General features: G+C 47.3%; 42 protein-coding genes (1 of these 42 running past the window's edge). 26 read left to right on the top strand and 16 right to left on the bottom strand.

All coding sequences use genetic code 11. The features are described from left to right. From eboC to NGM62_RS03850, 6 genes are all read left to right on the top strand, one after another. A protein-coding gene (gene eboC, locus NGM62_RS03875; protein ID WP_262245916.1) for a UbiA-like protein EboC crosses the window boundary here: on the top strand, positions 1 to 490 show its 3' portion. It extends 398 nt beyond the left edge of the window; only the last 490 of its 888 coding nucleotides appear in the window; its start codon lies beyond the left edge, outside the window; it ends in the stop codon at positions 488 to 490. A 7-nt stretch (positions 491 to 497) separates the two neighbouring features. Beyond that, the gene (locus tag NGM62_RS03870) at positions 498 to 1,658 is read left to right on the top strand and encodes a 3-dehydroquinate synthase (protein WP_262245914.1); all 1,161 of its coding nucleotides are present in this window, start codon (positions 498 to 500) and stop codon (positions 1,656 to 1,658) included. A gap of 1 nt (position 1,659) precedes the next feature. After that, the gene (gene eboE, locus NGM62_RS03865) at positions 1,660 to 2,874 is read left to right on the top strand and encodes a metabolite traffic protein EboE (protein WP_262245912.1); all 1,215 of its coding nucleotides are present in this window, start codon (positions 1,660 to 1,662) and stop codon (positions 2,872 to 2,874) included. 7 nt (positions 2,875 to 2,881) lie between these two features. Further along, positions 2,882 to 4,234 carry an alkaline phosphatase family protein gene (locus NGM62_RS03860; RefSeq protein ID WP_262245910.1) on the top strand — a complete coding sequence of 451 codons (1,353 nt, stop codon included), beginning with the start codon at positions 2,882 to 2,884 and terminating at the stop codon, positions 4,232 to 4,234. 85 nt (positions 4,235 to 4,319) lie between these two features. After that, positions 4,320 to 5,789 carry a BNR repeat-containing protein gene (locus NGM62_RS03855; protein WP_262245908.1) on the top strand — a complete coding sequence of 490 codons (1,470 nt, stop codon included), beginning with the start codon at positions 4,320 to 4,322 and terminating at the stop codon, positions 5,787 to 5,789. A 70-nt stretch (positions 5,790 to 5,859) separates the two neighbouring features. Further along, entirely contained in the window at positions 5,860 to 7,269 is a 1,410-nt protein-coding gene (locus NGM62_RS03850) for a sugar MFS transporter (RefSeq protein WP_262245906.1), read from the top strand. On the opposite strand, the gene NGM62_RS03845 is transcribed toward NGM62_RS03850, so the two are convergent. Then, a complete protein-coding gene (locus NGM62_RS03845) occupies positions 7,266 to 7,982 on the bottom strand; it encodes a GntR family transcriptional regulator (protein WP_262245904.1) in 717 nt (238 codons plus the stop codon). The two genes, NGM62_RS03850 and NGM62_RS03845, sit on opposite strands and share 4 nt — an antisense overlap. Positions 7,983 to 8,299: 317 nt before the next feature. Here NGM62_RS03845 and NGM62_RS03840 point away from each other — a divergent pair, with 317 nt between their 5' ends. The 14 genes from NGM62_RS03840 (at position 8,300) to NGM62_RS03775 (ending at position 33,351) form a co-directional block, all read left to right on the top strand. Further along, positions 8,300 to 10,459 (top strand): GH92 family glycosyl hydrolase, encoded by a 2,160-nt coding sequence (locus tag NGM62_RS03840; protein WP_262245902.1) that lies wholly within the window; start codon positions 8,300 to 8,302, stop codon positions 10,457 to 10,459. A 32-nt stretch (positions 10,460 to 10,491) separates the two neighbouring features. Further along, the gene (locus tag NGM62_RS03835) at positions 10,492 to 12,831 is read left to right on the top strand and encodes a GH92 family glycosyl hydrolase (RefSeq protein WP_315975848.1); all 2,340 of its coding nucleotides are present in this window, start codon (positions 10,492 to 10,494) and stop codon (positions 12,829 to 12,831) included. A 52-nt stretch (positions 12,832 to 12,883) separates the two neighbouring features. Next, entirely contained in the window at positions 12,884 to 16,060 is a 3,177-nt protein-coding gene (locus tag NGM62_RS03830) for a SusC/RagA family TonB-linked outer membrane protein (protein WP_262245900.1), read from the top strand. 11 nt (positions 16,061 to 16,071) lie between these two features. Next, positions 16,072 to 17,988 (top strand): RagB/SusD family nutrient uptake outer membrane protein, encoded by a 1,917-nt coding sequence (locus tag NGM62_RS03825; RefSeq protein ID WP_262245899.1) that lies wholly within the window; start codon positions 16,072 to 16,074, stop codon positions 17,986 to 17,988. Between the two features lie 21 nt (positions 17,989 to 18,009). Beyond that, positions 18,010 to 19,227, top strand: coding sequence for a DUF3823 domain-containing protein (locus tag NGM62_RS03820; protein WP_262245898.1), 1,218 nt, complete (start codon positions 18,010 to 18,012; stop codon positions 19,225 to 19,227). Between the two features lie 51 nt (positions 19,228 to 19,278). Continuing rightward, positions 19,279 to 20,481 (top strand): hypothetical protein, encoded by a 1,203-nt coding sequence (locus tag NGM62_RS03815; protein WP_262245897.1) that lies wholly within the window; start codon positions 19,279 to 19,281, stop codon positions 20,479 to 20,481. Positions 20,482 to 20,559: 78 nt separating this feature from the next. Beyond that, positions 20,560 to 21,750: a hypothetical protein gene (locus NGM62_RS03810; RefSeq protein WP_262245895.1), complete on the top strand. Its 1,191-nt coding sequence runs from the start codon at positions 20,560 to 20,562 to the stop codon at positions 21,748 to 21,750. Between the two features lie 44 nt (positions 21,751 to 21,794). Next, on the top strand, positions 21,795 to 23,789 hold the full coding sequence (locus NGM62_RS03805) for a GxGYxYP domain-containing protein (protein ID WP_262245894.1): 1,995 nt from the start codon (positions 21,795 to 21,797) through the stop codon (positions 23,787 to 23,789). Next, positions 23,764 to 26,160: a glycoside hydrolase family 2 protein gene (locus tag NGM62_RS03800; RefSeq protein ID WP_262245893.1), complete on the top strand. Its 2,397-nt coding sequence runs from the start codon at positions 23,764 to 23,766 to the stop codon at positions 26,158 to 26,160. Before NGM62_RS03805 ends, NGM62_RS03800 begins: the two co-directional genes overlap by 26 nt. Before the next feature lie 255 nt (positions 26,161 to 26,415). Further along, a complete protein-coding gene (locus tag NGM62_RS03795; RefSeq protein WP_262245892.1) occupies positions 26,416 to 27,252 on the top strand; it encodes a class I fructose-bisphosphate aldolase in 837 nt (278 codons plus the stop codon). After that, positions 27,253 to 28,398, top strand: a complete 1,146-nt coding sequence (locus NGM62_RS03790) for a Gfo/Idh/MocA family protein (protein ID WP_262245891.1) — start codon at positions 27,253 to 27,255, stop codon at positions 28,396 to 28,398. After that, positions 28,395 to 28,961 carry a D-lyxose/D-mannose family sugar isomerase gene (locus NGM62_RS03785; RefSeq protein ID WP_262245889.1) on the top strand — a complete coding sequence of 189 codons (567 nt, stop codon included), beginning with the start codon at positions 28,395 to 28,397 and terminating at the stop codon, positions 28,959 to 28,961. Before NGM62_RS03790 ends, NGM62_RS03785 begins: the two co-directional genes overlap by 4 nt. Before the next feature lie 4 nt (positions 28,962 to 28,965). After that, complete coding sequence (locus NGM62_RS03780) at positions 28,966 to 30,003, top strand: carbohydrate kinase family protein (RefSeq protein WP_262245888.1); 1,038 nt, start codon at positions 28,966 to 28,968, stop codon at positions 30,001 to 30,003. A 408-nt stretch (positions 30,004 to 30,411) separates the two neighbouring features. Further along, entirely contained in the window at positions 30,412 to 33,351 is a 2,940-nt protein-coding gene (locus NGM62_RS03775) for an FAD-binding and (Fe-S)-binding domain-containing protein (RefSeq protein WP_262245886.1), read from the top strand. 20 nt (positions 33,352 to 33,371) lie between these two features. On the opposite strand, the gene NGM62_RS03770 is transcribed toward NGM62_RS03775, so the two are convergent. The 7 genes from NGM62_RS03770 to NGM62_RS03740 form a co-directional block, all read right to left on the bottom strand. Further along, positions 33,372 to 33,773 (bottom strand): response regulator, encoded by a 402-nt coding sequence (locus tag NGM62_RS03770; RefSeq protein ID WP_262245885.1) that lies wholly within the window; start codon positions 33,771 to 33,773, stop codon positions 33,372 to 33,374. Positions 33,774 to 33,783: 10 nt separating this feature from the next. Further along, positions 33,784 to 35,916, bottom strand: coding sequence for a PAS domain S-box protein (locus NGM62_RS03765; protein WP_262245884.1), 2,133 nt, complete (start codon positions 35,914 to 35,916; stop codon positions 33,784 to 33,786). Between the two features lie 336 nt (positions 35,917 to 36,252). Further along, on the bottom strand, positions 36,253 to 37,689 hold the full coding sequence (locus NGM62_RS03760) for a Glu/Leu/Phe/Val family dehydrogenase (RefSeq protein ID WP_262245883.1): 1,437 nt from the start codon (positions 37,687 to 37,689) through the stop codon (positions 36,253 to 36,255). Between the two features lie 150 nt (positions 37,690 to 37,839). Further along, complete coding sequence (locus NGM62_RS03755; protein WP_262245882.1) at positions 37,840 to 38,058, bottom strand: CcmD family protein; 219 nt, start codon at positions 38,056 to 38,058, stop codon at positions 37,840 to 37,842. Between the two features lie 68 nt (positions 38,059 to 38,126). Further along, positions 38,127 to 38,795 (bottom strand): cytochrome c biogenesis protein, encoded by a 669-nt coding sequence (gene ccsA / locus NGM62_RS03750; RefSeq protein ID WP_262245880.1) that lies wholly within the window; start codon positions 38,793 to 38,795, stop codon positions 38,127 to 38,129. Between the two features lie 69 nt (positions 38,796 to 38,864). After that, complete coding sequence (locus NGM62_RS03745; protein WP_262245879.1) at positions 38,865 to 39,524, bottom strand: heme exporter protein CcmB; 660 nt, start codon at positions 39,522 to 39,524, stop codon at positions 38,865 to 38,867. 50 nt (positions 39,525 to 39,574) lie between these two features. Then, positions 39,575 to 39,961 (bottom strand): hypothetical protein, encoded by a 387-nt coding sequence (locus NGM62_RS03740; RefSeq protein WP_262245878.1) that lies wholly within the window; start codon positions 39,959 to 39,961, stop codon positions 39,575 to 39,577. An 81-nt stretch (positions 39,962 to 40,042) separates the two neighbouring features. Between NGM62_RS03740 and gnd the strand changes: the two genes are divergently transcribed. Beyond that, on the top strand, positions 40,043 to 41,497 hold the full coding sequence (gnd, locus tag NGM62_RS03735) for a decarboxylating NADP(+)-dependent phosphogluconate dehydrogenase (protein WP_262245877.1): 1,455 nt from the start codon (positions 40,043 to 40,045) through the stop codon (positions 41,495 to 41,497). Positions 41,498 to 41,560: 63 nt separating this feature from the next. Here the strand turns inward: gnd and NGM62_RS03730 are convergent, their stop codons facing one another. From NGM62_RS03730 to NGM62_RS03715, 4 genes are all read right to left on the bottom strand, one after another. After that, complete coding sequence (locus tag NGM62_RS03730; protein ID WP_262245876.1) at positions 41,561 to 42,211, bottom strand: lipoprotein signal peptidase; 651 nt, start codon at positions 42,209 to 42,211, stop codon at positions 41,561 to 41,563. Between the two features lie 27 nt (positions 42,212 to 42,238). After that, complete coding sequence (locus NGM62_RS03725) at positions 42,239 to 42,625, bottom strand: TraR/DksA family transcriptional regulator (protein WP_262245875.1); 387 nt, start codon at positions 42,623 to 42,625, stop codon at positions 42,239 to 42,241. A gap of 4 nt (positions 42,626 to 42,629) precedes the next feature. Continuing rightward, on the bottom strand, positions 42,630 to 46,043 hold the full coding sequence (gene ileS / locus NGM62_RS03720) for an isoleucine--tRNA ligase (protein WP_262246000.1): 3,414 nt from the start codon (positions 46,041 to 46,043) through the stop codon (positions 42,630 to 42,632). Positions 46,044 to 46,194: 151 nt separating this feature from the next. Then, a complete protein-coding gene (locus tag NGM62_RS03715; protein ID WP_262245874.1) occupies positions 46,195 to 46,548 on the bottom strand; it encodes a HesB/IscA family protein in 354 nt (117 codons plus the stop codon). A 105-nt stretch (positions 46,549 to 46,653) separates the two neighbouring features. Here NGM62_RS03715 and NGM62_RS03710 point away from each other — a divergent pair, with 105 nt between their 5' ends. The 3 genes from NGM62_RS03710 (at position 46,654) to NGM62_RS03700 (ending at position 49,346) form a co-directional block, all read left to right on the top strand. Then, positions 46,654 to 47,181 (top strand): DUF7935 family protein, encoded by a 528-nt coding sequence (locus tag NGM62_RS03710; RefSeq protein WP_262245873.1) that lies wholly within the window; start codon positions 46,654 to 46,656, stop codon positions 47,179 to 47,181. A gap of 60 nt (positions 47,182 to 47,241) precedes the next feature. Then, on the top strand, positions 47,242 to 48,513 hold the full coding sequence (gene glyA, locus NGM62_RS03705; protein WP_262245871.1) for a serine hydroxymethyltransferase: 1,272 nt from the start codon (positions 47,242 to 47,244) through the stop codon (positions 48,511 to 48,513). 245 nt (positions 48,514 to 48,758) lie between these two features. Then, positions 48,759 to 49,346 (top strand): RNA polymerase sigma factor, encoded by a 588-nt coding sequence (locus NGM62_RS03700; protein ID WP_262245870.1) that lies wholly within the window; start codon positions 48,759 to 48,761, stop codon positions 49,344 to 49,346. Positions 49,347 to 49,359: 13 nt separating this feature from the next. Here the strand turns inward: NGM62_RS03700 and NGM62_RS03695 are convergent, their stop codons facing one another. Continuing rightward, positions 49,360 to 49,971 (bottom strand): 2'-5' RNA ligase family protein, encoded by a 612-nt coding sequence (locus NGM62_RS03695; protein WP_262245868.1) that lies wholly within the window; start codon positions 49,969 to 49,971, stop codon positions 49,360 to 49,362. A gap of 173 nt (positions 49,972 to 50,144) precedes the next feature. On the opposite strand from NGM62_RS03695, the gene NGM62_RS03690 reads away from it, so the two are divergent. Beyond that, the gene (locus tag NGM62_RS03690) at positions 50,145 to 52,139 is read left to right on the top strand and encodes a tetratricopeptide repeat-containing sensor histidine kinase (protein ID WP_262245866.1); all 1,995 of its coding nucleotides are present in this window, start codon (positions 50,145 to 50,147) and stop codon (positions 52,137 to 52,139) included. 1 nt (position 52,140) lies between these two features. Next, positions 52,141 to 52,767 carry a response regulator transcription factor gene (locus tag NGM62_RS03685; protein WP_262245865.1) on the top strand — a complete coding sequence of 209 codons (627 nt, stop codon included), beginning with the start codon at positions 52,141 to 52,143 and terminating at the stop codon, positions 52,765 to 52,767. Between the two features lie 250 nt (positions 52,768 to 53,017). On the opposite strand, the gene NGM62_RS03680 is transcribed toward NGM62_RS03685, so the two are convergent. The 3 genes from NGM62_RS03680 to NGM62_RS03670 form a co-directional block, all read right to left on the bottom strand. After that, complete coding sequence (locus NGM62_RS03680; protein ID WP_262245864.1) at positions 53,018 to 53,929, bottom strand: hypothetical protein; 912 nt, start codon at positions 53,927 to 53,929, stop codon at positions 53,018 to 53,020. A gap of 3 nt (positions 53,930 to 53,932) precedes the next feature. After that, the gene (locus tag NGM62_RS03675; protein WP_262245863.1) at positions 53,933 to 56,095 is read right to left on the bottom strand and encodes an NACHT domain-containing protein; all 2,163 of its coding nucleotides are present in this window, start codon (positions 56,093 to 56,095) and stop codon (positions 53,933 to 53,935) included. 754 nt (positions 56,096 to 56,849) lie between these two features. After that, positions 56,850 to 57,572, bottom strand: a complete 723-nt coding sequence (locus NGM62_RS03670; RefSeq protein WP_262245862.1) for a hypothetical protein — start codon at positions 57,570 to 57,572, stop codon at positions 56,850 to 56,852. Positions 57,573 to 57,671 lie beyond the last annotated feature (99 nt).

The raw sequence follows: 57,671 nt of genomic DNA, 5'->3' as shown, positions 1-57,671 counted from the left end.
TCCGGTTACGGGCCCGCTAGCCATGGGGTTGTGCCGCGGCCTCAACTTGACGTTGGGTATGAGCTACTCGCTACTGGCATTGGGCCAGCTTTGGTTCCTGGCATTCGTGCCGGTTATTTACATCGCAGCGGTTACCACCATCAGCCGGGGAGAGGTACATGGGGGGCAGCGGGTACCTATGTACCTTTCGGCTATATTATATAGCGTTGTTGTTGCGTGTATCGTGGCTTTCGGTTTACATTACCAAAGCAGCTTCTTGGCCATTGGGATGGTGCTACCATTTATCGCATTTGTGTTTCCGCCGCTGGTCAAGGCTATCCGGACAATGGAAGCCGGCGATGTCCGCCGATCTGTGAAGCACGGCGTTATTGGACTGATTTTTATGAATGCCGCTTGGACGGCGGCCGCGGGCATGTGGGCGTTCACGTTCTTCACATTGTCGTTATTCCCCCTATCCATTTGGTTGGGCAAACGCTTTGCTGTTACTTAATTTTTTTATGAAGTCTATTATTAAGCAGAAATTCTCGGTTTCTTACCAATATGATATCCATTTTACCTCGGGCTTGTTTACGCTCGAAAACCGCTTGCTGAGCCGTTTTTTTGCGGAGCGCCTGGACGGGCCGGTGCCGAAGCTTCTGGTGGCGGTGGATGAAGGCGTAGCCAGGTGCCATCCGACACTGGTTGACCAAATCCGGGATTACCTTAATCCGGAGCCTGCGGTACAGCTGGTAAGTGATATCCTGGTGGTACCCGGAGGCGAGGCTATCAAAAACCATCGGGAGCATGTAGACCGTATCATCGAGGCCGTGGATCGCTACGGTATTGACCGCCACTCGTATATCATGGCCATTGGTGGCGGCGCGGTACTCGATGCCATAGGCTATGCCACAGCGGTTGCACACCGCGGAATCCGCCATTTGCGTGTGCCCACCACGGTACTTTCCCAAAACGACTCGGGCATGGGCGTGAAAAATGGCATCAACTACCGCGGCAAGAAAAATTTTGTGGGTACATTCAGCCCACCCGTTGCCGTATTTAATGATAACCGGTTCCTGCTAACGCTTGATGACCGTGCGTGGGCGTCAGGTATCTCCGAGGCCGTTAAGGTAGCGTTAATCAAGGATGCTGCTTTCTTTGACTGGATAGAAGCACATGCCGGAAGCCTGCGCCGCCGTGATGGGGAGGTCATGGATGAACTCATTTTCCGTTGTGCCGAGCTGCATCTCCAGCACATCGCGGGTGCGGATCCGTTTGAATTCGGGTCTTCCAGGCCGTTGGATTTTGGCCACTGGAGTGCACACAAGTTGGAGCAGCTGTCTGGTTTCGAGGTACTGCACGGCGAGGCTGTGGCTATTGGCATTGCGTTGGACACCGTTTATTCGGCCATTGTTGGCCTGCTCCCGCCCCAAGATGCGCAGCGCGTGTTGTCTGTGCTGCAGGCGTTGGAATTGCCTATTTTCCACCCGCTTTTGGGTGGTGCAGCCGCAGACCACCCATTACTGGCTGGTTTAGAAGAGTTTCGCGAGCATTTGGGAGGCAGGCTCACCATTATGCTGCTCAGCGCCATCGGGCGTGGGGTGGAAGTGCACGAACTGGAAGCGGAAAACGTTTTGCGGGCAGCTGCAGCATTGCAAGAGGGCGTTCATTTAGTAAATTGATATGATTACACGCTACGGGCACCTTACTTATTGTACGAATATACACGGTGGAGAGCAGTGGGAGGACCATTTCCAACTGCTTAAAATGCATTTCCCAAAAGTGAAGCAGGCAGTTTCGCCACATGACGCAATGGGATTGGGGTTGCGCCTTTCCAATCTGGCAAGTAGGGCGTTGCTGGATAGTGGCAAGCTTGATGAGTTTAAGGCTTGGCTGGATCACGAAAATGCCTACGTGTTTACGATGAATGGGTTTCCTTTTGGTGACTTCCATGAAGATGTTGTCAAAGCGCACGTGCATGCACCCGATTGGACCACCGATGAGCGGCTGCAATATACCAAGCGCCTATTTGATATCCTGTTGCAGTTGCTGCCGGAAAACATAGATGGCGGGATATCCACTTCGCCACTGGCATACCGGCATTGGTATAATGAGAGTGAAAACAAGTGGCAGACGATGCGTGCGCGTGCGACGGCGCAGGTGGCGGACGTAGCGTTGTACCTTGTACAAGTGTACCGCAAATATGGCAAGGTGTTGCACCTCGATATTGAGCCCGAGCCCGATGGCGTATTGGAAACGGGCGATGAGTTTATCAGTTGGTATGAAGACGAGTTGGTTCCCACAGCTGTTAAAATATTTGCCGCTACACTTGGGATGACGGCTACGGAAGCCGAGGAAGCCCTCAAAAGGCATATCCAGTTATGTTATGACGTCTGCCATTTTGCATTAGGTTACGAAGATCACCATGCGGTGGTTGAAGCCTTGGCGCAACGAGGTATCCAGATAGGCAAGTTCCAGATTAGTGCAGCCCTAAAGGCAGCTATGCCATCAGACACCGCCGCCCGGCAGGCGGTAGGCGATGCGTTCATGGCATTTGATGAGCCTACTTACCTACACCAAGTCATAGCCCAGCAAAGGGATGGGCAGCTTCGGCGCTTCAACGATCTGCCCGATGCCCAAAGTGCCCTTTTCGATGAGCAGACCATCGCGTGGCGCTCGCATTTCCACATCCCGATATTCCTGGAAGACCTGGGAACACTGCAATCCACGCAATCGGATATTCTCGATGTACTTGCTCTGCACAAAAGCAAGTTGCTTACGGGGCACCTGGAAGCCGAAACGTATACCTGGGGTGTTTTGCCCGAACGGCTCCAATTACCGATAGCTGAATCCATCTCGCGTGAGCTGAATTGGGTGATAGATCAATTACAAGAATGAGGTTGTTATGCGAAAAACTGTTGTCATTGATGTCGTAGGACTATCGTCCGCTGTAATAGGCGAACATACGCCTTTCTTGGCTAGCTATGTAAAGAATGCCTATGTAAGCCGGATAAAACCGCACTTGCCGGCGGTCACAACGTCTATGCAAACCACTTACCTTACAGGGTTGTGGCCATCGCAACACGGAATTGTGGCCAACGGTTGGTATGACCGCGTTGATAGTGAAGTGAAATTCTGGAAGCAATCCAATAAGCTGGTACAAGGCGAAAGCGTGTGGGATACCGCAAAGCGTATCGACCCAGGGTTCACCTGTGCCCAACTATTCTGGTGGTATAATATGTATGGTAGTGCGGACTATTCGGTAACCCCCCGACCCAATTACTTAGCCGATGGCCGTAAGATTCCCGATTGCTATTCCCACCCAGCGACTTTGCGCGATGAGTTGCAGCAACGGTTCGGACAGTTCCCACTGTTCAGCTTCTGGGGGCCGGGGGCCAATATTGCGTCGTCTGAGTGGATTGCAAATTCGGCCATGTATGTCGAGGAGAAACACAGCCCTACGCTGAGCCTGGTCTATTTGCCACATCTGGACTACTGTCAGCAGAAGTTTGGCCCGGATACCTCGAAAATCGGGAAGGAGCTGCGTGAAATCGATACCCTGTTAGAGAAGATGGTAGGCTTCTACGAAGCGCGGGGAGCAAATGTACTGCTGTTATCCGAGTATGGAATTGCGCCCGTTTGTCGCCCAGTGCATATCAATCGGCTGCTTCGCAAAGCCGGATTGTTAGCCGTCCGTATAGAAAGGGGACTGGAGCTGCTCGATGCGGGTGCTTCATCAGCATTTGCGGTGGCCGACCACCAGATTGCCCACATCTACACCGCAACCGATACGGTGAAGCAACAAGTAGTAGAGCTGCTCACCGAAGTGCCGGGTATTGCATTGCTGCTTGATGACGAGGGGAAGAAGCAATACCACCTCGACCATGAGCGGGCCGGCGATATAGTGGCAGTTGCAGAAGCCGACAGCTGGTTCACCTACTATTTCTGGCTGGACGACCGTGTGGCTCCCGATTATGCCCGGGTGGTGGATATCCATAAGAAGCCCGGCTACGATCCTGTCGAGATGTTTATGTCGTCCAAGCTGCGCGGGGGGTATAAACTACTTCGCAAAAAGCTGGGTTTCCGGTATGTAATGGATGTCATTCCGCTGGATGCCACGTTGGTAAAAGGTTCGCATGGTGCGGTGGATATTCCGGTCGACTATTATCCGTTGTTAATCAGTAAAGACAAAAAGCACGAAGCGGAGTTAGAGCCGATTGCAATACGGGATATTATATTGGGCAGCCTCAACGCTTAGTTTGAGGCTGCTTATGATTACTCCTTGCCGGTGCCAGGAGTAGCATCCCGCCAAGGACCGCCGATATAAATCCAATGTTAATGTTATGATCCGAACACAAAAGAAACCCAATTCCTTTCGATTTGCGTGTCTCCTTGCCGTATCTGCCTTTTATCTATCGGCCACAGCACAACCCTACCCCTCATTAAATAATGCCAAAATCGATGGGTATCGGGGCATCTGGTTTACACTAGGCCAATTTTCTGAATACGGGGATAAATATTCCGGAGGGTTGGGAACCTATACTGCCAAGCATATTCCACTGGCCATCTATTCGCCCGAAGCAAATAAAACGTTCTTTGTTTACGGTGGTATCGTGAAAGGCCGTATGAGCGATGCCGACCCCGGCGACCCCAAAGCAAAGGCGAGAGGGGATTACCTGGTCTGCATGGCTGGGAGCTACGACCATAAAACGGGTACTGTTGAGAAACCCACGGTAGTATACGATAAAGACGGTGTTTTCGACCCGCACGACAACCCTTCGATCGCCATGGATTCTGACGGTTATATCTGGGTGTTTGTGAGCGGAAGGGGGCGCGGCCGACCAGGATTTATCTATAAAAGCAGTTTGCCCAATTCCATCGATCGGTTCGAGATGATTTCGGAACAGGAGATAACCTACCCACAGCCGAAGTATGTTGAGGGCGAGGGCTTTTTGCACCTATTCACCAAGTATCTCGGCGTTCGGCTGCTGTACTTCAGCACAAGTAAGGATGGTGTGGAATGGACCGGAGACCGGCAACTTGTTGCTATAAAGCGGGCGGAAGATAAAAATGCGGGCCACTATCAAATCAGTGGCCAGCTGGGGGAGAAAATCGTGTTTTTTTACAATTGGCATCCCAACGGTAACGTAGACCTCAGAACAAATATCTATTACCTGCAAACCACCGATTTCGGTCGTACGTGGACCACGGTAGATGGCACTCCGATTTCGATTCCCGTCACTGAAGTGGATAACCCCACATTGGCCCGTGAGTTTTTCTCGAAGGGAGAGAATGTATACATCAAAGATGTTGCTTTCGACAAGCACGGCAATCCTGCGGCACTTTACCTCTCGGGGGTAGGGCACCAGCCCGGTCCGCAAAATGCCATGCGGGAATGGCAGGTAATCCATTGGACAGGAGAAAAGTGGGAAAATCATACCATAGCGACATCAGACCATAATTATGATACCGGTAGCCTATGGATTGACGGCGACAAGTGGATGGTGGTAGCGCCTACCGATAATACGCCGCAGCAGTGGGGTGGGGGCGGAGAGCTGGTGCTTTGGGAAAGCAAAGATAACGGCAAGACCTGGAAGTCTAGAAAGCAAATCACCAAGAACAGTGACGTAAACCATAACTATGTGAGAAAGGTAGTGAATGGAAGAGATCCGTTTAAGTACTTCTGGGGCGATGGTGATCCCCATGTACATAGTGAGTCCCACCTGTATTTCGGTGATTCCAAAGGAAGGGTTTGGCGGTTGCCCTACACGATGGATGCGGATGAAGTGAAGCCGAAAAAGGGAATTCGGTGAGTATTTTCTATGTCTTGTATATACAAGTTTGTTTATTTATGTTTGTGCTGTTACAATCAATACCAGTATTATGACTCAAATACAAGATAAGCCAAACTACCGAGTAGCCCTTTCTACCTTAACGACGCTATTTTTTATGTGGGGGTTCATCACCTGCATGAACGATATCCTGATCCCCCATTTGAAGGAGCTTTTCCAGCTGAGCTATTTCCAGGCTATGTTGGTGCAGTTTGCTTTTTTTGGTGCGTACTTCGTTGGCTCGGTGGCCTATTTTCTCATTTCCTATCTCTATGGCGATCCTATCAACAAGATTGGTTACAAGGGTGGAATTATCATTGGTTTGGTGATTTCAGCATTGGGATGTGTGCTTTTTTATCCTGCGGAGACGATGGCTATATACTCCATGTTCCTGTTGGCCTTGTTTACGTTGGGATTGGGGTTTACCTTGTTGCAGATATCTGCTAACCCGTACGTTGCCATACTCGGCGGTCCTGAGGGTGCGTCGAGCAGGTTGAACATGGCTCAGGCGTTCAATTCATTGGGCACCACCATTGCGCCGGTATTGGGCGGTTATTTCGTTTTTGAGTTTTTCGCCGACGGCGGTGAAATTACGGCCGAGGCTACGAAAATTCCGTACCTGATTTTCGGATTGTTGTTCGTCCTGGTGGCTGTACTTGTCTGGTTTGTGCGTTTACCTAAATTCGAGGCCGAAGAAATAGCCGGCGGAAAGCTCGGTGCATTGGCATTCCCCCAGCTACGGGGTGGTGTAATGGGCATTTTCTTTTACGTGGGGGCTGAAGTCGCCATCGGAAGCCTGATCATCAGCTTCATTGGTCAGCCGGAGATTATGGGTGTGGGAGAGCATGTGGGTAAGAATTACCTGGCACTATATTGGGGCGGCGCGATGATCGGCCGTTTCCTTGGGGCAATCTCGTTGAATGATAAATTAAAGGGAGCACGTAAAACCGTGTATATGGTGGTGGCAGCGATGCTGGTGTTCCTTTTGATATATAGCATCGTCGATTTGACATTTGCACAGGTTGCAACCTTCCTATTGTTTATTTTGCTCAACTTCGGTGCTTTCGCGATCGGCCGGTCTAAGGCAGCCCGTACGTTGTTGGTGTTTGCATTGGTGAACATTGTTCTATTACTGGCCACCGTATGGGGTACGGCCAGCTGGGCCATGTGGACGCTCTTAGCCGTTGGTCTGTTCAATTCCATCATGTGGTCAAACATCTTCACGCTGGCCATTACAGGCTTGGGCCCACATACGAGCCAAGGGGCTTCTTTATTAGTGATGGGTATTCTGGGCGGTGCATTGATTCCACTTTTGCAGGGATGGATGGCCGATACCATCGGGCTTAAACCCTCGTTTATCATCCCAGCTATTTGCTACGCGTATATTGCAGCGTACGGGTTGTACTGTAGTCGCAAGCTGGGTGTGGCTAAGAAATCAGAACCTGTTGGCGGGGGGCATTAAAAATAATCTTGAATGAAATAATCCGCTGTATTGCAATAGAGGAAGGAGTAGATCACCAAATTGCGCTTATTGGTTTGCATGCTGCGTTTCATATGGATGATGGGGTTCTCTGCATTGGTCGAAAGTAGATCAGCAATGTGGTTACCCGCCATGACAGCCCATATTTTTTGTTCGCCTTCCTTGATTTCCACATGATGGTATTTTTTCAACGTCTCGAATAATGAATTCTTGGCAACGTTATGCATCGTAAAACGGGGCAAGTCGATATCGGTAATATAGGTTTCTTCGTACAGGGTGGGCAGGCCATTTACATAACGGAGCCGTGCGAGGTATATGCAACCCGCTTCTTGCTGTTCTTCCGTTAGATCGTACGGGAAATCGACAGGCCATGTCATCCGTTTTGACTTGACCAGCATTTCGGTACGCAAACTTTTCTTGCCTACTCCTGCGGTTGAACCTTTTAATGATAAAATTCCCAGTCCGCTTTTTGGCTCACTTACGATACTGCCTTTACCGTGTTGGCGGATGATATATCCCATCCGTGTCAATTCACCTAACGCCTGCCGTACAGTGGGGCGCGTGGTACCATAGCTTTTGCAAAGGTCATTTTCCGAAGGGAGTAAATCTCCTTTTTTATAACGCCCGTCGTCGATTTGCCGTTTAAGGTCGTCGATGAGTACCTTATAGAGTGGTGTATTTGGTTCTTTTGCCATGACTGTCTTATCAATCGAGACAAAACTAGCAAATTTTTATTGTTGTGTATACAAGTTTGCGTCTGGTCGAAGGTTTTGTTTGATGAATCCGATTTGAATATGTGTCTTTAACAACACTTGTATATACAAATATTATTTTATTTTCATTTATCTAAATAAACATAGTACGCTCGTTATGAGCAATATGTATGTTATTTTAGAGTGATTTGTTTAACGATAGTATAATATTTTTTATTTTTTCTTGTATATACAAGCTTAATTTGTACTTTTGTTTTAGGGTAAAGGGAAACCAATTTTATCACCTGTAAAATGCAGATATGCGAAAATATATAATCGTTGGCTTGCTTACCGGATGGCTTTGTGCCGGTTGCCATCATCCCGATGTGGTCGAAGGGGATGTTTTGATGTATGTTGATCCTACAATAGGCGGTGTGGGCTTGATCTTGGAGCCCACCCGACCACTTGTGCACCTTCCTAATAGCATGCTGAGGGTGCATCCGTTGAAAAAAGATGAGTTAGATGATCAGATATCGGGTTTTCCCCTTACGGTTGTGTCTCATCGGATCGGTTCGTCGTTTTCTTTTTTGCCGGTATTCACGGAAAGCAACCCCTGGCGGTCGAATATTATCATACACCGTCAGGATGCGCATCCCTATGCTTATGAGGTAGTGGATGCGATCTCTTATAATAGCGTGGCGGTTACGCCGAATGAAAGAAGCGGCATCTTCCGGATGACAAACGCTGACCAGTCAACGACGCATCGATTGCGGTTTTCAATTATCAATGCGAGCGGGTTTGTGGAGTCGCCCAATGACCATGCTTTTTCGGGCGAAGAAGACTATAACGGGATGAAAGTGTATTTCTACGGCACGGTAGACGGTACGGTAAAAAGCGTTGAAACCGGGGGCGACGATAGCCGGAAAAACCTATTGGCTACCGTTGAGTCAGCAAATGGCGTACTGGAAATGCGATATGGTATCTCCTTCATCAGTGTGGATCAGGCAAAGGCCAATCTGGAGCAGGAGATAGGAAACCATGATTTTGAGACCACGAAATCGGCGGCCATGGACGCTTGGCGGGCAGCTTTGTCTAAGATCAAGGTGAAAGGCAATGACGAGCAGAAGCGGGTGTTTTATACCGCCTTGTACCGCACCTACGAGCGGATGGTCGACATTAATGAACACGGCCGATACTATAGTGCATATGACCACCAAGTGCATGAGTCGGACGGACCGTTCTATGTTGATAATTGGGTTTGGGATTCTTACATAGCCCACCACCCACTGAATATGATTTTGGACCCCGACAAGGATCAGGCGATGATCCGTTCGTACGTGGAAATGTACCGCCAAACCGGCTGGATGCCGTCATTTGCCGTAGCTTTCGGCGACTGGCCAGCGATGGTTGGCAACCACGCGTCGGCGTGGATGGCCGATGCGTGGGCGAAAGGTTTGCGTGATTTCGACGTGGAGACCGCGTATGAAGGTCTCCGTAAAAATTCGTTGGAGGCTACATTGATTCCTTGGCGAAACGGCCCTCCCAGCGAGCTGGATGATTTTTTCAACGAGCATGGCTATATGCCCGGGTTGGCACCAGGTGAGCCAGAGACCGTTGAGCGTGTAGATCCCAACTGGGAAAGGCGACAGGCGGTTTCGGTTACGCTCGAGAATGCGTTTAGCGACTGGTGTATCGCCCAGCTGGCGGACCCCGCAGGCCGTAGTGAGGAGAAAGACGTGTTCTCAAAACGATCGCAATACTATCGCAATGTCTTCCGGGAAGATAAGGGGATGGTATGGCCGAAAAATGCAGCTGGGGAATGGATTGAACCTTACGATCCGAGCCTTGCTGGCCGCGAATATTTCACCGAGAATAATGCTTATACCTACAATTGGCATGTGAAGCATGATTTGAACGGTCTGTTTGATTTAATGGGGGGTAAAGCCGCTGCCGAGGAGAAGCTTGACCGGTTATTTCGGGAAGATCTGGGACTGTCGAAATGGAAATTCTGGGCTATCCAACCGGATGCATCGGGGTTGGTTGGTCAGTTCGTCATGGGGAACGAACCCGGCTTGCATATCCCGTACTTGTATAACTACCTCGGTTCACCGTGGAAAACCCAAAAGCGTGTCCGTAGCCTAGTGGATACGTGGTTTACCGACAATGTATTCGGTATACCCGGTGATGAGGATGGTGGTGCGATGTCTGCATGGGTCGTATTTTCGATGATGGGATTTTTCCAGGTGACACCCGGCGTACCTACTTACACGATAGGTAGCCCCTCTTTCGAGGAAGTTGCGATTCAGTTGCCCAATGGGAAGAAGTTTGAGCTGATGGCTAAGGGAAACTCCGACGAAAACGTGTACATCCAAGAGGCGAAGCTCGACGGCGAGCCGCTGGCCGAGCTCTTTTTCACACATGGGCAACTCATGGAGGGCGGGGTGCTGGAGTTGCAGATGGGGGATAGGCCGGTCAGGTAAAATGTGTTTTGAAATGACTAATTTATAGTTTTATGCAATTATACAAATCTTACGGGTTGAGGTGGTTTACTTTTCTTTTTGTAATTTTTTGGTTATCGCCTCAGTTTACGCTTGCCGTGCATGATCGAAACCCGGTTGACCTTGTAAACCCTTTGATGGGGACGGACTCAAAATTTGAATTGTCAAATGGTAATCAATATCCCGTCACGGCACTGCCTTGGGGCATGAATTTCTGGTCGCCCCAAACCGGCAAAATGGGTAATGGCTGGCTGTACCAATATTCAGCTGATAAAATCCGAGGCATAAAGCAAACTCACCAAGCCAGCGTTTGGATAGGTGATTACGGCCAGTTTTCGCTCATGCCGGTTACCGGAACACTCAAAATCGACGAGGATGAGCGGGCGAGCTGGTTCTCCCACAAGGCGGAAATTGCGAAACCCCATTATTATAGTGTTTATTTGGCCGATCACGATGTGACGGCAGAAGTGACCCCGACTGAGCGGGCAGCTAAATTCCGTTTCACCTTTCCAAAGACAGACAGTGCCTATCTCGTCATTGACGCGTTTGACGATGGGTCGTTTATAAAAATCGTCCCGGAAGAACGTAAGGTGATTGGGTACACAACGAAAAACAGCGGTGGCGTACCGACTAATTTTAAGAATTATTTTGTCATCACATTTGATAAGCCGTTTACATATGCAGCTACCTATGACCATAAACAGAAACAACCGAGTCTGGAATATACCGGCAACCACGCCATCGGTGTGATTGCGTTTCAAACCGAACGCGGTGAAAAGGTGAACGCGAGTGTCGCGTCGTCGTTCATCTGCCACGAGCAGGCGGAGCGAAACCTCCTTGAACTCGGAAATGATGGATTCGACGCCATCAGAGCGAAAGGCGAGGCGATATGGAACGCTGAACTGGGCCGTATACAGGTTAGCGGTGGGACGGATGATCAATTAGCGACGTTTTATTCATGCTTATACCGCGTGTTACTATACCCACGCAAATTTTATGAGTTTGATGAGGAAGGAAATATGGTGCATTACAGCCCGTACAACGGTCAAGTATTGCCTGGCTATATGTTTACCGACAATGGTTTCTGGGATACATTCCGAGCTGTATTTCCCTTCTTCAACCTGATGTATCCAACGCTGACGGGGCAGATCATGGAAGGTCTCGTAAATACTTACAAGGAAAGCGGCTGGCTTCCCGAATGGGCGAGCCCTGGGCATCGGGAGAGTATGATTGGCTCGAATTCAGCATCCATCGTGGCCGAAGCTTACCTGAAAGGAGCGAGGGGTTATGATGTCAACACGTTGTATGAAGCCTTGCTCAAGAACAGTGAGAACGAAGGGCCGCTTAGCTCAGTTGGACGGCGCGGCGTGGCGTTTTACAACAGGTTGGGCTATGTGCCATACGATGTGGGTATTAATGAAAATGCTGCGCGCACGTTGGAGTATGCTTACAACGACTTTGCCATCTACCGCTTGGCCCAGGAGCTGGGCCGCCCAGCCGAGGAAGTCAAGCGTTTTGCCAAACGAGCGGACAACTACAAACACCTGTTTGATCCCACATCTGGCTTGATGCGGGGCAAAAATGCGGATGGAACATTCCAATCGCCTTTTAATCCATTCAAATGGGGCGATGCTTTTACTGAGGGCAATAGTTGGCACTATAGCTGGTCGGTTTTCCATGATATCCAAGGACTGATCGACCTCATGGGCGGAAAGGAGAAATTCCTGGCTAAGCTGGATTCGGTGTTCATCCTCCCCCCTGTGTATGATGAGAGCTACTACGGAATCGTTATTCATGAAATTCGCGAGATGCAAATCATGAATATGGGGCAATATGCCCATGGCAACCAGCCGATACAGCACATGACGTACCTGTACAACTTCGCAGGCCAACCCTGGAAGACCCAATACTGGGTCAGGGAGGTTATGGATAAGCTCTACCACTCAGGCCCGGATGGTTATTGTGGTGATGAAGATAACGGGCAGACTTCGGCTTGGTATGTGTTTTCGGCCCTAGGGTTTTATCCGGTGTGCCCAGCAGTGGACCAGTACGTGATTGGGTCGCCGCTTTTCGAAAATGCCACATTAATGCTCGAGAATGGTAATCAGGTGGTCGTGTCGGCACCCGGGAACCAGGCAGCGAGCCGGTACATTGGTGAAGCTACCCTTAACGGCAAGCGATACACGAAAAACTGGATTGGTCACGAAGAATTAACGGAGGGGGCAGCGATTGTATTCGAAATGTCCAAAATGCCAAATCACACCCGTAGTGTGAACGAAAAGGATGCTCCTTTCTCTTTTTCAGTACGTAACAACCAAGGAAGTGTACCGAGACATGATGGAAATGCCAAATGAACACCAACCGTAAAATTTTAATCAAGCTATCAATTAGAATAATGAAAAGGTTATGAAAGTCAATCTATTAAGAATGCGTGAAATTAAAACTCCCATCAGTCGTTACTTGCTTCTGGTGTGGTTGATTGGCATCAGCTATTCAAGTTTGAACGCGGCAAGCACGTATAGTGCTCGTATTGCTGTGCAAGCCAGCCAACAGAATGTCATTACCGGCCGGGTCACCACTACGCAGGAGACGCCGCTTGAAGGGGTCACCATCCGCGCCAAAAGGAGTGGCGTGGTGTCGACGACGGATGTGGATGGTCGATATGCTATTAATGTGCTGGGCGGCAACGACACGCTCATTTATAAAATGGTAGGGTATAAGCCGACGGAGGTAATTATCACCGGCCAATCGGTTGCTGATGTTTCGATGGAGGCAAGCGTTAATGATTTGGAAGAAGTCGTCGTCGTTGGTTACGGTACCCAAAAGCGAGGGAATCTGACCGCTGCGGTAAGCATCATTAAGTCTGAAGAAATACTAACGACAACACATACTTCCATGGCGGGACGGCTACAAGGGAAAGTTTCTGGTTTACAAATCCGCCAAAATAGTGGGCAGCCCGGCAGTTTTGATGCATCAATCAATATTCGCGGCTTTGGTAGGCCGCTGTATGTCATTGATGGTATCCAAAGTAATGAGGGGGAGTTCCAGCGCCTTACGCCCGATGATATCGAAAATATCTCTGTATTAAAAGACGGCGCTGCCGCCATATATGGCTTGAATGCGGGTAACGGTGTTATTCTCGTCACGACAAAGCGCGGCAGTTCCGGAAAGAATAAGTTTCATTATACCGGAAGGACTAGTTTTAGTACCCCGACTGATATACCGGAGTTGACCAATGCGTACCAATGGCTGACATTGCGGAACGAGGCTGCTGTGAATGTCGGATCGGATCCCATATATACCGAAGAAGAACTGGAAAAATGGAGGATCGGATCGCCTGGTTATAGAAGTACAGACTGGTATGGAGAAACCATGAGAAATTACGCCTTATCGCATCAACATACGCTTTCTGCTGAGGGGGGTAACGATAAAATAACTTATTACACCAGTTTTGGGCATATGGCGGACGGCGGATTGCTAAAATCAAACGATATAAACTATAGACAATATTCCGGACGTGCGAATTTAACAGCCCACTTAACGAAACATCTGAAAGTGAATATGGAGTTGTCAGGTAGGTACTACGAAACAGAATCTCCGGCTTGGGATTTTTTCAGTATTATGAGAGGTACTGTATCGCTGCAACCTATACATGCTCCGTACGCGAATAACAACAGAGACTACCCGGCATACGTTTTTGACGGCCAAGCTTGGAATTCGGTAGTAACTTCGGATGCAGATGCGGTGGGTTATTCCAGACATCGGGATAAGTCGTTTCGATCCGTCGCGAGTCTGATTTACGAAATTCCGTTTGTGGAGGGGCTGCAAATCAAAGGACTTGCTTCTTATGAAAGCGGTAATGCGATGGGCAAAGCTTTGCAAAAGAGTTTTGATATGTATACTTATGACGGAACAAACGACTTGTATCTCCCGTTTACATACGGCTTCCCAACACAATTGCACAACAATTGGGCTGACGGAAACGAACTCCAATTTCAAGCCCATTTAAATTATAAAAAGACGTTTGCGGAGAGCCACAACCTCAGCGCTACAGCCGTGTATGAAGAACGTAAGTCGTGGTCCCGGAGCGCTGGTCTTATGAGGGAATTTCAATTTTATACGATAGATCAGATTGATTTTGGTGACACAGATAACCAACGGAATAGCGGCTATGATAGTCAAGCAGGGTACCGTTCACTGGTTGGCCGCGTCACCTATGATTACCTGGCGAAGTACATGTTTGAATTTGCGTCAAGATATGACGGTTCGTATAGGTACCACCCCGATCGTCGGTGGGGCTTTTTCCCTGTTATCTCAGGGGGATGGCGCGTCTCTGAAGAAGGGTTCTTCAAAAGGAATGTTCCGTTTGTATCTGACCTGAAATTCCGCGCCTCGTATGGCGTAGTCGGTGAAAATGCTGGTAACGCATTTCAATATGTCGGAGGCTTTGCATTGAACCAAGGTGGCTATGAGTTTATGGAGGGGGTGCGCACCACTGGTGTCGCTGCGCCAGGGGTAATAAATGAAAATTTGACTTGGTATACGTCAAAAATCAAGGATGTTGGCTTTGATTTGGGTCTTTTGAATGGCTCCATGAACATCACCTTTGATCTTTACCAACGGGATCGAAGCGGCCTATTAGCCACGAGATATGGGACGCTCACTAATACCTTCGGGGCAAGTATGCCTCAAGAAAATCTCAATAAGGACCGCGTCCGAGGTATCGAGGCTTTAGTAAGCTATACCAAACGTCTCCGAAGCGACCTGCGCGTTAATGTGAGCACTAACTTCAATTTCGCTCGTAGAATGGTAGTGTATGCGGAACGTGGTCCGTTTGTCAATAGTATGGATCGATGGCGGAATGGTCAAAATGGTCGCTGGAGCGATGTGGTGTGGATGTACGATTATGTAGGACAATTCAAAACAAAGGAAGATATCGTAAATGCGCCCATTCAGAATGGCTCCCTTGGGAATAGCCGTGAATTGCCTGGAGATTTCCAATACCGTGATGTAAACAATGACGGAGTCATTGATGGAAATGATGTCATTCCCTTAGAATGGGGCGGGGATCCTAAAATGCATTATGGACTGACAATGGGGGTTAAATGGCGGAATATTGACTTTAATATGCTCTGGCAAGGGTCTGCAAAGTATTCGCTTCGTTTTACCCACGTTTATGGCACGTATCTTTGGAATGATGCGAATATGCCCGCCTATTTTATGGACCGATGGCATTTGTCCAATCCGAACGACCCTAACGGTGAGTGGGTCGCCGGGGAATGGCCAGCGGTCAGACGACAGCCGGATATGGGCGCGATGTACAATGAAAGTTCGGTCTGGCGTCGGGAAGCATCCTATTTACGATTAAAAAGTGTAGAGATAGGCTATTCAGTCAACTCTCAAGTGCTTCAGCGGATTGGTTTACAAGGTCTTCGTGTGTATGTGAATGGCTACAACCTCTGGACGATTACCGACCCGTTTGTGAGAGCGTTCGACCCAGAAAGGAGCGAAGGGGGAAATAATGCGGGCTGGGTTTATCCGTTGACCAAGAGTGTTAACATAGGACTTAACATTTCATTATAAAGATCATAACAATGAAAAGGAAAAGCATTTTATTTACCGTCGTAATTTTTCTAGGCACTTCAATGAGTTGCCGGGATATCATGGACTTGGAACCGCTTGATAGAGTAAGTAGCGATGTAATATTATCCAGTGAAGACGGTATCCGGGCATTTTTAGCAAACTTATATTACAGGTTGCCCACAGAGGAATTCAATTATACGTGGGGTGGTCCACACTCCGGGTATGGTCTGTGGCATGGACTCCTGTCTGATGTAATGGCAGATAACGCCGCTCATTCGGAGTTTAATGAATCACCGGAATTTCGGAGAAGTTTATACTCATATTGGAGTGACGGGTATAAGGTCAATAGAGATATTAATTTACTATTACGGGCCGTTCAATCATCTACTTTTCTTGAAGAAGAGACGAAAAATGAGTTGATAAGTGAAGCACATTTCTTGCGGGCGTTTAACTATTTTACGCTTGCAAAATGGTATGGCGGTATTCCGGTAATTTCCAGCTATCAAGACTATGATCCGGACATCGAATCGTTGAAGGTTCCTCGGAGTACCGAAAAGGACACGTATGACTTTATATTAAGTGATTGTGATGAAGCAGTGAAGTACCTGCCTCCGTCACGAAGTGGCAACGATGAGCGGCGGGTTACCAAATGGGTTGCTTATGCATTGAAATCACGCGTTGCACTTCATGCTGCTTCTATAGCAAAATATGGGAGCAAGGCACCGCTATCTGGGGAGGCGGTATCAAAAGGTCTTGTTGGGATAGATGCATCGGCCGCCAATGATTATTACGAACAATGTATTCTCGCGTCCAAAGAAATTATGGAAGGAGGGGTGCATCGGTTGTATAAGCCGAACCCGGCTTCTGCCGAAGAGGCAGCCAATAATTATATGGCATTGTTTCAAAATCCTAGCCTTGCTCCAGAGGAAGCAATCTTTACTTTCGGTTATACCAGGCCGTTCACAGACGGTCATACCATGGATCTCTGGTGTAATCCAAATCAAACTGCCGACGGGTCATCTTTTCCGGGTAGGGTGAACCCCTCGTTGGAACTCGTGGATTTATACGAGAGTTACACTACGCCTGGGCAAAGCGCACCCATTGTTACAACTGCAGATGGCGATGTCTCAGATTACAACGGATACAATGCCGCACGTACATACTTGAAATTTGATACTCCATATGATATCTTTAAGGATAAAGATGCTCGATTGTGGGCAACCGTTATTCTGCCCGGCACGGAATGGAAGGGCGTAACGATCAATATTCAGGCAGGCTTTATAAAGCCTGACGCAACGCCTGTGATAGAGGCTGAAAAGGCGACTGTTGAGGTCAATGGTGTTACGTACCATACGTTCGGTGCAGATTCATGGAAAGATTATTCCGGGTTCGATCCGCAGCACATTGCCGAGATGACTCGGACCGGATTCAGTTTTAAAAAGTTTCTTTCTCCAACGACGGTTAGTGGAAACGCCAATACGGGTGCATCCACAAACGACTGGATAGAAATGCGGTATGCGGAGGTGTTGTTAAACTACGCCGAGGCCGTGATTGAAAGTGGCTATACAGGCGGAAATGCCCAGGAAATTGCCAAAAATGAATTAAATGCCATACGACGACGTGCTGGGCATACGGTCGACATTCCGCTTAGTTTAGAAAATGTGCTGCGCGAGCGGCGAGTTGAACTAGCGTTCGAGAATAAGCGGTGGTGGGATTTGATTCGACGTAGAGACTTACATGAAGTATTCAACAATTATATTCATACAGCGCTGTGTCCAGTATTGGATTTGACCGGTGGCCAACCAAAGTATATATTCGTAAGGAAATATATCGCGAGAGGAGTTGCATTAACCGTTCCATCAAGGTATTATTATACGGCAATACCCGGTATTGGATCTAACGACTTGATCCAGAACCCCCAGTATTGATTAACCACTTATCGACTTATCATGCATAAAATTACTTTTTTCGAAACGCTGCAAGTTCTAATGTGTGGCTTGTTATTGTTCAGTTCATGCGAACTAGATAATTATGGAGGACCTGACGCACAACTATCCGGTCGTATAATCGATTCCGAGACTGGTGAACCGATACAATCCGATATTGTTGAAGGTACTACTATTAAAATCATTGAACATGGGTACGACCCCGTGACACCTCAATATTTGAGGGTTAAAACGGATGGTACGTATGCCAACACCATGTTGTTTGCTAATACTTATACAATACAACCCGATCAACGGAATTTTTCTCAAATAGACGTACAGGAAATTGAAATAGGTAAAGACACCCAGCTTGATTTTATGGTGACGCCATATATCCGAGTGAAAGATGTTTCAATAAAACAGGAGGGGAATAACATTATAGCTGAATTCAAATTGCAACAGTTGACCACCGATGCTGTAAAAAAAATCGGCCTCTACGCTTCCGGGGAATCGATAGTCGGTGAGCGGGTTCGATCGGTTGCTGTCGAAAGGGAATTGAATCAACAGGTAGACGAGAATGAGACATTTCGAATCGGTCTTAATCTGGTTCGAAATTCAGCGTTTTTTGAATCGGGGAGGAAATATTTCTTTAGAATAGGAGCGGTTAGCAGTTTTCCGGGAGCGCTATCTAATTATGCGCCAGCCAGTGAGATTGAAATCGGTAAAATTGATCCGAATGCGGAACCTTCTGGAAAGGTGTTAGACGCCGCTGAAACAACAGATGGTTGGGGAAGCGCTGGCCCCCTAAGTTTGGCCTCGGACAGCAGAGAGGGAACGTACTCATTAAAGACATCTCTCAACGCAAATGCGGTGCCGGTTTTTGAAAAGCAGTTTTCCTCTCCGTTCAATACAGAGGTAAGCATGGAGCACGGTGTCTTTTCTTTTTGGTTATACGTGTCTGATGTTCAAATGTTAAACACGAATATTCCAGATTGGGGGTCAGCTATCGAGATTACGAGTTCAGGCGGTCCAGATAATCAGGAATTAAGTTGGAACTTTTCCATGTTGACGTTGCATAATGGATGGAATAAGATCGATCTTAAGCTTTCGGACGCTATAATTGACAATAGAGGCGGAGATATAAACCTAAGCGCCGTAAACTATTTCCGAATGTATCACTTGTTTTGTGGCGGTGCAGTAGACGTCATGATTGACGAAATTAAGTTTTACGAAGACTATTAGAATCGGTTCCTAAAGACGGAGTTGAGTCAAATAATGATCTTAGGTTGAAAGATGATACGAAGAAGATATATATATTATAAGAGCTGGGTTTTGATATTGATTGGTGGTCTTTGCACATCCTGCGAAAAAACGCAAATTGATAATAAGGCCGCGTTCAAAACCGAATCAAATGAGGCAGCGTTATCCGGATTCAACGAGTTGTTTGCCCTGTCCCATTTAAGTTTTGTCGTGCCTCAATATTATCCCCAGCACGCTTGGGTCATGCAGGGTGTTCCTCAAAATATGCCGGCAATGCCGGCTTCCAAAGCCGCAGATTTGTTGTATAACTTTGAAATAAATGGGAGACATGCTGACGTTTTTCGAGACATTCTGCCGCTGAAAACGATTGAGCCAACAGAAGGGGTTTTCCCATTTGATTCGGAATTGTTTTCGGTACTGCAAAAGTACCAGCAAAGGAATGTAGAATTGATTTTAGCATTTTCGAAGCCTTATCCATCGTGGATTGCCTCCAAAGTACAGGCGCTAGGCGGAGGTATGGCCGTAGAAATGGATGTTGTGGCAAATGTTATTTCTTACTTTCTGGCGCGTCAGCGGATATGGTATGGTCTCGATTCCACTTGGATGGCAGAAAAGCTGAAGATCGAACCTTTTAATGAATTTAATGCTGAGGTGAGTGGTGATGAATCGTACGCTGCCATTTTAGATAATGCAGTCAATTCCAAGCTGGATTACTTTGGTGTGCCCCGCAAAGAAGTACTTGCCAGTTCCATTATTTCGAGTGATGAGTGGCTTTATCTAGACTGGTGGACAAACTACTATCTAGCCGGTGGTCCGGGAACTCCCAACATTCATCTCTATCCAATGGAAAGCGAGGGCACAGACATTTCAACGATTGTAAGCCGTTGGGAAACCGTGGTGGCACGATTGCAAAATCCTACGAGCTTACCAAATCACAATCGGATAGTAATTGGCGAAATTGGTTTTCCACGTGCCGGACTGGGAGATGGTGGTGCTTCTGTGGTCCACGCAGCTTTTTTGGACACAATTTTCAATAGTATCCGTATTCAAAGTGTTGATAGGGTTGTGTATTGGCGTATTTTTAGTGATTGGCTGACTATCGATTGCACCGATGCAACCTGTGATCCAGTGACAGCTAGAGAAACAACCTTTGGATATTTGAATTTTAGGACAGATACCCCTGAATCTCAAATGATGACACGCTTTTTCCCTGTCGGGTTCTGGTGGACACATTAATAAATTCCTAAAGTTATACTGTGGGGTGTAAGGTTTGGAAAATTCTGTTTATAGTATTAAAGGCTTAACTAGTATACCATGATGAGACATACATTACTATTTATCCTGCTCGCGACGATGGTAAGCTGTGCCAAAGATGTTGGCAATGATGATACCGGTGGAGGCGAGCCAGAACCCAATACTCCAGATGTAGCATTGGTCGGTTTTAACGCATTGTTTTTACTCTCCCATTTACACCATATTGTTCCAGCCGATTATCCTTCTTATGCTTGGGTTATGGAGGGAGTGCCACAGAATATGCCATTAATGCCTGCTTCGAAAGCTGGCGATCTTCTAGCTCATTTCGAAAGAAATGATTGGCGGGCGAGTGTATTCCGTGAGATTGTCACGCTAAAAACCGTTGAACCAGTCGAGGGAGACTATCCGTTCGATCTAGCGCTTTTAGCTGTTTTACGTCAGTACGAACAACGGGACGTGGAGCTGATTTTGGCATTTTCGAAACCTTATCCTTCTTGGATTGATGCCAAGGTTCAGTCCTCGAGTGGTGGTATGTATGAAGAGCTCGGCGTAGTCGCGGATGTAATTGCGGAGTTTTTGGTTCGTCAGCATACTAAACATGGTCTGGACGAAGGTTGGATGGTTGAAAAGCTGAAAATTGAGCCATTTAATGAGTTTAATGCGGAAATAAGTGGTGAACAAAGGTATGCTGCTTTTTTTGATAACGCGGTAGCGGCAAAGCTGGACGAATATGGTGTTCCATATAAAGAGGTACTGGCGAGTTCAATAATCTCAGGTGATCAATGGCTTTATTTGGACTGGTGGACAAATTATTATGAGGCGGGTGGAAAGGGAATCCCCAATATACACCTTTACCCCATGGATACAGAGGGTGTCGATATGCATCGGATTTTGAGCCGTTGGGAAAGTGTGGTGACACGGCTACAAGATCCGGCGAGCCTGCCGAATCAAAACAGAATTGTAATCGGCGAAATCGGCTTTCCGCGCGCCGGACTTGGAGATGGAAGAGCGGCTAGTGTGCATGCGGCCTTTTTCGAGACGGTTTTTAACAGTAAAATAATTCAAAGCGTTGACCGAATTTTGTTTTGGCAGCTTTTCAGCGATTGGTTATCTATTGATTGTACAGACGCTACTTGTGATCCATTAACTGCTCGGGAAACCACATTTGGCTATCTTAATTTTAGAACGAACACTCCGGAAAGTCAAATGGCTACGCGTTTCTTTCCTTTTGGTTTTCAATGGAGTCACTAGCCCAAAGGAACGTTGTATAATTTACAAATATTTCACTCAAATATATGAAACAATCATCATGTCTCGCCTTTCTTGCTTTGTGCGCCGGATTTATTTCACAATTGACCGCCTGTCAGTTCAACGGCAATAAGGAAAGAAATAATGACAGCGAACCCCAAAATGCCGAGTTGGTAAAAGACACAGTGGTCACCTTTGATATGCAATATTTGAATAATCTTAACGTGAATAACGAAGAGGATATTCATACAATATGGGAGCACGTTCACACCGCAGCAACACTTCAGGGAATCGTAAATCGGAGCAGCCCACGCTTATACCTTTTTTATGTTGAAGTACCTGATAAGGGTATAAATGTTGACCGCTATTGGTGGGATAAATACCGGCAGCCTAGCAAATGGTTGGGTAACGCAAACGTAGACAGCGCTCTGAACATAATAGATTTGGTCACGAAGTTCAATGAGGATATTAACGGTGCGGTGGTGTATGATCCAAATGTTCCCGCAACTAGTAATCTCGCTTCATCAATCGCTGGTGCGGAAGACCTCGTTGCAGTGTGTTACAATTCCAGTCCCAATTCGTTGTACAGTAAACTAATTCTAGAAGGGCCCAAAATTCCTGTCAAAGTGAGGTTGGTCAATGAAGACGGATCTTCCATTTTCGACGGTTCTGGTCGGGGTGGAACTCCTAAAACGGACGCGTACCGCTGGTTTATTGATAATTATATGGAGACGGGGAAATGCAACCCTGAATATGGTGCTTATTACATCGACCAATATTGGAGGCGGACACCCGATGTCGCGCCCGTTAACCACCATACATTGTCCAACCATGACTTTTTTGTGAGCAAAAAAGGTTATTTCTTTGATTTGAGTCCTTGGGCTGATGAACCCGCAACCGATGATCGCGGTCAATCGCCAGGGGCTGATTTAGCACTTTTAAAAGAGATGTTAATGTTAGCCTATGAGCAGAATGGTAATGGAAGTACTTTTTCCTATATCGGTGGTTTTCCCGCGTGGCGATTTAAATATACCGTTCTTGACGGGGGACGCCACGGAGCTGTCGAAAGCGAGTGGGAGTTCATGCGCGTGATTAGTGCATATAATGCTTTTGTGGACGCTGATGCTACAGGAGGAGATAGTTTTGGGGCGCTTGCCAATGGTTCATTTTGGCAACATTATCCGCTTAAGAGTGAATATCCTCAGGAATGGGTTTCCGCTAGGGAATTGTCGAAACAAGGTTATTTGGACGAGCATGGAAAACTCAGTTTGGGCGATAAAAAGCTATTGATTTTTTACGCGGGTGACTATGACGCCTCCTCGTGGCTTTCCACTACCACCCCTTACATATGGGACGACCCAAATAGAGGAATTGTACCGATTATGTGGGCTATCAGTCCGATATTGTCCCAGCGGGTGCCAATGGCCCTTGACTATCGACGGGAAACGGCGACGCCAAACGATTATTTCGTAGCGGCGGATAACGGTGCGGGCTATCTTAATCCCGGTATGTTGCAGGCACCCCGCCCGATTTCCGGGTTGCCGGACGCAACGCAAGCGTGGGCAAATCATAATATTCCCTATTATCAGAAATGGGGCTTGAGTGTAAGTGGCTTCGTAATCGACGGCTACGCTCCTGGTCTCAACGAAAGTGGACTCAATTCATATGCAGCTTTTAGTCCGAATGGCATTGTGCGGCAAAATATTGAGAGTTATACACCCTTTTTTGAGGGCCGCGAGATTGAGAACCGCGTTCCTCGTACCTATTTGCACGGCAACGTGCCGATTTTGAGGGAGGGTGGTTACGTGAATTCGGAACCGGAGGAGGACGCGGCCGCCGTGGTAAAGATGGTAAACGAATCTCCAATTCCTTTCTTTTGGGTACGGAGTGTGCTAAAGTCGCCGACTTGGTATGGGTCGATCGTGGATGAAATAAAAAAGCGGGACCCGAATATCACGCTTGTTGATGCACCGACATTTTTTGAGCTGTACCGGATTTATCTGAAAGAAAACGAAGATGCAGCCAAAGGACAAATCAAATAAGGTTAAACTAGACTTCTATAAACTTTTGCGAAAAATGAGATTGAAACCGAGTATCATTTTATTACGTATAACGGCACTAGTTGCTTTATTTCATACGCTCCTTTTGTCTGCCGTGGCTCAACAAATTTATCCTATTTGGCAAATCGGCTACCACAATACTGAAAGCGAACAGCCGGAACATTGGCTTGAATCGACGGTTCCGGGTGCCGTTCAATTGGATGTGATGAAGGCCGAAAACTATGAACAACCTTGGTGGTATGGGAATAACGTTGCACAGTTCGATTGGATGGAGGACGTTTGGTTTACCTACAAAACCATATTTGAACGTCCAGAACTGAAGGACGGCGAACGGCTATTTTTTTTCTCGAAAGGTATTGACTACCACTTTAAGGTGGTTTTAAATGGGAAGATTATTCGGGACCAGGAGGGAATGTTTACTTATGTAGACGTTGACTTAACGGATGATTTACGGGACGTTAACGAATTGAGAGTTGTTTTGCGCCCCGTGCCCAAGCTTGGATTTGAGGTGTCTCCCGAGACCCCGGATAGTTACCGGAGAAATGCTCGGGAAAGTGTTAAACCTGCTGTCAGTTACGGTTGGGATTGGCACCCCAGATGTGTTACCCGCGGTATATGGGATGAAACATACCTCGCAGTGCGTCAACCGGTCCGCTTGAATGACGTCTCGATGACCTATGTATTAAATGATGACCTGACGCATGCGAAAGTCACTGCTGAAATCAGCGGAGTTAAATTATCCGGCAGTGCCTATGAGTGGACAATCAAGGATCCGGAAGGAAGGACGGTGCTGCAAAAGACAGGAGCGATATCATCTGACAACTTATTTATACCAGCGGATTTAGCATCACCTAAATTGTGGCAACCAAATGGCTACGGTGACCCCAATCTATATGTATCTGAATTTTTACTGCTAGACACGAATAACTGTGAACTCGAACGTCGCATAATCCGAACCGGATTCCGCCGGGTCCGATTGGTTGTGAATGAAAAATCATGGAACGACAGCTGGGGGTTCCCAGCAACCAGCGCTATGCCGCCTGCTTCACTAGAAGTTAACAATCGACGGATTTTTGGCAAAGGCAGCAACTGGGTTCACCCCGAGGTTTTTATCGGGACCATTACCCCGGAGCGCTACCGCGAACAACTTGTTCTCGCAAAAAATGCAAATTTCAATCTATTACGTGTGTGGGGCGGAGGAATCGTAAATAAGGAGGCATTTTACGATATATGTGATGAACTCGGTCTGTTGGTCTGGCAGGATTTTCCATTGGCAAACAATGTGTATACAGATAAGCCGAGTTATCTAAAGGTACTTAAACAGGAAGCTGCATCGATTGTTAACCGGCTCAAAAAGCATGCTTGCCTCGCCTTATGGTCAGGCGGTAATGAATTATATTGGGGCGGCATGACCGAGCAATCTCTCCCTTTCCGCCTATTAAACAGTGTGTGCTACCAATTAGATCCGAACACTCCGTTTATCAATACGTCACCTTTCTACGGCGTCGGGCATGGGCATTATCTTTTTTACGATAAAGAAAGTGGAAGAGAGGTGTTTCAGTGGATGACTGAAGCGCGCATGACGGCGTATACTGAGTTTGGAGTTCCCAGTATTTCTAACCTAGAAGTGCTGAAAAGCTTTATTCCAAGCGATGAACTTTTTCCTCCTAAAGAGGGTACGACCTGGAGTGTACATCATGGATTTGGCGCGTGGCGTAATAGCAGTTGGACGGAAATGGCGACATTTCGAAAATATTTTGGTGATCCGCACACTGTAACGGAATTGGTTCAATACAGCCAACTATTACAAGGTGAGGGCTTGAAGTTCATTTATGAAGAAGCTCGTCGGCAGAAACCTTATTGTAGTATGGCGCTCAATTGGTGTTTTCAGGAGCCATGGCCGACTGCCGCAAACAACAGCATTGTAAATTGGCCTAATGAACCAAAACCCGCTTTCAAGGATGTAACGGATGCTTGTCGTCCGATTTTAGCCAGCGCCAGGGTACGGAAGTTTGTGTGGAAAGAGAATGAAGACTTTGAGTTTGACCTATTCTTATTGAACGATTCGTATAACCAAGTGGAAAAGCTCGAGATTGCTGTCACTTTGGAATACGATAATCAAGAAATGGAACTACTTACATGGGACTGCCCGGGGGCCGAACCCTTTACGAACGCTCAGGGACCAACGATGCATTTTAGCGTGCCGCATTTGAAATCAAATTTGTTTACTCTTTGGGTGAAAGTGGCAGGTCATCCCGAATATGATTCAGCATATCAACTATTATATAAAGGTGAGGATGTGAGCAAGGTCCTTCCGGACGGTACTTTCGCACAGGGCGGGGAAACTAATTAAGCCAATATGAATTGATAAAGGTGAAGAGAGGGCGGCCAGGTGCTATTTTTTGCGAAAGGTCTATCAAGGATTAATGTAACCATCTCACAGAGGACCGCTACGAAAAAAAACAAATCCCACCACGAAATAAATGCGACTTGTATATACAAGTTGATTTGATTTATTATATTTGTAACCTCATGATTAATTAAAGACAGAATTAATTGGGTTAACAGTAGAGTGATTCACCCCTGAAAAAAGGGCAAATTATATTAAATGAAAAATTACAGATTAAACAGACTTTTTAACAGTAAATCAGGCAACTGTTTCGATGTTGCCATAGATCACGGATTCTTTAACGAATATCCATTTTTAAACGGAATAGAAAATATAAAGAAGGCCGTCGATGTATTGGTAGATGCAGCTCCGGATGCCATACAACTTACCATCGGGCAGGCACATTACCTGCAGTCCATTCCGGGCCGCGAAAAGCCGTCGCTGGTATTGCGCACGGATGTAGCCAACGTATACGGTAAGCAATTACCACGTACCTTATTCAGCCGTATGATCGAAAATCCCGTAGAGCAGGCCATCCGTTTGGATGCCGTGTGCGTAGTGGTAAACCTGTTCAGCATTCCAGATGAACCGGAGGTAACCGACCAATGCATCCAAAATATATTGAAGATTAAGCCGGAGACGGAACGTTACGGTATCCCATTAATGGTAGAGCCGCTGGTATTCCGTCCGAATAACGAGGCTGGCGGGTATATGGTGAATGGCGATTCCGGGAAAATTATTCCGTTGGTAAGGCAGGGCGTGGAGTTGGGTGCAGACATCATCAAAGCCGACCCAACCGATAACGTGAATGATTACCACCGTGTGGTGGAAATTGCCGGAGATATCCCCGTATTGGTGCGAGGAGGTGGCAAAGCAACGGATGAGGAAATCCTGCAACGAACGTATGGCTTGATGCAGCAGGGTGTGAAAGGCATCGTTTACGGACGGAATGTTATCCAGCATGCCAACCCGAGTGGGATGACACGTGCGCTGATGGCCATCGTGCATGAGGGTGCTAAACCAGAAGAAGTAATCGGATTGTTAAAAAAACAGTAAATGAAAACAGTAAATATCGGTATCATAGGCGGGGGATTGATGGGGCGCGAGGCTGCCAGCGCGTTCGGGCGATGGTTTGCCCTCAAGGATTTTCCCGTGCGGGCGCGGTTGACCGCGGTGTGTGATTTGGACGAGACGGTTTTATCGTGGTATAAGCAGATAGACAGCGTTGCACTGCTGACAACAGATTACCAAGAGCTGATTAACAGCGACCAGGTAGACATGGTGTATATTGCTGTTCCGCACAACCTGCATCTCCATATGTATCTCGATATCCTGCGGGCGGGCAAAGACCTATTGGGTGAGAAGCCTTTTGGTATTGATCAGGAGGCCGCCGAGGCGATTGCAGCAGAGGCGGCCAAATTGGGGCGCTTTGTACGTTGCAGCTCTGAAATGCCTTTTCTTCCCGGTCCGCAGCGGGTGATCAGCGAAGTGCAGTCGGGGCGGCTGGGACGGATATTCGAAGTCCGATCCGGGTTTCTCCATGCAAGCGATATGAATGCCCAGAAGCCCATCAACTGGAAGCGCCAATCGCAATATTGCGGTGAAATAGGGGTAATGGGTGATTTGGGTATGCATGCACTGCATGTGCCGCTGCGGTTGGGATGGCGGCCGTCGAAGGTGTTTGCCCAGCTGCAGAAAATTATTACCGAACGACCCGATGGTAAGGGTGGCGTTGCTGAATGCGATACATGGAATAATGCAATACTGAACACGCAGGTCGAAATCGGAGGCGAGCAGGTGCCCATGCAGTTGGAAATGAAGCGGCTGGCGCCGGGAGAAACAAACACGTGGTACATCGAGATTTACGGAACGGAAGGCGGCGTACGCTACAGTACAAAAGATACCAAGGCTTTCTGGCAGTTTACCAATGGGCCCGAACAATGGTGGAAGCGCACCGATCTCGGGTTTCAGATGCCCTTTGAGACCATCACAGGCGGTATTTTTGAAGCGGGTTTTCCCGACTGTTTCATGCAGATGATCGCCGCGTACGTTGCTGAGCGTGAGGGGCTGTTAAATGGGAAATTTGGCTGTGCAACACCGGAAGAAGCGGTGGATAGCCACCGGGTTTTCAAAGCGGCCCTGCGCTCGCAGGAAACTGGCGCATTTGTGGATGTTCCTTATACAAATACGTTGGCGATATGAAAAGATCGGAAATAAATTACGCGGTGCGATCGGCGATCAATTTTTTTGAACGCAATGGTTGGGTATTGCCACCTAACCCAGCATGGGATGTGACGGATTTCGGATTAGGAAACTTCCGAAAGGAAGGGTTGGTGTTAGTGAACTTAGCTGCCGAACCCGAATATTGTGAGAAGTTGATGTACGCCTGGCGTGATCAGACCACGCCGGCACACTATCATAAGCAAAAGAAAGAAGATATCATTTGCCGGGCGGGGCAACTCGCCGTGATATTGTGGGCAGAAGACCCTGGCGCTGTAACTCAGGAGTTCATCACCGTGAAAGTCAACGGAGAAAACCGTACCGTTAAAAGCGGAGAACCGACTACGATCCATGCTGGCGAACGTATCACGATCACGCCGTTGTTATGGCACGCGTTTTACCCGATTTCTGCCGAATGTGTCATCGGCGAGGTATCCACGGCCAACGACGACGAAAACGATAATTTCTTTTGGGATAACGAAATAGGCCGATTCCCCGAAATCATAGAAGATGAACCACCATTGGTTAAATTATTAAGCGAATAGGGGTATGTTTAAGAACGATAGGAACCGATCGGGACTACTGGTGGCAGGCAATTGGATACTGGACCAAGTGAAATTAATCGATAAATTTCCCGAGGAACAATCGCTTGTTAATATTCTGCATGAGTATACAAGCAACGGTGGGTCGGCTTACAATATCTTGATGGATTTGACCAAACTCGGCGCTCCCTTTTCATTGGAGGCCATTGGCCTGGTTGGTAATGACTTTAACGGTGTGCGGATAGTTGACCATTGCCGGGAAGCGGGCATAGATGTACGGCAGTTGCAGATGACACCGGATATGCCGACCTCCTATACCATCGTCACTTCGGTAAAGAATACCGGAAAACGGACATTCTTTCACCACCGCGGAGCCAATTCGCTGTTGGATACCGAGCATTTTGATTTTAAGGTTTCCGATGCGAAGATTTTCCATCTGGGTTACCTGCTGCTGCTTGACCGCTTGGATGAAATCCAGGATGATCGGCGGACGAAAGCATCTTATGTGCTGGAGGATGCTAAGAAGGCCGGGTTTATTACCTCCGTTGATTTGGTAAGTGAAGACTCGGATCGGTTTGCAACCATTATCCCTTGCTCGTTGCCGCATGTCGATTACCTCTTTCTCAATGAGTATGAAGCGTGCCGGCTCTCGGGGGTCGACCTAATCAATGTGGCGGGCCCGACAGAAATGACCGAACGGTGTAATGAGGCTTTTGAAATTGTTTTCGAAATGGGTGTGAACGAGTGGATTATTATCCACCATCCGGATGGGGCGTGGGCCGGACACCGCGATGGCCGACGTATTTTTCACCCCAGTCTACTGCTTCCGCAGGATAAAATCGTCGGGGCAAATGGTGCGGGCGACGCATTGGCTGCGGGTGTGCTGCTTGGGGTACATGAAGACTGGGGTATGGAAGCGTGCCTCGATCTGGGTGTTTGTGCCGCAGCCGCAAGCCTCTCGCACGCGACGTGCTCGGACGGCCTTGTACCTTATGAGGAATGCCTGGCGCTGTCGAAAATATACAGTTACCGAAGTTATTCTTAAATTTGGGGGTTAGAAAGCCAAAGGGGCTTGAAGAAGCGTGGGGATGGTGCGATTGCGGTAAGTGGCCAGCGGGCGCACCTTTTTTATACGAGGGGATGTTGGCGGCCATGATTTCAAAAACTTTGAACCGAAGCTGGAGGTGATGACCTTTACGGGGTCAAACGCCAGAATCTATTTCCATGCGCAATTTCAGGCAAAAGGGTTTTCGACAATCGGTCACAAGGTGCAGGTGAATACGGTGTCTGTGACAGATAAACAATGGTATACGTAGCATATCATTGTGAACGGTAATCAGGTTTATATGCTGATAAATGGAAAACTCATCCTGGAATATAACGAACGGGACACAAAGATGGTAAAAATAGGAATAACAATAATCGATGACTAAATGATACTTATATTTACCGCGTGAACAGGAATGGAAATACGATAACACAGGGCCTGGGACAGTTAGCCAACAGGCTGGCAGGCCGGCTTTATTACAACGATACCGCTGAACATCGCGCATTGATCCGTGCGTATGCCACCGATGCGTCTGTATATCAGGAGTTGCCGATAGCAGTTGCCATACCTCATAATAAGGTAGATTTGCAAACGCTTATAGCGTTTGCTGCCACCTATGGCGTTACGCTGATTCCCCGTACTGCAGGCACGTCCTTGGCGGGCCAAGTCGTGGGCCGGGGTATTGTGGTAGACGTGTCCAAATACTTCAATGAAATATTGGAGGTTAACGTAGCGGAGCGATGGGTACGTGTGCAGCCGGGTGTGATCCGCGATGACCTCAACGCATACCTAAAACCTTACGGGTTGATGTTTGGCCCCGAGACATCTACCGCGAGCCGGGCCATGGTGGGTGGCATGGTGGGCAACAACTCCTGCGGACTACACTCTATCGTATGGGGCGATACCCGTAGCCATTTGCTTGAAGCAATGGTATTGCTCGACGATGGCTCGGAAGTGATTTTTGAGGCACAGGACGATGCGACCTTGTTTAATAAACTGACGCTAGCAACCCGCGAAGGTGATATCTACCGCCGGATGAATGATTTGCTGGCAGACGCGAAAAATCGCGAAGCTATAAAAAAAGGATATCCCAAGCCCACGCTTACCCGGCGCAATACGGGCTACGCCCTGGATATGATGCTTGATGCCGAGCAGCCCTTTAACTTCTGCAAGCTGCTTGCCGGGTCGGAGGGTACCCTGGGCATCCTTACGGAGGCAAAGCTGAACCTGCTCCCGTTACCACCCCCTGAGGTGGGCTTGCTTTGTGTACATTGCACCACCCTCATCGAATCGTTGCACGCCAACATCGTGGCACTGCGCCACCATCCTGAAGCCTCTGAATTGGTAGATAAGTACATCATGGACTTTACCAAAGGGCACCCGACCTACCAATACAACAGGTTCTTCATCGAGGGCGACCCGGCAGCAATGCTGATGGTTGAATTCAGGGGCGATACGCTTGACGAGGTGGAACGCAAAGCTGGCGCATTGAAGGCCGAGCTGGAGGCTGCGGGGTTGGGCTATGCCCACCCATTGATTACCGGCCCCAAAACCAACCTGGTGTGGGACGTGCGTAAGGCGGGCCTCGGGCTCATCCGGAACCTGCCCGGCGATACGCAACCCGTAAACCTCATCGAAGATTGTGCTGTGCCACCAGAAGACCTGCCTGCTTACATCGAAGACCTTCAACGTATCCTCAGCCACCATGGGCTGGACGCTTCATACTACGCCCATGCGGGGGCCGGCGAGTTACATGTGGAGCCGCTGATCAATTTGAAAACCGACGAAGGGAAACGGGTTTTCCGAGCGGTACTGGCAGATACTACCCAGCTGGTGAAAAAATATAACGGCTCCTTGAGCGGTGAACATGGCGATGGGCGGCTCCGCGGCGAGTTTATCGGCGCAGTATTGGGCGAGACCGTATACGGGCTGCTCCGCGAAGTGAAAGCCATCTTCGACCCTAAAGGTGTATTTAACGCCGGCAAGATCGTGGATACACCGCCGATGGACAAATTCCTGCGCTACGAGCACGATACCAGTACCGTGAAAATCGATACCATATTCGACTTCCGTAAACAGGAAAGTATTCTGCGGCTGTCGGAAAAATGCTCAGGCTCGGGCGATTGCCGCAAGACACATGTAACAGGGGGTACCATGTGCCCTTCATATATGGCCACGCGGGAGGAAAAGGATACAACACGTGCACGGGCCAATCTGCTGCGCCAGTACCTTACCGCATCGCCGAAGGCGAACCGGTTTGACCACCCGGAGATCAAAGAGGTGATGGACCTCTGCCTGAGCTGCAAAGCGTGTAAAACGGAATGTCCATCGGGCGTAGACGTAACGAAAATGAAAGCGGAATTCCTGCAGCATTACTACGATGCGAACGGCACACCATTTAGGGCGTGGGTGATTGCAAACTTTACCAAATCACAGCAGCTGGCGTCTTATGTACCTGTACTATACAACTGGGTAATAAAGAGCAGTGTGCTCTCGCCGTTGGTGAAGGGCGTGCTCGGCTTTGCCAAAGATAGGTCGCTTCCCGAAGTGGGCAAGATAACATTGCGCAAATGGATTAACCGGGAGGCGCGGCGCAAAAGCCAGTCGCATAATGGGCGGGTGGTTTACTTGTTTTGTGATGAATTTTCGGAGTATAACGATGTGGCCATCGGCCAAACGGCTTACCGGCTGCTATCTGCACTCGGGTATGACGTACGGTTGGCCGAACATTTGGAAAGTGGCCGAACCTACCTTTCGAAAGGGCTGTTGCGTAAAGCAAAGGCGATAGCCAATCGTAATATCCGGTATCTGAAAGACGTGATATCGGCAGAAACCCCACTGCTCGGTATCGAGCCGTCGGCTATCCTTACCTTCCGGGATGAATATCCAGACCTGGCCGACGAGCAGCTATTGGCCGACGCCCGCAAGTTGGCTAAAAATACACTGTTGATCGACGAGTTCCTCGCGCGCGAGATGGAAGCTGGACGGATTAGTCAATCGATGTTTGCCGACACACCGCGCAAGATAAAGCTCCATGGACATTGCTATCAGAAAGCTTTCCACTTGGTGGAGTATACTACGAAAATACTTTCGTTCCCGAAAGGGCATGAGGTGACGGTGATCCCTTCGGGTTGCTGTGGCATGGCTGGCTCCTTTGGGTATGAGAAAGAACACTATGATGTGTCCATGAAAGTGGGTGAATTGGTGCTACTGCCAACGGTAAGAGCTACGCCGCAGGAGGTGTTTATTGCTGCCCCCGGCACCAGTTGCCGCCATCAAATCAAAGATGGAGCAGAGCGGCTCGCTTACCATCCCGTGGAAATCCTGTGGCAAGCACTACGGTAATTGCTGGCTTGCACCACGTGTCAGCGTGGGAAAAATACGGCGATTTTCTCATGTTCCTTGAGGGCTGAAAGCTCTTCCCGGTTTATCGGTTTCGTCATGAAGTTGATAACCTGTTTGAAGTCCAAGGCCTTTTCCTTGTCGGCCCGATCTATCGACGACGTAACGATGACAACATGGATATCAAGATGATTCGGCATCGCCCCCAGGTGGTCCAGTACTTCCCATCCGCTCATCGTTGGCATGTTGATATCGAGGAAAAGGAGGTAGGAAATACCCTTTTTGCTCTGCCTGATAAAGGCCAACGCCTCCTGCCCGCTGGTGAAACACTTCGGTTGTGTAGTGATTCCCAGATCACGCAGCATGATATTAGCCATCAAGTTGAAAATTTCGTCGTCATCTATGACCAGTACATCTAGCTCCATGGATTTGCTGTTAGGTAAGGGTGATTTGTTCTGCCTTTTCAGTGATGTTTCTCAATATGTCGTCTAACTCGATAGCGGAGTCGTATACGGCGCGTAGCAAACGGTCTTGGTCCACATCGGGTGCAGGGCAGCTTTTGATCAGGTCGATTAATCCCATAATGCGGGCCAGCGGAGCCCTTACCATGTGTGATTGCATCCAGGCAATTTCTTGCAGCCTTTTGTTTTGGGCCTCTATGGCTTCGATGTGGTATAGCTTCTCGGTGATGTCGATTGCCAGCACAAGTTCGGCTTTTCGCCCATGGAATTGGATGATATTACTTTGGATATCCACTTGGATGATTTCCCCGTCTTTCTTGCGATGCTTGAAGGTGCCCTTGAAAAAAAGCTTGTTGGGAAGCCGTGTTCTTGCAACTGCGGCTTCTAGTTTGGGTATCTCTTCAGGTGGCCGGATGTCTATCAGCGTCATCGAAAGGAACTCCTCGTGTGTATATCCGTAATGGGTAATTGCGGCTGCATTGACATCAAGGAAGCGATACGTTTCTAGGTCATAAACCCACATGGGCTGAGGGCTAAGGTGGAAGAGATCACTGTATTTTTGCTCAGACTGCTCCACTTCTTTGAGGTGTTTTTCCAGTTCGGCATGCAATTGTTTCAATTTTAACTCGGCCTTCTTGCTTTCTGTCACATCCAAGCTGGCACCAATTAACTTTACAGGTTTCTTTTCGGCATTTGCTATTAACCGTACCCACGATCTCAGGTATCGTATTTCGTTGTTCGGCCGTATTATACGTTCTTCATATACGATGTCTTCGCCGGTTCGGTGGATTTTGTCAATCATCTGCTCCACCTGTGTTCGGTCGTCGGGGTGTACAAGTGCCAAATAATGCTTGAAACTAGGAGAATAAACGGCAGGATTGATGCCGTAAATATCGCACAGCACGGGTGACCAGGTGGTTTGGTTGTTTTCGATGTCAAATTGCCAATTGCCGAAACGGGCAAGTTCCTGCCCCTGAGCTATCATCGTCGCTGCCTCGCGTATACGGTCGGCATTTTGCCAATTTTCAATAATGATGTTAAGCAACGCACTCATGCGGTCGATGATGATCAGCTCGTCGGGATTTGGCTCTTTGACTTGTTTGTAATAGATGCCGAGCACGGCGATGACACCTCCTTTTGCATCAACGATGGGGTGCGACCAACAGGCTTTGAGACCGTGCGAAAGTGCCACATCCTTAGCGCTGGCCCATTTCGGGTCGACGGAGATGTCGCTCACGATAATTCGTTTTTTACGAAAGGCTGCCGTGCCGCACGAACCTACATCGTCACCGATGGGGAGGTCGTGGACGGACGCAATATACGACTCTGGCAGAGAAGGGGCTACCCAGCTAACCAACCGCTTGTTCCGAACCCCTAGTATCGAACAATACAGACCCCGGTAGAGAGCTTCCACGCCAAGTATATATTCAGATAGGACGGTAGATAGGGAGGTGTCCCGGCGGGCACTCTTTTCCAGAATCGTTCTTTCCAGGTTTTCCAGGTCTGTGAGGCGTTTGCTAGCGGTTATGTCTTGGGTTATTCCGTAAATGCGGATGCATGTGCCACCCACCAGATCGGGTTTGCCCACGATAGATAGCCAGCGTTCGTTGCCCTTGGCGGTAACCATGGGTAGTATGAGGCTGAATACCGTGCCATTCTCCGTAGCTTTCAGAAAGGCATCCTCGAGTGTCTTTAAGGCTGCCGGATCGGGGAAAAAGTCATTGATTCGACTAAGTGTAGGCTCATAATCATGCTGTACTTCATAGATGTCACGTAATCCGTCGGACCACGTAAATGTTTGATGGGCCATATTGACTTCCCAACTGCCTATCCGGGCTGGGCGTTGGGTTTCTTCGAAGAACTTCTCATAGTGCACGTTGTCGGTGACGTCGTTCATCGAGCGGATGATAAACTTGATTTCCCCCTGATCGTCAAGCACCGGCGTATTGACCAACTCCAAGTATTTCACATCAAGTCGCGCCGGTACGTCTCCCGTGGGGAAAGCGTATTTCTGCGGTGGTACTTTGCGGGTCTTTTTCTCACTGATCACCTCATCGAAAATATTCTGCCAGATGTTGTCGCTTTGGTATGGATTGGTGGGGAACACTTCAAAAAGCCTTTTCCAACCATGCTCTCTCTACGTGTATTGGTGATTGCCAAATAGGCGTCGCTCACGTTTACAATGGTAAAATGAGGGGCGTTGGGGAGCAATATCAAACACGGCATAGGCAGTGATTGGAACACCTCTGTATAGTGCTGTTCGCCGACCATGGATTATGTTTTTCAGTTAGTTATTCCCAATAAGCATAAAAGTAGACGTTTTATTTTGAATATCCTACAATTATTTATCCAATGCTTCCTGAAAATAACCGATAGCAACTGTCCATATACTCCGGCTACGGAATATATGGACAGGTTTAGTTATGGGGTTCTTATAAAACCGCTAGGGCCAAATACCCAAATTCTGGTAAGAAACGGCTATTTTATTGATGGCACCTACCAGCGCCGCCGTACGGAATGTATCGATGGCTTTATTGGAATTTCGGATATCCCGGATTTCATGGTAGGCACGGATCATCGTATCTTCCAAGCCCGAATTGACCAATTCGAGTTCGTCGGCGCCTTTCACGATGGTCATCCGCTCTGCGGGCGTGAGTGATTTGCCCGTCATGGTTTCAACCGTATTGATCAAATTCTGGTTGGCCATCTCTTCATATCGCTTGTCCATGCGGCCAAAAGAAACGTGTGAAAGGTTTTTCAGCCACTCGAAATAGGATACTGTTACGCCACCGGCATTGCAATACATATCGGGGATGATGATGCCCCCTTTTTTGACGAAGGCATCTGCTGCGCCAGGGGTAGTGGGGCCGTTTGCCCCCTCAGCGATGATCTTGGCCTGGATACGGCCGATATTTTCTTCGGTAAGCTGGTTTTCTAATGCAGCCGGTACGAGGATGTCGCACGGTTGCTCTAATCCCTCCGCCGGTGTCTTGAATGATTTTGTCGCTTTTCTATAACCTAATATTGATCCTGTATTTTTCCGGTGTTCGAGGATGGCATCCGGATCTAGTCCGTCAGGATTGTACAAAGCGCCGTCATACTCGCACACGCCTACGATAATAGCACCAAATTCGATGAGTACCTTGGCTGCGTTGTAACCCACATTCCCGAGTCCCTGTACGATAACCCGCTTGCCGGTAATGCCGGGTGTAAGGCCAATGGCTTTCATGTCTTCGGCAACATTGGCACATTCGCGGATAGCGATACCGACACCGCGGCCCGTTGCTACTTTCCGACCGGCAATGCCATGCAGGGATATGGGCTTGCCCGTTACACAGGCAAACGAATCCAGTTGGCCAGGGTTCATGGTGGTGTACGTATCGGCAATCCAACTCATCTCCCGTTCGCCCGTACCGTAATCAGGCGCCGGCACATCGATAGCCGGGCCGATAAAGTTTTTCTTGACCAACTCAACCGTGTACCGCCGCGTGATGGTTTCCAACTCGCCGATGGAATAATTCTTGGGATTGATGGCTATACCGCCTTTGGCCCCCCCGAAGGGTACATTGACGATAGCACATTTGTAGGTCATCAATGCGGCAAGTGCCATAACTTCATCTTCATTGACCATCTCGCTGTAACGGATACCGCCCTTGGTAGGCGACATGTGCTGGGAGTGCTCTACCCGCCAGGCATTAATGACTTCAAGGTTATCGCCCCGCCTAAAAGGGAAACTGAACCGGTAAACGCTGTTGCATACCTTAATCTGGTTCAGTAAGCCTTGGGGGTGCTTGGTGAATTGCGCCGCATGGTCGAAGAATGCGGATACGTCATTGAAAAAATGAGGTTCTTGCTCTTTCTTTGCTATTGACTTAGCCATAACAATGTTTATTTATAGAATATATTATTGGTGACTTTGTTGATTGCCCTACGCCTATCGGATGGTTTGCAACCATCGTCTTTAACCCGGATTGACTGGCATGCCGGGCCTAAGTAATGTACGGTACCTAAAGTCTGTGAGTGGAACTGGTTATCGTTTTTGGTGCTTTTCCAATCGCGACACCTTTCTATCAATGGTAAATAGATAAATAGCTAGCCCAACGAAAAGCACAACCAACACAGCTACCACTACATAAATCTTACCCGAACTACGTAAACCCGTGGCCATCTCGACCCCGTTACTTGATTGGGCAAAACTACACATTAACCCATTGATAACTAATAGCAAGAAAAGAATTGTTTTTTTCATATCGTTTTAGAATAAACGTTGTTAATTTTTGTCGTTTAATCGATTTATGATTGATATTATACCAATATTTATGAGGTGGCTGTGTGGTTTTGATATTCCATTTTGCGAAGGCGGAACCGTAATGTCATTAGCCAAATGCCGATAAGTATCCAGCCGATCGCCGCGGGGTACAATACGGCCTTCATCGACCCGTCGAGGTCAAACTCGCCAAACCCAGAATTTCCACCCGCGCCAGGATGGAGCGAATCGGTCGTTTTGGGAAGGATATACATAAGTACGATCATGATCGGGAATGCGAAGATATTGTATATGGCCGATATACGTGCCCGTTTTTGTTCTTCTTCGAGTGCGTTGCGCAGCACCAGGTAGGCGAGGTACATCAGCGTACCGATGGCCGAACCGTTCAGCTTGGGGTCATTGGGCCATGGGGCACCCCACGTGAAGTTGGCCCATAACATGCCGGTAAGCAGACCGAATATACAGAATACAATACCGACATTGATACTTTCTACTGCGATAAAATCATGGTGCGGATCGGCAGACGACAGGTATTTGACGCTGTAAACTACCGATATGGTATAGAGCGTAAACATAGTGAACCACATCGGTACGTGGAAATACACATTGCGGATGGTTTCATGTACAATAGGTAGTGCAGGCACCGGGCCTAGTAGTCCGGCGATGATGCTGTAAAGTAACAATAAAACAGCAAGGATTTTCCACCAGTATTTTTTCATTATCAACTATTAGATATGAGACATTAGATATGAGATGTCAGACTTGTCGCCAATCACCAATCCCCCCAATCAGTCCCTCCAAAGGTAAGGAAATAACAGCAAAGAAATGGCAACGGTGATGATGTTGATGGCCAAGAGTACCATTAACTCATCGTAACTGGCGCTACGTTCCAACCCATCCATAGCATTTTTAGAAACCTTGATCAGCACAAGGAGCATGGGTATGATAATGGGGAAGCTGAGGATGGCCATAAGCGTGCTGTTATTGCCCGCTTTGGCGCTTATGGCAGCCACCATGGTGAATACGGCTGCAAAGCCGACAGCTCCCAACGCAACCACCGCTAAATAGAGCGTAGGATCTCCCAGCGGGTTACGGAAAATGATGGAATAGACCAAGTATGCTATTGACGAAAGCAATAGCATGACGAGCATGTTGTAAATGACTTTTGAAAGGATGACGGCCTTGGCGCTTGCGATGGTGTAGTAGTATAGCTGGCGGTCCCGGCTTTCCTGCACGAAGCTTTTGTTGATGGCGTTGACCGATGCAAATAGCAAAATAATCCAGAACAACGCGTTCCAAGTGGTGGGGTCTACGGATTTGAATGCTTGGTAGCAGACAAACACCGTAGACACCACATACAGCAGGATACCGTTGATGGCGTACTTGGACCGCCACTCCAATACAATGTCTTTATGGATTAAAGACCGGACCGCTTTTAATGTTTGCATTGCCGCAAAGATACAACCTCCCGTGTAATCGCGGCTATGGTGGGGTTATTTTATATTTCTTCTTCGGCTTTTTGCTTTGCGGTTTTCACTGCGGCACGTGCTTTATCTACCCCGCTCTTTGCCGCCCGGTCCGCTTTTTCGATAGCAGCACGGCTTTTGCTCTTGGCTTGAGACCGCAGGCTGTCTATTTCGTCTGTTGCACGGTTCGCTATTTCAGACGCCCTACGGATACCTTCTTTGGTGGTCTTCCGGATGGACTTGCTGAGCTCCCGTATTCCATCGCCTGCGCGGTCCATTTGTTTGCGCCCTTCTTTGGTGCCCAATAGCAACCACGCTACCGTGCCGGCAGCAAGTCCTACTAAGGCATACGTTACGATACTGTTTTTTGTGTTCATCTTCATGTCCTTTTTGTTGCGCTTCTTTTTCTCTGTTCCCATGAATTAAGAACAACATTTTTGCCTTTTTGTTTTTTTACTGCTACTGAAAGTATAACTTTGGGAACTAAAAAGGAAAAGACTATGCAAGAAAAATCGGATATAGGTGTTGTCGGCCTCGCTGTTATGGGCGAAAACCTCATCCTGAACATGGAAAGTAAAGGATTCCACGTTTCGGCATACAACCGTACCGTGGATAAAGTGGAACGTTTCGTGAATGGGCGGGCCAAAGGTAAAAACATTTATGGAGCCACCTCCATCGAAGATTTGATCGGCTCATTGAAGAGCCCGCGCAAAGTGATGTTGATGGTGAAAGCGGGCAAGCCCGTTGACGACTTCATCGAGCTCTTAATCCCACATTTGGAACCCGGCGATATTATCATCGACGGTGGCAATTCCCATTTTCCTGATACGGAGCGCCGGGTGGAGTACGTGGAAAGCAAAGGGCTATTATATGTAGGCACCGGGGTGTCCGGTGGTGAAGAGGGGGCACTATTGGGGCCGTCTATCATGCCCGGGGGGTCGAAGGCAGCCTGGCCGGCCATAAAGCCGATTTTCCAGTCGATAGCCGCCAAAGTGACCGATGGTAGCCCTTGCTGCGATTGGGTAGGTGATGGTGGTGCGGGCCATTTTGTGAAAATGGTGCACAACGGCATTGAGTATGGCGATATGCAACTGATCAACGAAACCTACCAAATCATGAAGGATTTGCTCGGTATGGTGCCCGACGAGATGCACGAGGTATTCAAGGAGTGGAATGAAGGCGAATTGGATAGCTACCTGGTTGAGATTACCCGCGATATCCTGGCATTTAAAGATGAAGATGGGCTCCCGCTGGTAGATAAAATACTCGACACCGCCGGGCAGAAAGGTACCGGCAAGTGGACAGGTACGGTAGCCCTTGATCTGGGTGTGCCCCTGACACTGATTGCCGAATCGGTATTTGCGCGCTGCCTGTCGGCATTGAAAGACGAGCGTGTAGCAGCATCAAAGGTATTGCAAGGGCCGGCGCCGTTATTTGATGGCGACCGCCAAGCGTTTATCGATGACCTGCGAGATGCATTGTATGCGGCTAAGGTGATTTCTTACGCTCAAGGTTTCCAGATGATGGCGGTAGCTGCCAAAGAATATGGTTGGAACCTGAATTACGGCAGCATAGCCCTGATGTGGCGCGAAGGGTGCATTATCCGGTCGGCATTCTTAGGCAAGATCAAAGAGGCGTTTGACAAGAACCCCGGTTTGCAGAACCTCATTTTGGACGACTTCTTCAAAGATAAGCTGCATGCTGCGCAAAAAGGTTGGCGGAAGGTGGTGGCGGCGGCCATATCAAACGGTATCCCGGTGCCCTGCTTGAGTGCCGGGGTGATTTTTTATGATGGGTATCGTTGCGAACGCTTGCCCGCGAACCTGCTGCAAGCACAGCGCGATTATTTCGGAGCGCATACCTACGAGCGGCTCGATAAACCCCGCGGACAATTTTTCCATACGAACTGGACGGGTAGGGGAGGTGATACCTCGTCCACGACTTACGACGTATAGTATGAAATATGATAAATGAAAAAAGCGGCATGTGCCGCTTTTTTTATGTTGACCAATGTGGTTTTAATCTTCGATGATTTCGCTGTTGTAACTTTGGGGCTCTATTACCTCTTCTTTGAAATACCGCTTTTGGTAAATCAGAATAAGCGCTACGCCGATGGTGATGGCTGAATCGGCAATGTTGAACACCGGTCTGAAAAACAGAAAGTCTTCACCGCCCCAGATTGGGAACCACGAAGGGAAATTACCCTGTATGATGGGGAAATACAGCATGTCTACCACTTTGCCGTGAAATAGGCTGGAGTAACCGCCACCGGGGGGGAATAGTACCGCTTTTTCAAACCATGTGCTTTCACTGAAAATCAGGCCGTAAAACGTGGAGTCGATGATATTGCCCATTGCCCCGGCGAAAATAAGGGCGACATTGAGGATGAAACCCCGGTGGTATTTTTTCTTCACCATGTGATGCAAGCCATAGGCAATGCCCACCACCGCAGCGATGCGGAAGAGCGAAAGTGCCAATTTGCCGGCTTCGCCGCCGAACTCCAAGCCAAACGCCATACCATTGTTTTCGGTAAAATGGATGATGAACCAGTCGCCAAGAATCTTATATTCCTGCCCGAGTGTCATATTCAGTTTTATCCAAAACTTGGAAAGCTGGTCTACCAAGAGTACAGATCCAATCAGTATGAGGGGTTTGGTATAACCTTTCATGTTACTTAGCCAAAGTAGACTGCCCGTCTAATATTGTTTCAATTTGGCTTCCATACTCAGGGTTGTGTGCGGCACTGCACGCAGCCGTTCCTTCTGGATGAGCTTGCCGGTTTCGCGGCAGATTCCGTATGTTTTGTTTTCGATACGTACCAAAGCGGCCTCGAGATTATCAATGAATTTCTTTTGGCGGGCCGCTAATTGGTTGGTCTGCTCTTTCTCCAGCGTCGCCGACCCATCTTCCAATGTTTTGAACGTTCCTGCCGTATCGTCAGTACCATTGCCATTACTGCTATTCAGCGACTTGGTCAAGGCCGAAAGCTCTTCTTTGGCAACGCGCAGTTTGTCGAGGATGATTTCCTTGAACTCCTGCAATTCCGCATCACTATACCGTGTTTTTTCGTTGCTATTTGCCATAATTTTACACTTTTTCGATTAATACATTCAATTCCTTTTCCGCAATCTCTATCGTATCGCCCGTTGCTAGGCTATCTTCGAATATCAAAGAGTCTGCCAATATCTCGGTGCGAATATAAGATAAATTGCCCGTTGCTGCTTCCGTAATTTCGGGAACGTCACTCAAACTTACCTTTATCCTATCCGTTACTTCCAAGCCCTGCTCTTTGCGCAGGTTTTGGATCCGGTTTATCAGCTCCCGGGAAATACCCTCTTTTTTCAGTTCGGGCGTAATGCCGATATCCAGGGCCACAGTAAGTTTGCCGAGGTTGGCCACCTGCCACCCGGCAACATCCTCCGCAATGATTTCCACATCGGCCAGTTGGATAGTGTAAGGCGTGTTGGCGATAGCGATAGATCCCAGCTCTTCCAGTTCTGCGATTTCCCCGGCCGTAAATGCCTGGATAGCCGCCGCTACTTTTTTCATGTCTTTCCCTACTTTCGGGCCTAAAGTCTTGAAATTAGGCTTTATTTTCTTCTTCACCAAACCTGAAGTGTCTGCTATGAACTCGATTTGCTTGATATTGGTCTCAGAAAGGATGAGTGCGGCCACCTGTTCCACCTGCTTCCGGAACGTATCGTCCAGCACGGGTAATAAGATTTTTTGAAGTGGCTGACGCACGTTGATACCCGTTTTCTTGCGTAAAGATAGGGTGAGGGACGAGATATCCTGTGCCAAGGCCATACGTTCTTCCAAACCTTTGTCCACCAATTCAGCTTGGTATATGGGGAAATCAGCCAAGTGTACCGATTCAGCCTGTTCTTTCCGGGTTGCACCATTCAGGTCGAGGTAGAGCCTGTCGCTGAAAAACGGTGCGATAGGCGACATGAGTTTGGCAACTGTGTTCAAGCACGTATAAAGCGTCTGGTAGGCCGACACCTTATCTTCGGTATAGTCGCCTTTCCAGAAGCGCCGGCGGCACAGCCGGACATACCAGTTACTGAGGTGCTCGTCTACAAACGTTTGGATGGCACGGGCAGCTTTTGTCGGCTCGAAGTCGGCATAGTGATGGTCAACCTCGCGGGTCAATGTGTTGAGCAGGGAGATGACCCAGCGGTCTATTTCCGGCCGTTGGTCGATAGGTAGGTCGGCTTCCTTGTAAGCGAACCGATCTATATTGGCATATAGCGCAAAAAATGCATAAGTGTTGTATAAAGTGCCGAAGAACTTGCGGCGCACTTCGTCCAACCCCTCTTCGTTAAACTTAAGGTTGTCCCACGGCGCTGCATTACTGATCATATACCAGCGGGTAGCATCGGCACTATGTGTTTCGATGGTAGCGAAAGGATCAACGGCGTTACCGAGGCGTTTCGACATCTTGTTGCCGTTTTTGTCGAGCACAAGGCCGTTGGATACCACATTCTTGAATGCGATGGAATGGCGGAGCATGGTGGATATCGCATGCAGCGTGAAAAACCAGCCCCGCGTTTGGTCCACCCCCTCGGCAATGAAATCGGCGGGGTAAGCCCCTTCGAAACCGTCCTTGAATGGTGTGTCGTCGCCAGCGGCTACTTTCTCCTGGTCCAGCCCCCACTGCGCAAACGGCATGGCACCGCTGTCGAACCACACGTCGATAAGATCCGGTTCGCGGTAAAGTTTCTGACCTCCATCAGACACCAGCACCACATCATCTACGTATGGGCGGTGCAAATCCAACTGGTCGGTGCCGAATTTGTCCAGGTATTCTTCAAGTTTGCCTTTTTCGGCTTCATCCAGTACGTCAGAGGCCAAGCTCTGCTCGATTTTGGCTTTCAGCTCGGCAATGGAGCCGATGCACAGTTCTTCATTTTCATCCTCGCTACGCCAGATGGGAAGGGGGGTACCCCAATAGCGGGAGCGTGAAAGGTTCCAATCTACCAGGTTTTCCAACCAATTCCCGAAGCGGCCTGTGCCGGTCGACTCGGGTTTCCAGTTGATGGTTTTGTTGAGCGTAACCAACTCGTCTTTCACAGCAGTGGTACGGATGAACCAGCTATCCAAAGGATAATAAAGTACCGGCTTATCCGTACGCCAGCAATGCGGGTAGCTGTGTTCGTATTTTTTTACTTCAAAGGCCTTGTTTTCTTCTTTCAGCTTGATGGCGATGAGCACATCGGTGGGCTTGAACCCGGCAGCAGCCCGTTCTTCATCGCTATAGTATTCCTCTTTCACAAACCGCCCGCCAAACTCCCCGATCTCTGTGACAAACCGGCCCTGCTTATCTACGATAGGGACTTCTTTGCCGTTTTCATCTTTTACAAAAACACCGGGCACATCATTTTCTTTACTCACGCGAAAGTCGTCTGCACCAAATGTTGCGGATGAATGCACGATACCGGTACCGTCTTCGGTGGTGACGAAATCACCGGCGATGACTCGGAAAGCCTTTTGTTCCAACAGCTCATTGGTAACGTAAGGCATCAATTGATGGTACCTTAAGTTGAGGAGCTCGGCACCCAAAAATTCGGCTCTGATCTCCCAGGGGATAGTCTTATCATTGCGCTGGTACTCCTTTAGCGGAACCTGTTGTCCTTCGGGTTTGAAGAATCGGCTCACGAGGTCTTTGGCCAATACCACGCTAACCGGTTCGAATGTATACTGGTTGAATGTGCGGATTTTTACATAGCGTATGTCTTTGCCTACCACCAGCGCACTGTTTGCAGGCAGTGTCCAGGGTGTGGTCGTCCAAGCCAGGAAAGCGGTATCTTCATTTTCTTCTTCGAAAAGCATTTCCATGGCTGGGTGGACCTGATCTTTCTTGATGCGGAACTCAGCAACTATGGTCGTATCTTTTAGCGGCTTATAAGTGCCCGGCTGGTTAAGTTCGTGTGAGCTTAGCCCGGTGCCTGCAGCGGGCGAGTAGGGTTGGATAGTATACCCTTTGTACAATAGGCCTTTGCGGTATAATTCTTTCAATATCCACCACAGCGTCTCGATATACTCATTTTCGTAGGTGATATACGGGTTTTCGAGGTCGACCCAATAACCCATTTTCTCAGTGAGGTCGTTCCATACGTCCGTATACTTCATCACTTCCCGGCGGCACGCCGCATTGTAATCGGCGACTGAGATGGTTTTTCCGATATCCTCCTTGGTAATGCCAAGCGTTTTTTCCACAGCCAGTTCGATGGGCAAACCATGTGTGTCCCAACCACCTTTGCGTTTCACCCGGTAACCTTTCAGGGTTTTGTAACGGCAGAATATGTCTTTGATGGTGCGTGCCATTACGTGGTGTATACCGGGCATACCATTGGCAGAAGGGGGGCCTTCGTAGAAAGTATAGGGCTTGCTTGCCGGCCGCGAATCCACACTTTTTTCAAAGATATTTTCACGCTGCCAATAAGTAAGCATATCCTTGCCGATTTCAGATAAATTCAGCTGCTTGTATTCTCTGTACATCAATCGTTTGTGTTCAAAAATGAGGTTGCAAAGATAGGGAATTAGTACGAAATGAAAAAGGAAAGGTTGATTATAGGTGGAATAGAAGAGGCCGCGGACAACTGTGGAGACGCGGCCGTATCATTGATTCTCGAGAAGGATCTCAGGGATATTAGGCCGAAAACGATGACCCGCAACCACAGGTGCTCTCGGCGTTAGGGTTGTTGAACACGAAACCGCGTGCATCCAGCCCATCTTTGAAATCAATCTGCATCCCAGCCAGATACAAACCGTGGGCTTTATTCATGAATATCCGTATGCCTTCGATATCGTATTCCGAATCGCCGTCTTTCTTTTGGTCGAATCCTAAAATATAATTCATTCCGGCGCATCCGCCCCCTTCAACTCCAACACGTAATCCGAAGTCTTCCGATAGCTCTTGCTGGTCCTTCAGTTTCTGGAGTTCCTGGACAGCCCCTTGGGTCAATGTCAACGGTGCTGAAGGTGATTGTGTTGCTGTACTCATCTTCTTAGCTGATTTAATTCATCCAAACCATGCAAAAATACATAAATATTACCCACTTTTGTATGGCTGTTCGGATTTTTTACGTTCGCTAAACAAACGGAATAAATGGATATTGCTTCATTTTCTTTAGATATTTTCAAGTATGTATTCGCTGGATGCGTGGTGGTGGGGGTGGGTAATTGGATGTTTTGGACCAAATATAACAGCCACGTTTTCCGGCTCAAGACGTTGGAAGCGAAGTATGCTGCAAATAAAGAAGTGCTGCCGTTGCGGCTACAGGCTTACGAACGGTTGGTGTTGCTGATTGAGCGGATAAATCCGGCCAACGCGGCAGTACGCTTGCATATGTCCGGCCTCAGCGCAAAGGAGTTTGAGCGCCGGCTCGTCGACGAGATAAGGGCCGAATACCAACACAATATCACACAGCAATTGTATGTGAGTGATGTGGCGTGGTCGGTCACCGGACAGGTGAAAGATAATACGGTAGCACTCATCCGGAATGCGGGTGCAGGCCTGCCGTCCACCGCAACAGCCAAGGAGCTCAGCACCGTATTACTGGCGCATATTGCCGCATTGGAGGAGAATCCGTATGATATGGCATTAAAAACCATCAAAAGTCAGTTGGTGGGTTGAATATTGCGCCCAAGTTTATATCTTTGCGCAACTTTTTAACATTCAATTCTTTGTACCACAATGAGAAGGGACGAAACCATATTCAAGTTAATCAACCAAGAGCTCAAGCGCCAAGAGGAAGGCATCGAACTCATTGCATCGGAAAACTTTGTGAGTAAGCAGGTGATGGAAGCTGCTGGATCGGTGTTGACCAATAAATATGCCGAGGGCTTGCCCGGTAAGCGTTATTACGGCGGTTGCGAGGTCGTAGACGAAGTAGAGACGGTCGCTATCGAAAGGGCTAAAAAGCTATTCGATGCTGAGTGGGTGAACGTGCAGCCGCACTCGGGTGCACAAGCCAACGCTGCGGTATTTTTGGCACTACTGCAGCCGGGCGACAAGATTTTAGGTTTCGACCTTTCCCACGGCGGACACCTTACCCATGGCTCGCCGGTCAACTTTTCGGGGAAGTTGTACCAACCGCTGTTTTATGGTGTGGATAGAGAAACGGGGCTGATTGATTACAAGCAGTTGGAAGAGGTGGCCCTACAGGAAAAACCAAAGGTAATCATTTGCGGCGCATCGGCCTATTCGCGCGATTGGGACTATGCTTTCATCCGCAAGGTGGCTGATGAAATCGGCGCATTGGTTGTGGCTGATATTTCCCATCCGGCAGGCCTCATCGCCCGCGGATTGCTTAGCGACCCGTTGCCGCACTGCCACGTGGTGACAACCACCACACACAAGACGCTCCGCGGACCGCGCGGTGGCCTCATTATGGTGGGTAAAGATTTTGAGAACCCCTGGGGTATCAAAACACCCAAAGGCGAAGTCCGGAGCATCACGTCACTGCTAGACTTAGCAGTATTCCCCGGTACGCAGGGTGGGCCTTTAGAGCATATCATTGCAGCCAAAGCAATCGCGTTCGGCGAAGCGCTGAGCGAAGACTATATGGAGTACATCATCCAAGTGAAAAAAAACGCAGCTGTTCTGGCCGAGGCATTCGTGAATAAAGAGTACAACATCATATCGGGAGGAACAGACAACCACTTAATGCTCATAGATCTCCGTAACAAAGGTATCAGCGGTAAAGCAGCTGAAGCTGCACTGGGTAAGGCCGGCATCACCATCAATAAGAACATGGTGCCGTTTGACGACCGGTCACCGTTTGTGACTTCGGGCATCCGGCTCGGTACGGCAGCAATCACCACGCGTGGCCTTAAGGAAGACCAGATGCTGGAGATTGCAGAGATGATCGATGTTGCCTTATTGAAGCACGACGATGAAGCAGCGCTGGATAAAATACATAATAAGGTGAAAACCTTGATGGAGGCTTATCCGCTGTACAAATAATCAGCTCTCAGAAGCGAAAAAGAGGCCTTGTCTTCCACATGGAGGATAAGGCTTTTTTTGTTACATAACTTGGCCAAGAAAGATTAAAAAGGCGAAATTCAAACAAAAGCTTTGAATTACTGAAAATTTTGCTTTGCTTTGGCTCAGTTACACGAATCATTGAAAGGAGAGCTACTATAGGAAATACGACTACAAGAAAGAGATTACTTATTTGTTGAAAATAGTAAAAGCGGGAGTAGCGTATTATGAAGCTTGAACAACGAACGGACCAAGAGCTCATAGGTCTTTATGTAGCTGGTGATGAAGCCGGGCTAGAGGTGTTGATAGACCGATATAAGGCCAAATTATATACATCCATCTATTTGTTGGTGAAAGATGAGAACTTGGCGGAAGATATTTTCCAGGACACTTTTATTAAGGTAATCAATACCCTGAGGGGCGGCCGTTATAATGAAGAAGGCAAGTTCTTGCCTTGGGTGATACGGATTGCACATAACTTGGTGATAGACCACTACCGAAAGGAAAGGCGCACACCAGTGGTGGTAAACAGCGATGGGTTTGATATTTTCGATGTGCTGCAATTTGCAGACGAAAGCGTGGAAACACGGATGATCCGCGAGCAAACCCACCGCGACCTGCGGCGGATGATACAACGTCTTCCGGATGATCAGAAAGAGGTGCTTATCATGCGGCACTATGGCGATATGAGTTTCAAAGAAATTGCTGCCGTTACCGACGTGAGCATCAATACTGCACTTGGTAGGATGCGTTATGCACTCAATAACCTCCGCAAAATGATGTGCGGGGATGAGGCTGCGCTGAGGGCCGGGTGATGACCAAGGCTCGTTACGCAAATAGCTTCCCCTGTATAAACATGGGGGATAGACCCAGGAAATCAAATTTATGGACGGTGGAGTAGGTGAGTGTGCCTGCACGCCGCCTCAGCAATGTCATGTTTCGTGCGCGGAATTCTCCGTTGTATTCGGTGCGGTTCCAAATCGGCCATATAGCCGCATGTTGCGATGGCGTTAGTTGCCTGGCAATCGTGATGTGAGGCTTGGTGACAAACCGCGCTGGATGCCCTTTAACGCCATTTACCAAAGGCCGAAGTTGCTGCCGGTGCCTGGATGCCAGCTGGAGGATAGGGGCAGGAGACCTGACATCCACGAAAAGTGTGTGGCCGAAACTGCCAAATCCACATAGTTCTACATTAAAAGGGGTAGCTATATCGGCTATCCGCTGAAGTTCCCTGATGATGCTTTTCTCATAACTGCCATATTGAATAAAACGCATCAGTGTGATGTGGCCTTTGGAGACAATGGCATTGGGGTAGCGGTGATTGCTAAGGAAATACTGCTTGAAAGACCGTAGTTGTTTCTGCACGAGACCGTTCGGTTCGAGGATTAGCAGGTACTCGTACAAATGAAGGCCGTAGTGATGAGGATATACTGCATTCATAACTCTAATATTTTTAGTAAAAATACAAATTATTTTAAAACAAACAATGGGTGGCTACAATTTTTACTAAAAAATTTAACATTTCTATGGTTGGTATTGCCTGAAAAACACGTGTTTTCGGGGATTGCTTTTTCTATTCGATGCCATTACCTTTGAACGGTTGAATATTGCGAATGAAACGATGCTTTATTTTTCTTATCGTGGGGCTCTGCTGTGTGCCTGCATTGGCCCAAGAGGGCGGAGCTGCGGGCAATGCATTTGTGGATAGCTTGGAACGACTCGTGAAGCAGGCGCCGAACGACAGCGTGCGTATCGAACGCCTGTTCGACCTGAGTTTTTATTGGAGCGATCGTGATACCTCCAAGGCGTTCAGATATATTGATACAGCACGGCAAATGATGGGCACCCACCCCAATAGCTATTACCAAGGCTTAATGTGGCACCACCGTGCAAATGTGATTTATGCTCACGACCCGGAGCGGGCCAAATACTTTTACCTGAAAGCCGCAAAGTTGCTTGCTCAATATACATTCCCGCGGGCATACGTATACCAGGCGAGGGCGTGGAATAACTATGGCACCTTGCTCCAAGCGCAGGATAGTGCTGCGAAATACTTGGATATTATTATCGAAAAAACACTTCCCTATTCCCGCGTGGCTGGCGATAGTAGTGCCGTAAGCCAACACCTGCAGAACATCGGGCTGATACTTGCCAACTTGCAAGATTTTGAATCGGCGGCCTATTATTATGGGCAGGCCATGCATACACTGTCGAAGTTCGAGCAGGCACATGAGAGTAAGCTGACCGTATTCGTGAATGCCGCGAAAAACGAGATGAGTAGGGGTGATATCAAGCAGGCGAAAACATATCTTGATAGTGCAAAAATTCAATTGAAGGCGGTGCCCCACTCTACTTATGCTCCATATTACTATCGTACAGCGGGGATGTATTTCCGGAATATTAAGGACAAAAGCCGCGCACTGGAGAGTTTCCACCAAGGGATAGCGATAGCTAAAGATCTATTGGACGATTTTTCGCAACGCGATCTCTATTTCGAAATATATGCTACGTACCGCGATTGGGGAGATTATACCAACGCGAAGAAGTACCTAACCATAGCAGATACCCATGCGCCGAATACCGTTGCACAAAACCGACTATTAAGTGCGCGTGAAATGGCCAATACAGAGTATCATCTCGGCAATTACAAAGTGGCGTTTGAGCAGATGCGGGATTATGCCTTGGCTAAAGATTCGCTGCAAGAGAGTGAGACGGCATTGAAAATACTTAATCTCGAAAAGAAATTCCAGACGGTAGAACGGGAAAATGAAATCCTGAAGCTACAGGATGCCAATCGGAAGCAACAATCGGCAATCGACAGGAACAGGCTCTGGATCATGTTCTTAATAGGGAGCTTGACGATAGCACTGACAATAGCTTATTTTTCGTGGCGACTGGCCCGTAGCAATCGCCAAGCGTTGAACCAGCAGGAAAGGTTGCACGAAGAGGAACTGTTGACACTTAAACAGCAGGAACAGCTTAGGCAATTCCACTCAATCGTGCAGGGGCAAGAGGAGGAAAGGAACCGGATTTCGAGGGATCTGCATGACGGGCTCGGCGGGTTATTGGCAGGTGTAAAGCTACGCCTTTCGGCCGTTGCAACAAAAGAAAGGGAACGGACATCGGTGCCGAACGAAGCTATAGAATCCGTAATCGTTGAGCTCGATCGATCCGTGGACGAACTACGACGGGTGGCCCGAAACTTGATGCCGGAGTCGCTGCTGTATATGGGGCTCAAGCCGGCATTGGCCGACTTATGTAAATATATCGATACCCCAACCACATCGGTCAGATTCCACGGTTTTGATTTGAGTACCAACTATCCACAGCCGATCCTTATCGGAGTGTATAGGATTGTGCAGGAACTGCTTAATAATGCCATAAAACATGCATGCGCAAAGCAGGTTATTGTACAATGCAGTGAGAGCGACCAAACCCTCTCATTGACCGTGGAGGATGATGGTTGTGGTTTTAATCCGAAAGAAGTGGGTAAGAAAGGGCTTGGATTGAAGAATGTGGAAAATAGGGTGGCATTGCTACATGGGAGCTTAGAGATGGAAAGCCGGCCAGACCGGGGCACTACCGTAAACATTGAAATACCGATCTGATATGGAAGATAATATGTTGAATGTCATCGTTATTGACGATCATCCAGTGGTGTTGCAAGGGTTTTCGTTCATGCTGCAGGATATCCCCGGCGTCCGACTCGCTGAAACATTTACGGATGCAATTGCTGCATTAGACTATGTGGCACGAGAGATGGTGGATATCGTACTACTGGACATCAATATGCCGGGTAAAAACGGTATTGATGCGTGCTCGGAGATACACCAGCTGCACCCCGCCTGTAAGGTCATCGCTATCAGTAATATCAATGAGCATAGCATCATCCAGCGCATGCTCCAGGCCGGGGCATCGGGGTACTTGCTCAAGAACGCTGCCCGTGATGAGGTGGTGGGTGCCATCCGCCAGGTAGTATCGGGAGGCTTAGGCTTAAGCAATAACGTGCGTGAGATTATAGAAAGCGTGAAGTCAGGAGATCTGCCTGTAATTACCCGTAGGGAGAAAGAAGTGCTCCACTGGCTGGCCAAGGGGCTCAGCTCTACCGAAATCGGCGAGAAAATTTTCATTAGTCCCCTTACGGTGGAAAGCCATAGGCGAAACCTGCTCCAAAAATTTAAGGTGACCAACGTAGCAGCGCTTATCCACAATGCGATGGAGATGAAGTATATCTAAAAGGGACTATTGCAAACGGCTTTTGGCGCACCGGATCAATATGATCAGCAAGCTGCATGCTTCCAAGCAGATACCGAAACGGTTGACTTCAAAAACAAAAACGCAATCACCTTTTTTATAGATGATTGCGTTTTAAACTGGCGGTCCGGACGGGGCCACAATCGAACCCTTGATGCCCTTTTTAGTGTTTTTGGACGGTGTAAATATGTGAAAACTGGAAACGATGACATGCCCCATGGCATTCAATGTTTTATGGCGTGCCTTGTTCTAACGTCCCATTAAGCGCAAACTGAAACTCGTCAATTAAAACAGAAGGAGTTTTTGAAGTTATAAATTCATCCTTCAAAAAGCAATAATTTATAAAGAATATCCAATGATCAAAAGTAACCTCCTTAAAAGCCAATGTAGAATTGATATATGTATTTATAATGGTGTTTCTATCAATTTTGAAAATATTTTTTCCAATCTCACTATTCTTGTTCAGGTATGTGGAAATTTCATCATTGAGTTTTTTTGGCAAGAATCGTAGTCGGAGCTTATTCCTCAACATGGCTTCCCATCTTTTTGATTTGTAATGATGGTATGCAATATCTTCGAACAGTGCTTTCAGTGCTTGGTCATTTGTTTCAAGTGTCGCATAAATCCCATTTAACATTCGGCTTTCATTGGTCAAATCAGCCCAATCCGGCTTGCACTTGTATCTCATTATATGGTCGACTTCGTGCCATCCTTCAGAGAGAGTAGTCCGAAACTGTATCTCGAAGGTGTTGTCAATTAGTTCAAATCTATCGTTAGTCTTCTTGACCTCAATAAAGTACTCGTTCTCATCTCGGTGAAATCTACATATCATGTTTTTACGAAGCGGCTTAAAGACCTCGGTATTTGGCTCATCATAAACCAGTTCTACCTTTTCGAAAAGCCTTTCACACAAATCCACGACTATTTTCAGGTCATCGGCGAAGTATGTTGTTATTCTAAAACCGATTAGGTCCTGCATCAGCTCACCTTCTTTTGAGTAGGATTTGCGTGTAAATTTTTCTTCAATAGAAGTTTGCTCTTTGACCCTAGAAAAAAGACGAAATAATAAGCCAGTCCTCATCAATTCATTAGTGAGCTTGTCTTTTAGCCTTTTTTCTATCAATTCAATTCCGTATTCAGTCATTTATCAGACAATTGAATAGTTATCGTTATAGTAAGAAATACCCTTACGAGTGAGGAAACTTAAATCTCCGTTAAGTTGTATATATCCTTCTGTTTCAAGATTGTGTAAAGTTCTGCTAACAGTTTTCGAGTCCAAAGCTGAAAGTTCATTTTTAATATATGACAATTGTCGGTGTCTCGGTTTCAAACTGCCTTTCTTGAAATATAGATCTAAGATCTCCCTCTCAACATTGGCTTCGGTTTCTTCCTGCGATTCTTCACAGGCAAAAACTTCCTGTACGAATCCGTTATCATCATTACATCCATAGGTTGTAAAGAAGGAGTCCGAGTAGGCTTGACCGTTGGTGACAAGTGCACAATTGTAAAACCGGCAGTTTACAAAAGATGAATCTTTGAACGCAGTCAGTGAAAACGTACAATCAGTGAATGTGCAAGCGGTGAAAATTGTGCTTTCAAATTGTCTTTCCTTTGTAAATTGGTATCCCTGCAACTGGAAATCATTTAATGTTGCCATCCTGTACTTTCCAGTAATTTCGTTCTTAAAGTCAATATCGACCTTGAAAAAAAACTGAGGTTCGTAGTGGAACGGGTGGTCATTAAATACCTTCCAGAGCTTCTCCTTGTTTTCCCTTGGCTGTACCTGAAAAGCTTGTACAGCTAAGAGGGCAAATGTTTGAGATAGTTTTTGGTAGAAGTCATTGTCGTATTGTGCATATTTTCCTAAAATTAGATTTTCGCCAACTAACGTTCCCAATACAAATTCATTCACAATTCCGATCATGCCCTTTTCCTTCCGGTCTAAAAAAGCATGATTCGAAAGAATATCAGCCAGTTGGTCTATCCGCGGCCGCTTGTCAGGGGTATATTTTTTTTTAGTTTCTTCTAATATGGTTTTATTGTAGTCAAGTATCAGGTCCTTTATAAACTCTTTCGTTTCGGCCTTTACATCCCATTCCGTAAGGAAACGCACCAACTTCCGAAATATCCTAAGTTGTGTTTCTGGCTCTATCAATAGGCCTTGCCGATCCTGTTCGCGGCTAAGGAGAAATTCAAAGTACCGATCAACGATTGATTGGTTTTCGACAATCATTTGGTTCAAATCCTCTACTCTGACATATCGCAAATAAGTCAGTAGAACAGGATTTGCCAACTGTTCTACAGGGAAGTTGTTGGCATTTATTATATCTAAGCGGTCCTTGTGTAACCAATTCTCAATTTTTGGTTCCGATATGGTAATTTTAGCAAGTGTGTAATCAACATTTCGGTCGGTCATCCAGTTGTGGAATTCCTCACTATTGAATATAGCTGTTTTGCGTGAAGTAATGATGACTTTAGCATTGTCTGTCAAGAGGTCAATAATTGTTGAAAGCATGCTTTCTACCTGCTCAAACTGGTTGGAGGAAAAGGAGAAGTCTTTTGTAATTAGCTCGTCAAACCCATCAATGATAAGTGGAATTCTGCCTTTTTTAATTTGGTGGATAACTACATTTGAATCTACTCGATTCGAAAATTGTTCCTCGATTTCAAAGGCCAAAATATGTTTGAAGATCGAAGCTTTCCTGTCCCTAGACAATTCCGTAAAGAAGGGTAGTTTATTTCCTGGTACCGATATGAATTTATCCAATATCTCGTATGCGGTACAAGTTTTTCCATATCCAGCAGCAGCTTCTATAATTATGAGCAGAGGCCCCTGGTGTTTGTTTAGTTTTTCTACTACATTGTTTACCAATGAATTATTGTCGTCTTCCGCGCTATAAGAGATTGGACTGTTGGTATCTTCATTCAGATTGTATTCTGTATAATCGTACGAGCTTCGGATATATGTGTAGTTCGCATTTTCTGGTAGATTATACATTAGCTTTTGGACAAAGTTATCGTATCTTCTTTTCAGGTTTTGTATAACGCCATCCGCTTTAAAAAAATCTTTAAACAGCGTCGATTCCGCATCTTCAATGTCTTTGTAATTACGGATTTTTACAGCATATCCAGCTTTGGAGTATTCTAATTTAAGAGCCTCCGCTTCTTCGTCTGTACTCGTCTTTATAATGTCTGCACCGTTGTAAATGCTTTTCGTAAAAAGGTATACGCGATTCGACTTGTTTTTTCGCGGTTCATACCCGTAGCGCGTATAAAGCTCATCTAGTTCGCTGAAAAAAACTTCACTCATGGTATTGATAATAAATGTATTAGTGCAATTTTCGCGGTTCAAATATCTGCTTGCCAACCTGTACCTTCTTGTGACAGGTGGTAGATTGGTAAATATATAGTTTATATTTAATTCTCTCACAAGATTCTCTATTTGAAAGCTTGAACTATGGTCACGAATGTCGATGTCAAAGGTCTATAATTGATTTGAAACTACTTGAGTCCTAAAATAAAACGTGTCCGACGGATCAAAATTTACGTGTGGAAGAGTCCGTTATAAAAGTTGACGACTTTTATATGCCAAGATACGAGGGTGATTTAACATGCCAAAAGTAATTTAATCCTGAAACAAAATTCAACACCTCAACGTCATAGAGAGCTTTTTATATTCATTGAACCAATAAATGTCTTCAAATGCGTTCCCTCTTGAAGAACAGCGGCAATCACAAACTATAAATGGTACGTTATGATCACTTAGCGCGTAAGGACGCGGTATTAAACACTTAGCGCGGCCGATATGTATCCCGGCACAAATCACCTATGTGCACTGGGCTATTATCATAAATTGGTTCACTAGTGTCCCACTAAACTTGGGACGTTGTTAAAAATTAAAAATATCATGTCCAGTATGTCTGAAACGCACTTTTCCTTTAGGAAATATCGTTTCACAAAATGAAGTCCGTTTACTCATAAATACTATGCAACAATTTGTAAATCAACTATTAATAGTCCGTTTCTTGATTTTTAATAGGACACTAGTGAAATTGGTTATGAACTTAAGAAAAATCAGGGCTTTTATTTTTTTTATTTAGCCGTTTGAACTCATTGATTACGGGCTTCATGAATGCCAAATTGTTAAATGAGTTATCTTTTCTAAGAAGGGTAGAAGCTATATATTTCATATCATTTACCTTGTTCGAATCGAAAGAATAGGACGTAATGGTCAGGTCGCGACTTGATTTGAAGAATACTAGTGATTCCGAGTTTTTATATTTTATTCTTTCCCTACTTTCCAATTCGAGAATCTGCTTGGTATTGACGTAATTATACATCTCCCCAACATATAGAACGTCAATAATTCCGTCTGGTTCGATACGATTTGCTATTTCATATAGTTTTCTATAGATAGTGGTTTTTATCGAGCTGTCAAAAGACACGAATTGCATTTTCTGATCATTGTAAACAATAAAGCAGGTTGGCATAAGCCGTTTCTGCATTTGAAAGGTGACTAGGTGCATCATTATAAAGCTGTCAAATAAATCCTTAGAGTCCGGAAACATTTTTTTAAGAATAGTGACCGGAACCTTTTGATCATCGATTGGAACGTTGAATTCTACCCTTGATGCTTTTTCGAACTGGTTTTTTTTGGTATAATAAATATAGTCGTCCGTAAGTAGCATATTTTTTGGAATGCGGTGGAACTTTAGCTCATCGATCTTTTCTTCTAGCTGGTCGGATAGCGTACTACTTTCGTTTAGCGCACCCTTCATTGCTTTCATAAACAATTTCATGTTATTTATGCCAGACAGGAATTTGTCATATAATTCCTCTTTCAATAGTTAGTTAATTTTTAAGCGGCAATAGTGCCGTACATTATT

The organism is Parapedobacter soli, from assembly GCF_025460835.1.
Lineage (GTDB): Bacteria > Bacteroidota > Bacteroidia > Sphingobacteriales > Sphingobacteriaceae > Parapedobacter > Parapedobacter soli.
The sequence above is the reverse complement of the archived record's forward strand: the minus strand, read 5'-3'. Positions and strand labels throughout refer to the sequence as shown.

Coding starts and splice junctions, on each gene's coding strand:
- NGM62_RS03755 (WP_262245882.1), bottom strand. CDS start 38,058: ATGAAAAAAACAATTCTTTTCTTGCTATTAGTTATCAATGGGTTAATG.
- NGM62_RS03790 (WP_262245891.1), top strand. CDS start 27,253: ATGAAAACAGTAAATATCGGTATCATAGGCGGGGGATTGATGGGGCGC.
- NGM62_RS03745 (WP_262245879.1), bottom strand. CDS start 39,524: ATGCAAACATTAAAAGCGGTCCGGTCTTTAATCCATAAAGACATTGTA.
- NGM62_RS03740 (WP_262245878.1), bottom strand. CDS start 39,961: ATGGGAACAGAGAAAAAGAAGCGCAACAAAAAGGACATGAAGATGAAC.
- NGM62_RS03730 (WP_262245876.1), bottom strand. CDS start 42,211: ATGAAAGGTTATACCAAACCCCTCATACTGATTGGATCTGTACTCTTG.
- NGM62_RS03770 (WP_262245885.1), bottom strand. CDS start 33,773: ATGGAGCTAGATGTACTGGTCATAGATGACGACGAAATTTTCAACTTG.
- NGM62_RS03820 (WP_262245898.1), top strand. CDS start 18,010: ATGCATAAAATTACTTTTTTCGAAACGCTGCAAGTTCTAATGTGTGGC.
- NGM62_RS03780 (WP_262245888.1), top strand. CDS start 28,966: ATGTTTAAGAACGATAGGAACCGATCGGGACTACTGGTGGCAGGCAAT.
- NGM62_RS03805 (WP_262245894.1), top strand. CDS start 21,795: ATGAAACAATCATCATGTCTCGCCTTTCTTGCTTTGTGCGCCGGATTT.
- NGM62_RS03685 (WP_262245865.1), top strand. CDS start 52,141: ATGGAAGATAATATGTTGAATGTCATCGTTATTGACGATCATCCAGTG.
- NGM62_RS03795 (WP_262245892.1), top strand. CDS start 26,416: ATGAAAAATTACAGATTAAACAGACTTTTTAACAGTAAATCAGGCAAC.
- NGM62_RS03860 (WP_262245910.1), top strand. CDS start 2,882: ATGCGAAAAACTGTTGTCATTGATGTCGTAGGACTATCGTCCGCTGTA.
- NGM62_RS03725 (WP_262245875.1), bottom strand. CDS start 42,625: ATGGCAAATAGCAACGAAAAAACACGGTATAGTGATGCGGAATTGCAG.
- NGM62_RS03830 (WP_262245900.1), top strand. CDS start 12,884: ATGAAAGTCAATCTATTAAGAATGCGTGAAATTAAAACTCCCATCAGT.
- NGM62_RS03870 (WP_262245914.1), top strand. CDS start 498: ATGAAGTCTATTATTAAGCAGAAATTCTCGGTTTCTTACCAATATGAT.
- NGM62_RS03670 (WP_262245862.1), bottom strand. CDS start 57,572: ATGAAAGCAATGAAGGGTGCGCTAAACGAAAGTAGTACGCTATCCGAC.
- NGM62_RS03855 (WP_262245908.1), top strand. CDS start 4,320: ATGATCCGAACACAAAAGAAACCCAATTCCTTTCGATTTGCGTGTCTC.
- ccsA (WP_262245880.1), bottom strand. CDS start 38,795: ATGAAAAAATACTGGTGGAAAATCCTTGCTGTTTTATTGTTACTTTAC.
- NGM62_RS03680 (WP_262245864.1), bottom strand. CDS start 53,929: ATGACTGAATACGGAATTGAATTGATAGAAAAAAGGCTAAAAGACAAG.
- NGM62_RS03785 (WP_262245889.1), top strand. CDS start 28,395: ATGAAAAGATCGGAAATAAATTACGCGGTGCGATCGGCGATCAATTTT.
- NGM62_RS03690 (WP_262245866.1), top strand. CDS start 50,145: ATGAAACGATGCTTTATTTTTCTTATCGTGGGGCTCTGCTGTGTGCCT.
- NGM62_RS03700 (WP_262245870.1), top strand. CDS start 48,759: ATGAAGCTTGAACAACGAACGGACCAAGAGCTCATAGGTCTTTATGTA.
- NGM62_RS03835 (WP_315975848.1), top strand. CDS start 10,492: ATGCAATTATACAAATCTTACGGGTTGAGGTGGTTTACTTTTCTTTTT.
- gnd (WP_262245877.1), top strand. CDS start 40,043: ATGCAAGAAAAATCGGATATAGGTGTTGTCGGCCTCGCTGTTATGGGC.
- NGM62_RS03845 (WP_262245904.1), bottom strand. CDS start 7,982: ATGGCAAAAGAACCAAATACACCACTCTATAAGGTACTCATCGACGAC.
- NGM62_RS03815 (WP_262245897.1), top strand. CDS start 19,279: ATGATACGAAGAAGATATATATATTATAAGAGCTGGGTTTTGATATTG.
- NGM62_RS03850 (WP_262245906.1), top strand. CDS start 5,860: ATGACTCAAATACAAGATAAGCCAAACTACCGAGTAGCCCTTTCTACC.
- NGM62_RS03800 (WP_262245893.1), top strand. CDS start 23,764: ATGCAGCCAAAGGACAAATCAAATAAGGTTAAACTAGACTTCTATAAA.
- NGM62_RS03810 (WP_262245895.1), top strand. CDS start 20,560: ATGATGAGACATACATTACTATTTATCCTGCTCGCGACGATGGTAAGC.
- eboE (WP_262245912.1), top strand. CDS start 1,660: ATGATTACACGCTACGGGCACCTTACTTATTGTACGAATATACACGGT.
- glyA (WP_262245871.1), top strand. CDS start 47,242: ATGAGAAGGGACGAAACCATATTCAAGTTAATCAACCAAGAGCTCAAG.
- NGM62_RS03840 (WP_262245902.1), top strand. CDS start 8,300: ATGCGAAAATATATAATCGTTGGCTTGCTTACCGGATGGCTTTGTGCC.
- NGM62_RS03675 (WP_262245863.1), bottom strand. CDS start 56,095: ATGAGTGAAGTTTTTTTCAGCGAACTAGATGAGCTTTATACGCGCTAC.
- NGM62_RS03710 (WP_262245873.1), top strand. CDS start 46,654: ATGGATATTGCTTCATTTTCTTTAGATATTTTCAAGTATGTATTCGCT.
- NGM62_RS03695 (WP_262245868.1), bottom strand. CDS start 49,971: ATGAATGCAGTATATCCTCATCACTACGGCCTTCATTTGTACGAGTAC.
- NGM62_RS03715 (WP_262245874.1), bottom strand. CDS start 46,548: ATGAGTACAGCAACACAATCACCTTCAGCACCGTTGACATTGACCCAA.
- ileS (WP_262246000.1), bottom strand. CDS start 46,043: ATGTACAGAGAATACAAGCAGCTGAATTTATCTGAAATCGGCAAGGAT.
- NGM62_RS03760 (WP_262245883.1), bottom strand. CDS start 37,689: ATGGCTAAGTCAATAGCAAAGAAAGAGCAAGAACCTCATTTTTTCAAT.
- NGM62_RS03825 (WP_262245899.1), top strand. CDS start 16,072: ATGAAAAGGAAAAGCATTTTATTTACCGTCGTAATTTTTCTAGGCACT.